Annotated in this window: 54 protein-coding genes and 2 pseudogenes (1 of these 56 only partly in view); 21 read left to right on the top strand and 35 right to left on the bottom strand. The window is 70.4% G+C overall.

The genetic code is table 11. The features are described 5' to 3' along the window. The 6 genes from AB0J78_RS05555 to AB0J78_RS05530 all read left to right on the top strand — a co-directional run. Positions 1-176: the final stretch of a glycoside hydrolase family 13 protein gene (locus tag AB0J78_RS05555; protein WP_363787304.1), read on the top strand. Its footprint begins 1501 nt before the window's first position; 176 of the gene's 1677 nt are visible here — the last part of the coding sequence; its start codon lies off the left edge, out of view; its stop codon occupies positions 174-176. 522 nt (positions 177-698) lie between these two features. Then, entirely contained in the window at positions 699-2093 is a 1395-nt protein-coding gene (locus tag AB0J78_RS05550) for a LytTR family transcriptional regulator DNA-binding domain-containing protein (RefSeq protein WP_363787302.1), read from the top strand. Between the two features lie 22 nt (positions 2094-2115). After that, positions 2116-4314, top strand: a complete 2199-nt coding sequence (gene katG, locus AB0J78_RS05545; protein ID WP_363787300.1) for a catalase/peroxidase HPI — start codon at positions 2116-2118, stop codon at positions 4312-4314. 227 nt (positions 4315-4541) lie between these two features. After that, positions 4542-5003 carry an MSMEG_3727 family PQQ-associated protein gene (locus AB0J78_RS05540; protein WP_363787298.1) on the top strand — a complete coding sequence of 154 codons (462 nt, stop codon included), beginning with the start codon at positions 4542-4544 and terminating at the stop codon, positions 5001-5003. A gap of 13 nt (positions 5004-5016) precedes the next feature. Then, positions 5017-6717 carry a PQQ-dependent dehydrogenase, methanol/ethanol family gene (locus AB0J78_RS05535; protein WP_363787296.1) on the top strand — a complete coding sequence of 567 codons (1701 nt, stop codon included), beginning with the start codon at positions 5017-5019 and terminating at the stop codon, positions 6715-6717. A gap of 101 nt (positions 6718-6818) precedes the next feature. Then, positions 6819-7598 carry an alpha/beta hydrolase gene (locus AB0J78_RS05530; protein ID WP_363787294.1) on the top strand — a complete coding sequence of 260 codons (780 nt, stop codon included), beginning with the start codon at positions 6819-6821 and terminating at the stop codon, positions 7596-7598. Positions 7599-7638: 40 nt separating this feature from the next. Here the strand turns inward: AB0J78_RS05530 and AB0J78_RS05525 are convergent, their stop codons facing one another. After that, entirely contained in the window at positions 7639-8319 is a 681-nt protein-coding gene (locus tag AB0J78_RS05525; RefSeq protein WP_363787292.1) for a polysaccharide deacetylase family protein, read from the bottom strand. A gap of 351 nt (positions 8320-8670) precedes the next feature. On the opposite strand from AB0J78_RS05525, the gene AB0J78_RS05520 reads away from it, so the two are divergent. Together AB0J78_RS05520 and AB0J78_RS05515 are read left to right on the top strand one after the other, a co-directional pair. Next, on the top strand, positions 8671-9981 hold the full coding sequence (locus tag AB0J78_RS05520) for an MFS transporter (RefSeq protein ID WP_363787289.1): 1311 nt from the start codon (positions 8671-8673) through the stop codon (positions 9979-9981). A 98-nt stretch (positions 9982-10079) separates the two neighbouring features. Beyond that, complete coding sequence (locus AB0J78_RS05515; protein WP_363787287.1) at positions 10080-10589, top strand: hemerythrin domain-containing protein; 510 nt, start codon at positions 10080-10082, stop codon at positions 10587-10589. Positions 10590-10620: 31 nt separating this feature from the next. Here the strand turns inward: AB0J78_RS05515 and AB0J78_RS05510 are convergent, their stop codons facing one another. Beyond that, a complete protein-coding gene (locus AB0J78_RS05510) occupies positions 10621-11382 on the bottom strand; it encodes an IclR family transcriptional regulator (RefSeq protein ID WP_363787285.1) in 762 nt (253 codons plus the stop codon). Positions 11383-11520: 138 nt separating this feature from the next. On the opposite strand from AB0J78_RS05510, the gene AB0J78_RS05505 reads away from it, so the two are divergent. The 7 genes from AB0J78_RS05505 (at position 11521) to AB0J78_RS05475 (ending at position 18297) form a co-directional block, all read left to right on the top strand. Continuing rightward, positions 11521-12876 (top strand): NAD(P)-binding domain-containing protein, encoded by a 1356-nt coding sequence (locus AB0J78_RS05505; protein ID WP_363787283.1) that lies wholly within the window; start codon positions 11521-11523, stop codon positions 12874-12876. A gap of 48 nt (positions 12877-12924) precedes the next feature. Then, positions 12925-14268 (top strand): TRAP transporter large permease subunit, encoded by a 1344-nt coding sequence (locus AB0J78_RS05500; RefSeq protein ID WP_363787281.1) that lies wholly within the window; start codon positions 12925-12927, stop codon positions 14266-14268. Positions 14269-14292: 24 nt separating this feature from the next. Continuing rightward, positions 14293-14547: a hypothetical protein gene (locus AB0J78_RS05495; RefSeq protein ID WP_363787278.1), complete on the top strand. Its 255-nt coding sequence runs from the start codon at positions 14293-14295 to the stop codon at positions 14545-14547. Positions 14548-14706: 159 nt separating this feature from the next. After that, on the top strand, positions 14707-15621 hold the full coding sequence (locus tag AB0J78_RS05490; protein WP_363787276.1) for an alpha/beta fold hydrolase: 915 nt from the start codon (positions 14707-14709) through the stop codon (positions 15619-15621). Positions 15622-15638: 17 nt separating this feature from the next. Next, complete coding sequence (locus AB0J78_RS05485; RefSeq protein WP_363787274.1) at positions 15639-16514, top strand: metal-dependent hydrolase; 876 nt, start codon at positions 15639-15641, stop codon at positions 16512-16514. 44 nt (positions 16515-16558) lie between these two features. Beyond that, positions 16559-17578 (top strand): PDR/VanB family oxidoreductase, encoded by a 1020-nt coding sequence (locus AB0J78_RS05480; RefSeq protein ID WP_363787547.1) that lies wholly within the window; start codon positions 16559-16561, stop codon positions 17576-17578. A 101-nt stretch (positions 17579-17679) separates the two neighbouring features. Beyond that, positions 17680-18297, top strand: coding sequence for a TetR/AcrR family transcriptional regulator (locus AB0J78_RS05475; protein ID WP_363787272.1), 618 nt, complete (start codon positions 17680-17682; stop codon positions 18295-18297). A gap of 23 nt (positions 18298-18320) precedes the next feature. Here AB0J78_RS05475 and AB0J78_RS05470 read toward each other — a convergent pair whose 3' ends face one another. From AB0J78_RS05470 to AB0J78_RS05460, 3 genes are read right to left on the bottom strand one after another with little or no spacing between them, the layout of a single operon-like run. Continuing rightward, positions 18321-18446 carry a hypothetical protein gene (locus AB0J78_RS05470; protein WP_363787270.1) on the bottom strand — a complete coding sequence of 42 codons (126 nt, stop codon included), beginning with the start codon at positions 18444-18446 and terminating at the stop codon, positions 18321-18323. Next, positions 18443-19198 carry an SDR family oxidoreductase gene (locus AB0J78_RS05465; protein ID WP_363787268.1) on the bottom strand — a complete coding sequence of 252 codons (756 nt, stop codon included), beginning with the start codon at positions 19196-19198 and terminating at the stop codon, positions 18443-18445. Before AB0J78_RS05465 ends, AB0J78_RS05470 begins: the two co-directional genes overlap by 4 nt. Then, complete coding sequence (locus AB0J78_RS05460; protein ID WP_363787266.1) at positions 19188-19514, bottom strand: hypothetical protein; 327 nt, start codon at positions 19512-19514, stop codon at positions 19188-19190. The genes AB0J78_RS05465 and AB0J78_RS05460 overlap by 11 nt, the downstream gene beginning before the upstream one ends. Before the next feature lie 84 nt (positions 19515-19598). Here AB0J78_RS05460 and AB0J78_RS05455 point away from each other — a divergent pair, with 84 nt between their 5' ends. Further along, positions 19599-20528, top strand: coding sequence for an AraC family transcriptional regulator (locus AB0J78_RS05455; protein ID WP_363787264.1), 930 nt, complete (start codon positions 19599-19601; stop codon positions 20526-20528). Here the strand turns inward: AB0J78_RS05455 and AB0J78_RS05450 are convergent, their stop codons facing one another. From AB0J78_RS05450 to AB0J78_RS05430, 5 genes are read right to left on the bottom strand one after another with little or no spacing between them, the layout of a single operon-like run. Continuing rightward, entirely contained in the window at positions 20529-22025 is a 1497-nt protein-coding gene (locus AB0J78_RS05450) for a sulfatase-like hydrolase/transferase (RefSeq protein WP_363787262.1), read from the bottom strand. Continuing rightward, on the bottom strand, positions 22022-23005 hold the full coding sequence (locus tag AB0J78_RS05445) for an aliphatic sulfonate ABC transporter substrate-binding protein (protein ID WP_363787260.1): 984 nt from the start codon (positions 23003-23005) through the stop codon (positions 22022-22024). The genes AB0J78_RS05450 and AB0J78_RS05445 overlap by 4 nt, the downstream gene beginning before the upstream one ends. A gap of 9 nt (positions 23006-23014) precedes the next feature. Next, positions 23015-23803, bottom strand: coding sequence for an ABC transporter ATP-binding protein (locus AB0J78_RS05440; RefSeq protein ID WP_363787258.1), 789 nt, complete (start codon positions 23801-23803; stop codon positions 23015-23017). Next, entirely contained in the window at positions 23800-24603 is an 804-nt protein-coding gene (locus AB0J78_RS05435; RefSeq protein ID WP_363787256.1) for an ABC transporter permease, read from the bottom strand. The genes AB0J78_RS05440 and AB0J78_RS05435 overlap by 4 nt, the downstream gene beginning before the upstream one ends. A 14-nt stretch (positions 24604-24617) precedes the next feature. Further along, the gene (locus tag AB0J78_RS05430; RefSeq protein ID WP_363787254.1) at positions 24618-25829 is read right to left on the bottom strand and encodes an ROK family transcriptional regulator; all 1212 of its coding nucleotides are present in this window, start codon (positions 25827-25829) and stop codon (positions 24618-24620) included. A gap of 165 nt (positions 25830-25994) precedes the next feature. Between AB0J78_RS05430 and AB0J78_RS05425 the strand changes: the two genes are divergently transcribed. After that, positions 25995-26567, top strand: a complete 573-nt coding sequence (locus AB0J78_RS05425; RefSeq protein ID WP_363787252.1) for a dihydrofolate reductase family protein — start codon at positions 25995-25997, stop codon at positions 26565-26567. Positions 26568-26608: 41 nt separating this feature from the next. On the opposite strand, the gene AB0J78_RS05420 is transcribed toward AB0J78_RS05425, so the two are convergent. From AB0J78_RS05420 to AB0J78_RS05360, 13 genes and pseudogenes are all read right to left on the bottom strand, one after another. After that, the gene (locus AB0J78_RS05420) at positions 26609-28183 is read right to left on the bottom strand and encodes a GMC oxidoreductase (protein WP_363787546.1); all 1575 of its coding nucleotides are present in this window, start codon (positions 28181-28183) and stop codon (positions 26609-26611) included. Between the two features lie 91 nt (positions 28184-28274). Further along, positions 28275-28832, bottom strand: a complete 558-nt coding sequence (locus AB0J78_RS05415; RefSeq protein ID WP_363787250.1) for a TetR/AcrR family transcriptional regulator — start codon at positions 28830-28832, stop codon at positions 28275-28277. A gap of 58 nt (positions 28833-28890) precedes the next feature. Beyond that, positions 28891-30828: a PIG-L family deacetylase gene (locus AB0J78_RS05410; RefSeq protein ID WP_363787248.1), complete on the bottom strand. Its 1938-nt coding sequence runs from the start codon at positions 30826-30828 to the stop codon at positions 28891-28893. After that, positions 30825-33059: a hypothetical protein gene (locus AB0J78_RS05405; RefSeq protein ID WP_363787246.1), complete on the bottom strand. Its 2235-nt coding sequence runs from the start codon at positions 33057-33059 to the stop codon at positions 30825-30827. Before AB0J78_RS05405 ends, AB0J78_RS05410 begins: the two co-directional genes overlap by 4 nt. Then, positions 33056-33487, bottom strand: a complete 432-nt coding sequence (locus tag AB0J78_RS05400; RefSeq protein ID WP_363787244.1) for a GtrA family protein — start codon at positions 33485-33487, stop codon at positions 33056-33058. The genes AB0J78_RS05405 and AB0J78_RS05400 overlap by 4 nt, the downstream gene beginning before the upstream one ends. Continuing rightward, entirely contained in the window at positions 33475-34506 is a 1032-nt protein-coding gene (locus tag AB0J78_RS05395) for a glycosyltransferase family 2 protein (RefSeq protein WP_363787242.1), read from the bottom strand. The genes AB0J78_RS05400 and AB0J78_RS05395 overlap by 13 nt, the downstream gene beginning before the upstream one ends. A gap of 422 nt (positions 34507-34928) precedes the next feature. Next, a complete protein-coding gene (locus tag AB0J78_RS05390; RefSeq protein ID WP_363787240.1) occupies positions 34929-36401 on the bottom strand; it encodes an FAD-binding protein in 1473 nt (490 codons plus the stop codon). Between the two features lie 120 nt (positions 36402-36521). Beyond that, on the bottom strand, positions 36522-36899 hold the full coding sequence (locus tag AB0J78_RS05385; RefSeq protein WP_363787237.1) for a PH domain-containing protein: 378 nt from the start codon (positions 36897-36899) through the stop codon (positions 36522-36524). Between the two features lie 132 nt (positions 36900-37031). Next, positions 37032-37514 carry a hypothetical protein gene (locus tag AB0J78_RS05380; RefSeq protein WP_363787235.1) on the bottom strand — a complete coding sequence of 161 codons (483 nt, stop codon included), beginning with the start codon at positions 37512-37514 and terminating at the stop codon, positions 37032-37034. Positions 37515-37943: 429 nt separating this feature from the next. Beyond that, positions 37944-38783 carry a fumarylacetoacetate hydrolase family protein gene (locus AB0J78_RS05375; RefSeq protein WP_363787233.1) on the bottom strand — a complete coding sequence of 280 codons (840 nt, stop codon included), beginning with the start codon at positions 38781-38783 and terminating at the stop codon, positions 37944-37946. Next, the gene (gene gcl, locus AB0J78_RS05370) at positions 38780-40555 is read right to left on the bottom strand and encodes a glyoxylate carboligase (RefSeq protein ID WP_363787231.1); all 1776 of its coding nucleotides are present in this window, start codon (positions 40553-40555) and stop codon (positions 38780-38782) included. The genes AB0J78_RS05375 and gcl overlap by 4 nt, the downstream gene beginning before the upstream one ends. Before the next feature lie 24 nt (positions 40556-40579). After that, positions 40580-41467 (bottom strand): annotated as a pseudogene (locus AB0J78_RS05365) (2-hydroxy-3-oxopropionate reductase); the annotation flags it as partial. 24 nt (positions 41468-41491) lie between these two features. Continuing rightward, positions 41492-42304: a TIM barrel protein gene (locus AB0J78_RS05360; protein WP_363787229.1), complete on the bottom strand. Its 813-nt coding sequence runs from the start codon at positions 42302-42304 to the stop codon at positions 41492-41494. 130 nt (positions 42305-42434) lie between these two features. Here AB0J78_RS05360 and AB0J78_RS05355 point away from each other — a divergent pair, with 130 nt between their 5' ends. After that, complete coding sequence (locus AB0J78_RS05355; protein WP_363787227.1) at positions 42435-43121, top strand: dihydrofolate reductase family protein; 687 nt, start codon at positions 42435-42437, stop codon at positions 43119-43121. Here AB0J78_RS05355 and AB0J78_RS05350 read toward each other — a convergent pair. Beyond that, positions 43102-43782 carry a CDP-alcohol phosphatidyltransferase family protein gene (locus AB0J78_RS05350; protein WP_363787225.1) on the bottom strand — a complete coding sequence of 227 codons (681 nt, stop codon included), beginning with the start codon at positions 43780-43782 and terminating at the stop codon, positions 43102-43104. The two genes, AB0J78_RS05355 and AB0J78_RS05350, sit on opposite strands and share 20 nt — an antisense overlap. A gap of 27 nt (positions 43783-43809) precedes the next feature. Here AB0J78_RS05350 and AB0J78_RS05345 point away from each other — a divergent pair, with 27 nt between their 5' ends. Both AB0J78_RS05345 and AB0J78_RS05340 read left to right on the top strand, forming a co-directional pair. Next, the gene (locus tag AB0J78_RS05345) at positions 43810-44781 is read left to right on the top strand and encodes a zinc-binding alcohol dehydrogenase (RefSeq protein WP_363787223.1); all 972 of its coding nucleotides are present in this window, start codon (positions 43810-43812) and stop codon (positions 44779-44781) included. After that, the gene (locus AB0J78_RS05340) at positions 44768-45457 is read left to right on the top strand and encodes a creatininase family protein (RefSeq protein ID WP_363787221.1); all 690 of its coding nucleotides are present in this window, start codon (positions 44768-44770) and stop codon (positions 45455-45457) included. The genes AB0J78_RS05345 and AB0J78_RS05340 overlap by 14 nt, the downstream gene beginning before the upstream one ends. Here the strand turns inward: AB0J78_RS05340 and AB0J78_RS05335 are convergent. The 4 genes from AB0J78_RS05335 to AB0J78_RS05320 are packed head-to-tail and all read right to left on the bottom strand — an operon-like array spanning position 45383 to position 48478. Then, on the bottom strand, positions 45383-46321 hold the full coding sequence (locus tag AB0J78_RS05335) for a lysylphosphatidylglycerol synthase transmembrane domain-containing protein (RefSeq protein WP_363787219.1): 939 nt from the start codon (positions 46319-46321) through the stop codon (positions 45383-45385). The genes AB0J78_RS05340 and AB0J78_RS05335 overlap by 75 nt on opposite strands. Next, positions 46318-47091, bottom strand: a complete 774-nt coding sequence (locus tag AB0J78_RS05330) for a methyltransferase domain-containing protein (RefSeq protein WP_363787217.1) — start codon at positions 47089-47091, stop codon at positions 46318-46320. The genes AB0J78_RS05335 and AB0J78_RS05330 overlap by 4 nt, the downstream gene beginning before the upstream one ends. Further along, a complete protein-coding gene (locus tag AB0J78_RS05325) occupies positions 47088-48083 on the bottom strand; it encodes a glycosyltransferase family 4 protein (protein ID WP_363787215.1) in 996 nt (331 codons plus the stop codon). The genes AB0J78_RS05330 and AB0J78_RS05325 overlap by 4 nt, the downstream gene beginning before the upstream one ends. Next, positions 48080-48478 (bottom strand): 6-carboxytetrahydropterin synthase, encoded by a 399-nt coding sequence (locus tag AB0J78_RS05320; protein ID WP_363787213.1) that lies wholly within the window; start codon positions 48476-48478, stop codon positions 48080-48082. The genes AB0J78_RS05325 and AB0J78_RS05320 overlap by 4 nt, the downstream gene beginning before the upstream one ends. An 83-nt stretch (positions 48479-48561) precedes the next feature. Here AB0J78_RS05320 and AB0J78_RS05315 point away from each other — a divergent pair, with 83 nt between their 5' ends. Further along, complete coding sequence (locus AB0J78_RS05315) at positions 48562-49206, top strand: GTP cyclohydrolase II (RefSeq protein WP_363787211.1); 645 nt, start codon at positions 48562-48564, stop codon at positions 49204-49206. Here AB0J78_RS05315 and AB0J78_RS05310 read toward each other — a convergent pair whose 3' ends face one another. From AB0J78_RS05310 to AB0J78_RS05280, 7 genes and pseudogenes are all read right to left on the bottom strand, one after another. Next, a complete protein-coding gene (locus AB0J78_RS05310) occupies positions 49207-50682 on the bottom strand; it encodes an MFS transporter (protein ID WP_363787209.1) in 1476 nt (491 codons plus the stop codon). A gap of 155 nt (positions 50683-50837) precedes the next feature. Continuing rightward, positions 50838-52334 (bottom strand): arylsulfotransferase family protein, encoded by a 1497-nt coding sequence (locus AB0J78_RS05305; RefSeq protein WP_363787207.1) that lies wholly within the window; start codon positions 52332-52334, stop codon positions 50838-50840. A 253-nt stretch (positions 52335-52587) separates the two neighbouring features. Continuing rightward, on the bottom strand, positions 52588-53244 hold the full coding sequence (locus AB0J78_RS05300) for a sulfotransferase family protein (protein WP_363787205.1): 657 nt from the start codon (positions 53242-53244) through the stop codon (positions 52588-52590). Positions 53245-53275: 31 nt separating this feature from the next. Next, positions 53276-54544 carry a GTP-binding protein gene (locus tag AB0J78_RS05295; RefSeq protein ID WP_363787203.1) on the bottom strand — a complete coding sequence of 423 codons (1269 nt, stop codon included), beginning with the start codon at positions 54542-54544 and terminating at the stop codon, positions 53276-53278. Further along, a complete protein-coding gene (cysD, locus tag AB0J78_RS05290) occupies positions 54544-55446 on the bottom strand; it encodes a sulfate adenylyltransferase subunit CysD (RefSeq protein ID WP_363787201.1) in 903 nt (300 codons plus the stop codon). Before cysD ends, AB0J78_RS05295 begins: the two co-directional genes overlap by 1 nt. After that, on the bottom strand, positions 55446-56198 hold the full coding sequence (locus AB0J78_RS05285; RefSeq protein WP_363787199.1) for a 3'(2'),5'-bisphosphate nucleotidase CysQ: 753 nt from the start codon (positions 56196-56198) through the stop codon (positions 55446-55448). Before AB0J78_RS05285 ends, cysD begins: the two co-directional genes overlap by 1 nt. Then, positions 56195-56464 (bottom strand): annotated as a pseudogene (locus tag AB0J78_RS05280) (hypothetical protein); the annotation flags it as partial. The pseudogene AB0J78_RS05280 and the gene AB0J78_RS05285, both read right to left, overlap by 4 nt.

Here is a 56464-nt window from a genome sequence, read left to right as displayed (position 1 = left end):
GGCTGGACTCCCCCAGCGGTGTTCTGACGTTCCGCCGCGAGCCCGGATTCACATGCGTGGTCAACATGTCCAGCAGCCCGCAGCCGTTGCCCGACCACGGACGGGTCCTGCTCACCAGCGACGACCTGGCCGGCGACCACCTCCCCACCGACACAGCGGTGTGGCTGGCCGACTGAGAGCGGCACACCTCAGCCCCCGACGGCACCACCCGGAGAACCGCCGTAATCGGGTCCCCGAATACTCCTGTATTCCGGCACCTGATCACGGCGGTTTTCCGCTTACCCGACGACCACCGTGATCAGGCAACCCGCCCGGAACGCCACACGTCGTCCACTTCCGGCCTCCACCAGCCCCCAGACCGGACTTCCACTGAAATCCGGAACCAGACTTCCACTGAAACCCGGGACCGGAGTTCCACTGAAGTTCGGGACCGGAGTTCAGTGGAAATCGGGGTTCGGACTGTGTCGAACCGCTGTTCGCCGGGTGGGGTGCACCGGGTTCAGGCCCCGGGGGCCCGGCCCGGGGCGCGGTTCGGGTTCGGGTGCTCGGGTGGGGTTTGTGGGTGCTCGGGTGGGGTTTGTGGTGGTCTCTCATCGTGCTGGTCCGGGTTTCGGGAATAAGCTGGAGGTAGACCCTGGAGCAGCGTGGAATCCGATGATTCCCCGGTCGGCTCGGTGGGAGACCAAAGGCGGTCTTGTATGGCAGAGGTGCACCGGCTGGACCCGATGTCCCGCGTCCCCGGCAACACCACCGTGTACGGGGCGTGGGAGCGCTTCGTGCGCGGAGAGGACGACGTCCGCGGCGTGCGGCCCGAAGTGGCTATCTCCTGGCACCGCTGCCGCGACCAGTACCGCGTCGATCCGGGCCTCACCAAGGCCCCCATCGCCGTGGCCGACGTCGACCACACGCTCGAACACGACGTCGTGTTCGCCGAGCTGGGCTTCCGCGCGGCGTCGGTGGCGCACGAGGTGAGCAACGGCGGCGGCGTGGTGACCGTCGCCGACGCCACGGGCCGGATCCTGGCCGAGTGGGGCGATCCGGCCACCCGCGAGATCGCCGCCGAAGCCAACCTGTCCACCTGGTTCTGCTGGTCGGAGCAGGCCACGGGCACCAACGGCATGGGCACGGCGCTGGAGTCGCACGCGCCGGTGGTGGTCCGCGGTGCCGAGCACTGGTGCCAGGCCTTCCACGACTGGACCTGCGCGGGTGTGGCGATCCGGGACGTGGTGACGCGCGAGCCGATCGCGGTGCTCAACATCTCGTGCTGGCGCAGCGAACCACCCACCTCGGCAGGCGCTTGGCTGAGCAACGCGGCCACGCGCACCCAGCGCACGCTGGTGCAGCGCGCCAAGGACGGCAGCGTCGAGCTGATCGCCGCTTTCCACCACGCCCGGTCGCGCTCCGGCGTGGCGCTGGCCGCGCTGGACCCGGCGGGACGCGTGGTGATCGCCGACGACACCGCCGGAGTGCTGCTCGGCGTGCCGAGCTCGACGCCCGCGACCGAGCCGGCGGTGCGGTGGAACCCGAGGCTGCCCGAGGTGATCAAGGCCGCCCGCTACGCCGTCAAGCAGGCGTCCCGCGACCCCGCCTGGGTCGGCACGACCCAGGTCCACACCCATCTCAGCGACGAGCCCAGCTCGGTCAGCTTCCGTCCGGTGTTCCTGTCCGGGCACCTGGTCGGCAACCTGCTCTTCTTCGGCGTCGCCGACGGCGAGCAGCTGCCGCGCGCCGAAAGCGGTACGAACCACCGGGGCAGGCCGGACCGGATCGTGGCGATGCGGGAGAACCGGATGGTGCTGCTGCGGCTGTCCGAGGTCTCCTTCGCCGAGTCGGAGGGCAACGACGTCTGGCTGTCCACCGATCAGGGCCGGTTGCGCGCCGCCTCCGGCAGCCTCGACAAGCTCGAAGCCGAGCATGGCGACGCCGGATTCCTGCGAGTGCACCGCCGGTACGTGGTCAACGTGGGACGCGTCCGCGAGGTCGAACGCCGGTGCAAGGGCGAACTGCTGCTGGTGATGGACAGCGGCGCGGACGCGATGGTGCCGGTGTCGCGGAGGAACGCCCCGGCCGTGCGGCGGGCGCTGGACATCTGAGGTTGCCGGGAGGGAGGTTCCGATGCCGGAGAACCCCGATGCCGTGGCGATCACCCGGAACTACGACCAGAGCCTGCGGCGGCGCGTTGAGCGGGTCCGCAATCACCCCGCCGCGGGCGGGGACAACCGCGACTGGTGGCCGGCCCGACTGGACCTGGGGATCTTGGCCAAGCACCACCCCGCGGCGAACCCGCTGGGCCCGGACTTCGACTACCCGGCCGAGTTCGAGAAACTCGACCTCGACACGCTGGCCCGCGACATCGACGAGGTCCTGACCACCTCGCAGGACTGGTGGCCGGCCGATTTCGGGCACTACGGGCCGCTGGTGCTGCGGATGGCCTGGCACAGCGCGGGGACCTACCGCGTCACCGACGGCCGAGGCGGTGCCAGCACTGGCATGCAGCGCTTCGCACCGACCAACAGCTGGCCCGACAACCGCAACCTCGACAAAGCACGCCGTTTGCTGTGGCCGATCAAGCAGAAGTACGGCCGCAGCATCTCCTGGGCCGACCTCATGGTCTTCGCCGGCAACCGCGCGCTGGAATCCATGGGCTTCACCACGCTCGGCTTCGCCGGAGGCCGCGAGGACGTGTGGGAATCCGAAGCCGACGTCTACTGGGGCCCGGAACGGGCCTGGCTCGCCGACGAGCGCCACACCGGCGTCCGAGACCTCCAGCAACCCCTCGCAGCCGACGAGATGGGTCTGATCTACGTCGACCCGCAGGGCCCCGCGACGCTGCCCGACCCCATCGCCGCGGGCAAGGCCATCCGCACGACGTTCGGGCGGATGGCGATGAACGACGTGGAGACCGTCGCGCTCATCGTCGGCGGGCACACCTTCGGCAAGACCCACGGCGCCGCCGACCTGCACCACGTGGCAGCCGAACCCGAGGCCGCGGGCTTGGAAGAACAGGGCCTGGGCTGGCGGAGCAGCCACGGCACCGGCACGGGAGCGGATGCCATCACCAGCGGCTTGGAAGGGATCTGGACGCCCACCCCGACCCGGTGGGACAACTCGTTCCTGGAGACGCTGTTCGCCTACGAGTGGGACGTCGTGCTCAGCCCGGCCGGGCTGTGGCAGTGGGTGCCCCGCGGCGGCCGAGGGCAGGGAACCGCACCCGACCCCCACGACCCGTCGAAGACCCGCACGCCCACGATGCTGACCACCGACCTGGCTTTGCAGGAAGACCCCGACTACGCACCGATCGCACGCCGCTTCCTCGCCCACCCCGACGAGCTGGCCGACGCCTTCGCGCACGCGTGGTTCAAGCTCACCCACATCGACATGGGACCCCGGCAGCGCTACCTCGGGCCCCTGGTCCCGGCGGAGCGGATGATCTGGCAGGACCCCGTTCCCGAAGCAGTCCACGCCCCCGTCGACTCCGACGACGTCGCCGGGCTCAAGACCCGGATCCTCGACCTCGGCATTCCGGTGCGGCACCTTGTGTTCACCGCGTGGGCGTCGGCGTCGACCTACCGCGACAGCGACAAGCGCGGCGGCTCGAACGGTGCTCGCCTCCGGCTGGCCCCGCAACGCGACTGGCAGGTCAACGATCCCGACATCACCGGGCCCGTGATCGCCGCCCTGGAGGCGGTCCAGGAGCGCTTCAACACCGAACAGACCGCTGGAAAACGGGTTTCGCTGGCCGACCTCATCGTCCTCGCAGGCTGCACCGCCATCGAACACGCGGCCGACGGCATCCCCGTTCCCTTCACGCCTGGGCGCACCGACGCCACCCAGGAGTGGACCGACGTCGACTCCTTCGCCGCGCTCGAACCCACGGCCGACGGGTTCCGCAACCACACCAGCGCGCACGCCCCGCTGCCCGCCGAGCACCTCCTCGTCGACCGCGCCAACCAACTCACGCTCAGCGCTCCGGAGATGACCGCCCTCATCGGAGGGCTCCGCGTGCTCGACAGCAACCACCACCGATCACCACTCGGCGTCCTCACCACCCGACCCGGCAAGCTCACCAACGACTTCTACACCAACCTCCTCGACATGAGCACCGAATGGACTCCTGGATCAGGCACTTTCGAGGGAAAAGACCGTGCGACCGGTCGCGTTCGGTGGTCTGCGAGCCGAGTCGACCTCACCTTCGGGTCGAATCCCGAGCTGCGCGCGATCGCCGAGGTCTACGCCAGTGACGAAGCGAAGTTCGTGCACGATTTCACCCGCGCCTGGGACAAGGTCATGAACCTCGGCAGGTTCGGTGTCTGAGCGGTAGTTCCGGCCGTGCGAACGGTACGGGCGCCCGGTCCGGCGGTCTCCGGTTTTGGCCACCCCGAACCCGGCGTAATGTCCGATTCGGTACGGGGAAATTGGTATGACCCACTGCTGTTCTCCCGCGCACGCCTGACTTTTTCGAACCGCGTTCACGAATTCGGTTCGCAGCAAATCAACTTCGGGTGCCTTCGGGAGACGGATTCACGAGGAGGTGAGGTCCGATGACGACAGCGAAGGAACGCACCGACCTGCTCCACTCAGTCCGCCTGGACGTCCAGAACGGGGCGACGATCGGCCGTGTGCTCGGCACCGGGAACATCGAACAGGCCACCGAACGGGCCGACGGCACGATGGAGGCGACGGTTCGCATCGAACCGGACGAGATCGCTTGGGATCCTTCGATCCTGATCCTCCCGCACGGCGGCGACCTCGAACTGACGCTCATCAACGACGACTTCAACACCCACTGCGCGCTGCTGCCCAGCAACGGCGACCGCAAGTTCATCTGGCTGGTCAACCACTCCAAGGGCAAGGCCAAGCTCAACCTGGACGGCCCCGGCTACTACTGGTTCAGCTCTCCCACCGGCAACGACGAGGGCCGGGGCTTGACCGGCGCCATCGTCGTGCTCGGCGAGGTGCCGCCGGAAGCCCGCCTCGACCGCCCCGACCAGCCGCGCCCGTAGGGAGGACCCAACCATGACCGTGGAATACGTGGACGCCGGTGAGGCGATCAACCAGGGCTTGCTGACCACCGAGCCCCGGAACGCGCCCGACGTCGCCTTGAGCGTCGGATACGAACGGCTGATGGACGCGCGTTCCGAATCGCACAACTGGCTCACCTACTACGGCGCTTACGACGGGCAGCGCTACAGCCTGCTCGACGACATCAACACCGAGAACGTCAAGAGCATCGGCCCCGCCTGGATCTTCCAGGCGAGCACTGAAGGCATGATCGCGGGGGCTTCGACCTACGCGTTCGAGGCCACGCCGGTGGTCGTCGACGGGGTCATGTACGTGTCCGGCTGGGACGGCTGGGTGTGGGCGCTCGACGCCAAGACAGGCGCGCACCTGTGGCGCTACAAGCACGCCGTGCCCTACGACGTGTCGCTGTGCTGCGGGAACGTCAACCGCGGTGTCGCGGTCGCCAAGGGCAAGGTCTTCGCCGTGACGCCCAACGCCCACCTCCTCGCGCTCGACGCGGTGACGGGCGAGAAGGTCTGGGACAAGACCGTCGGCGACGTGCGGGCCGGGGAGAGCGCGACGATCGCTCCGCTGGTCGTCAAGGACATGCTCATCGTCGGAAGCTCCGGCGGCGAGTTCGGCGTGCGCGGCCACATGGACGCCTTCGACCTGGAGTCGGGCGAGCACCGCTGGCGCTGCTACACGGTCCCCAAGCCGGGCGAGCCGGGTTCTGAGACCTGGCCCTCCGACGGCGAGGCGTGGGCGCGCGGCGGCGCGAACCCGTGGGTCACCGCGACCTTCGACCCGGAGACCAACCTGCTGTACGCGGGCACGGGCAATCCGGCTCCGGACTTCGACGGCGCGGTCCGCGAGGGCGACAACCTCTTCACCGACAGCATCGTCGCGGTGGACGTGGACTCCGGCCAGATCCAGTGGCACTACCAGTGCACCCCGCACGACGTGTGGGACTACGACAGCACCATGGAGAACATCCTGTTCGACCAGGACGGGCGCAAGATGCTCGGCCACTTCGACAAGAACGGGTACTTCTTCGTGCTCGACCGCACCAACGGCGAGCTGATCTCGGTCACGCCCTACGTGGACCGGATCGACTGGGGCACCATCACCCGCGACGGCAAGGTGACGCCCAGGAAGTACCCGGACGCCGAAGGCGAACCGGTCCACTTCTACCCCGGCCCGGCCGGTGCGAAGGAGTGGACGCACGCCGCCTACAGCCCGCGCACCGAGCTGTTCTACGTCCCGGTGCAGGACGTCGGCGCCACCGCCACGCGACGTCGCCGCGAGTTCCGCGAAGGAATCCCCTACTGGGGAGCCGGAGTTCAGGTCGATGCCGACGACATGCGCGGCTCCATCAGCGCTTTCGACTCCAAGGGCGAGGAGAAGTGGCGCTGGCGCAACAGCCTGCCGATGTGCTCCTCGGTGCTGGCCACGGCCGGAGACCTGGTCTTCGCCGGCACACCTTCGGGCGAGTTCGTCGCCCTGGACGCCCGCAACGGCGAGAAGCTGTGGGAGTTCCAGTGCGGTAGCGGCCACCACGGCAGCCCCATGACCTACTCGGTCGACGGCAAGCAGTACGTCGCCGTGCCGGTCGGCTGGGGCGGCTGGATCGAGGGCTTCCTCCCGGGAATGCTCGGAGCGGGCCACGGCAGCGCTCTCATCGTCTTCGCGCTGCCGGACATCCCGGCCATGCGCTAGGCGATCCCGAACTCGGCCCCGGGAGTGGGAGTTTCCGCGGAAACCTCCACCCCGGGGCCGAGTCGTGCCATGCTCGCCGGACCCGGGTCGAGGAGGAGCAGGTGCCGATCGCGCAGCGCAGGGGAATGAAGATCGCCTACGAGGTCGTCGGTGACGGGCCACCGCTGGTGCTGCACCCGGGCATGTTCCAGACCGGCGCGCAGTGGACCAAGGCTGGTTACACCTCGGTTCTCGCGGTCACCCACACGGTGATCACGGTCGATCCGCTCGGGCTCGGCGCGAGCTCCGCCCCGGTGACGCCCGCCGACTACTCGTTGGCCCGCCGCGCGGAGTCCGTCACGGCCGTCCTCGACGACCTAGGCCTGGACGAGGCCGCGTTCTGGGGCTACTCGCTCGGCGCCCTGACCGGCTACGCCGTCGCGGTGCACGCACCGGACCGGCTCACCCGCCTCGTCGCCGGCGCCTTCGACCCGATCAACGGCTTCCGCTCGGCGGTCGAGGCCATGCTCGACGATCTGGGGCTTCCCCCCGACACCGATCCCTGGCCGCTGATGCAGCAGGGCGCACGCACCAACCCCGCCTACGCGGCCGTCATCGACGCCGTCGGTCCCGAGGCGCTGCGGGCGAACTACGAGTCCTTCCGCCACGAACCGGGCGTGCACGAATCACTGGAACGCAGCCCCGTCCCACTGCTGATGTACGCGGGCACGGCCGATCCCTGGCACGAACCCATGCGCGCCTTCGCGACCCGGACCGGCACGCCGTTCGCCTCCATCCCGGAGGCGGACCACGTCCAAGCCTGGCGCAGCACCGCGGAAGTCCTGGCCCACGCCCACCCGTTCCTCACCCGCGGTCAGTTCTGGCCCGAATTGAACGGGTAGAACGGACAATGATCATGGACGATTCGGACCAGAACCATCCTCACGGAAGTTCGTCGGGGGCGACCGCCTGGCCGGTGCGCGGGGAGATCGCTCCCGGGCAGAGTCCCTTGTCCTCCAAGACCTCCGCGATCCTGGGGATCGCTTCGAGGGTGTTGGGCGCCCAGTCGTGCATGAGGATGACCTGGCCGTCGGTGAGGCGGGCGTTGGCCTCCACGATCTGGTCGACCGTGGCGTTGTTCCAGTCCAGGGAGTCGACGTCCCAGATGATCTCGGTGAGGCCGTGGGACGCGGCGACCTCGCGCAAGGTCTCGTTGGTCTCGCCGTAGGGCGGGCGGAACAGGTTCGGGGTCCCGCCGCCCGCGCCGGCGATGGCTGTTTGGGCGCGTGAGATCTCATCGTCCATTTCGGACCGGGTCAGCTGCGTCATGTGCTGATGGCCGTAGCTGTGGTTGCCGACCCACATCCCCGCGTCGACCTGCTCGGCCACCAGCGCCGGGTGGGTGTCCGCGCTGTCGCCGCGGTTGAACATCGTTGCGCGCAGACCGTTCTGCCGCAGCGCGTTCAGCAGTTCCGCGGTGGTGTCGGTGGGCCCGTCGTCGAAGGTGAGCCCGACGTGGCCCGCACACGCGGGCTGAGCGGAGGCCGCCGGAGGAGTCACCAGAACCGCCGCGACCAGCACCGCACCGGCGACGCAGCCGCGTGCCCTCGTTCTCGGTGACATGCCACCGCACCCTCTCGACCGCGCTGACGGGAGATCCGACCGGGACCGAGTATGCGGTGGCGTCGAGGCGGGGTCAAACATCGCCTTTCGAAACACTTTCGGGCTATCTCTCCCGAAAAGCCTGAACGATCTGGAACTTTCGCCTTGTATTGCAAGCTTTTCGAGCTACTCCAGCGGAAGAAGATCGGCCGGATGGCGCAAGACGCGGGGCAGCTTTCCGAAAGTTTTCCTTCCGGAAAGAGTCGAGAAGTACCTCTTGTGATGATTCGCCCGGATCGCTACCGTCCCTAAAACTTACACCGTTAGTTATTTGGGTCACAGCCGCAGCTCAACACCCCGGAGGTCGACCGAATGGCCGCCACCGCGACGAGCGCTCGGCGAGTAGCGCTCGCCAGCCTCATCGGCACCACCATCGAGTGGTACGACTTCTTCATCTACGGCACCGCCGCAGCGCTGGTGTTCAACCAGCTGTTCTTCCCCAAGTTCGACCCCGTCGTCGGCACCGTCGCCGCCTTCGCGACCTTCGCCGTCGGCTTCCTCGCCCGCCCCATCGGCGGCGTGCTGTTCGCGCACTACGGCGACAAGCTCGGGCGCAAACCCATGCTCATCGGCTCGCTGATGCTGATGGGTGTCGCGACGCTGCTGATGGGCTTGCTGCCGACCTACGCCACGATCGGCGTGTGGGCGCCGATCGTGCTGACGCTGCTGCGCTTCGCCCAGGGCATCGGCGTCGGCGGCGAGTGGGGCGGAGCCGCGCTCATGGCCGTCGAGCACGCGCCGAAGGGCAAGCGCGGCTTCTACGGCAGCTGGCCGCAGGTGGGCGTCCCGGCCGGCCTGCTGCTGGGGAACCTGACGTTCACCGCGCTGTCGGCGAACATGTCCGAGGAGACGTTCCTGGCTTGGGGCTGGCGGGTCCCGTTCCTGTGCAGCGCGCTGCTGATCGTCGTCGGCTTCGCCATCCGGCTCAAGATCAGCGAGAGCCCGGTGTTCGAGCAGGCCATGCAGCGCAAGGAGCAGGAGCGCGCCGAGCGGATGCCGGTGATCGAGGTGCTGCGCAAGCACCCGAAGACGATCCTGCTGGCCGCCGGGTCCTTCCTCGCCACCAACGCGACGTTCTACGTCGGCACCACCTGGATCGTCTCGTACACCACCAAGACCCTCGACTACGAGCGCACCACGATCCTGAGCGCGAACGCGCTGCTGGCGGCCGTCGACATCCCGCTGATGCTGGCGTTCGGCCTGCTCTCGGACCGGCTCGGCAGGCGCGGCATGTCGCTGGGCGGGATGCTGGCGCTCGCCCTGTTCGCGGTGCCCTGGATCATGATGGTCGACAGCGGCTCCATCGGGCTGTTCCTGCTGGCCGGGCTCGTCGTGCAGGCGTGCCGAACCGCCGTCTACGGACCGCAGTCGGCCTTCTTCTCGGAGCTGTTCAGCACCCGGCTGCGCTACAGCGGCGCCTCGCTGGCCTACCAGATCGCGGCGATCCTCGGCGGCGGCATCGCTCCGATGATCTGCACCGCGCTGTTCGCGGCGACGGGAAGCTCCCTGTCCATCGCCGGGTACGTCGTGGTGCTGTGCCTGATCTCGTTCGTGTCGACCTACCTGCTCGCCGAGACCTACAAGCGGGACCTCAGCGACACCGCGGCCCCGGTCACGACCTGAGCCGGGCGCGAACCCGCGCGCATTTCCTTGCCAGGCACACGGTGATCCCCGATGATCCACAGGAACCCGAACACCACCACAGGTCGAAGGGGACCACCGTGTCCGAGGACGTCGTCGAACTCATCCTGGCCGATCACCGCCGCTTCGAAGACCTGCTGCGCACCCTGCGCAGCTCCGCGGGAGACCGCAGGTCCGCGCTCGGCGAGATCGCCGCACTCCTGGTCGCGCACGCCGAGGCCGAGGAATCCGAGGTGTACCCGGTGCTGCGCAAGCTCTCCGCCGAGGACGCCGAGGACGTCGACCACGGGGCCGAGGAGCACGCGGAGGGCCACGAAGCGCTGCTGGCGCTCATGGAGTGCGACGAACCGGGATCCGAGCAGTGGGATTCCCGGCTGGAGGAGCTCAGCGAGTCGTTGACCCACCACCTCGACGAGGAGGAGCGCACCGTCCTCAACGACGCGCGCGCGAAGGTCGACGCGGACCACCGAGTCGAACTCGGCAGGGTGTTCACGGCCAAGCGCCGCGAGCTCATCGACGCGGACTGCGGACGCATCGACAACGTCCGGGCCCTCGTCCGGAGCAAGGGCCCGTCACAGCACCAGCACTGAAATCACGCGCACACCAACGGGTTCCGGCAGCTCACCCAGCTGCCGGAACCCGCGCGCCGATCGCCTGAGCGGCGCGGCGGACGTCTCCCGGCAACGCGGAATCGCGGACGTCGCCGAATGACCTCGTCGCCCCGCTGAGCCCGAACGACCCCAGCACGTCGCCCGCGTTGTCCGTGATCAGCGCAGCGATCGCGGTGGTGCCGAACTGCCGCTCGTCGACCGAGATCGCGCATCCCTCCCGGCGGACCCGCTCCAGGTCCGCGCGGATGCCCGCCGCGTCGAGAACGGTTCCGCTGGCGAAGGTCACCGACCCCAGCCGTTCGGCCTCCGCCGCGAGGTCGCCCTCACCCGCCAGGAAGACCTTGCCCGCAGCGCCCGGGTAGAGCGGCAACCGCTCCCCGATGGGCAGCGAGTACTGCGGACGCCGCCCGCCCTCGACCCGGTCGATCAGCACGCGGCTCTCCTGCACCCGCACGTACAACGAGGCGGTCAGCCCCGTCGCGGTGGCGATCTCCTCCAGCACCGGCCGGGCGACGAGGCGCAGCGGGCTGGTCATCGCGAACGCGTGGGCCGTCGACAGCGCGGCCGGGCCGGCGGTGTAGCCGTTGGCGTGCCGGCTGGCGTAGCCGTGCTCGATGAGCACGGTGACGACGCGTTGCGCCGTGGCCACGTGCAGTCCGCTCCGCTGGGCGAGATCGGTGAGCCGCAACGGCTGCTGCGCCAGTTCCAGCACTTTCAGGACGTCGAACGCCCGGTGCACCGAACGCATCGGGTTGCTCTTCGCGGTCGTCAATGAACCTCCTGGAGACGACGCCGAACCTATCACTGCATGAGAAGTTTGCTCACTTCCATTGACAGGCCAGCGCCCTGGACGCACAGTTCTTCTCATCAGATGCCTGTTCTTATCATAGAGTGATACGGAGTTCGATCGATGAAGATCGCAGTGCTGGGTTTGGGCGAGGCCGGGAGCATCTACGCCGCCGGTTTCGCCGCCACCGGCGCGACCGTCACCGCCCACGACCCGGCGGAGCCCCCGCTCCCGGACGGGGTCACCGCCGCCGCGAGCATCGGGGACGCCGTGCGGGACGCCGACCTGGTCATCAGCCTGGTGACGGCAGCGCAGGCAGTCCGCGTCGCGGCAGACAGCGCCGCCCACCTGGCGAGCTCGGCCGTCTTCGCCGACCTCAACGCCGCATCGCCGCAGCGCAAGGCCGAGATCGCGGCGGCGCTGGGTGATGCCGCGGACCGCTGCGCCGACGTCGCGGTCATCGGGTCGGTCCCGCAGTTCGGCGCGCGCACCGGCCTGATCGCCTCCGGCCCCGCTGCGGACGCGGTCGCCGAGAAGTTCCGGCTGCTGGGTGCCGAGGTCGACGCGATCGGCGGCTCACCCGGCGACGCGTCGCGGCGGAAGATGCTGCGCACCGTCTTCATGAAGGGCCTGGGCGCGGTGATCACCGAAGCCGTCGACGCCGGAGCCGCCGCCGGGGAGTCGGAGTGGGTCCGGGCCCAGATCGCCACCACCCTCGTCGGCGGTGACCGCACCCTCGACCGGCTCGACCGCGGAACCCGCAAGCACGCCGAGCGGCGGGCGCACGAGTCCCAGGCCGCGGCCGACCTCCTCGCCTCGCTCGGCGTGACACCCGTCGTGACGACCGCGGTCGCCGACCGGCACCGGGCTCTGAGCTTGGACGCACCGCGCGACCTGACCGCCCTGCTCAACGCGTTTGCCGAGATCCCCGCAGCGGCGATCGGCGATGCGCGGGACCGCATGGGTGTCGTCGCTTCCCGGGTGCGTTCGATGTGGCCCGGCGCGCACATCGCCGGCCGCGCGCTTCCGGTGCTGTGCCGCCCAGGTGACAACAAGGGCATCCACCAGGCGCTGGCCGTCGCCGAGCCCGGAGACGTCCTGGTCGTCGACGGCGGCGGTGACCCCTCGCGCGCCCTGATCGGCGAGCTCATCGCGCATCGCGCCATCAACCGGGGCGTGCGCGGAATGATCATCGACGGTGCCGTGCGCGACGTGGACGCGCTCGCGGAAGCCGGATTTCCGGTGTGGGCGGTGGGCACGTCCCCCGCCGGCCCCTACAAGAACGGGCCGTACCGGGTGGGCGAGGACGTCGCGGTCGGCGGTGTGGCCGTGCACCGCGGCGACATCGTGGTCGCCGACGCCGACGGCGTCATCGTCGTCCCGGTGGCCGAGGCGCACCGGACCCTCGCCGGAGCGCGTGCCGTGCTGGAGGATGAATCCTCCCGGCACCAGCGGATCCTCAGCGAACGCCCCGCCTGACCAGTCCCCCGTCCACCCCGCTCCAGTGCCGAAGAGGGGAACCGAAAGATGCCCACCGGCCTTATCGCGCTCGGCGCGTTCATCGCCACCATCATCGTCTGGAACGTCGGCTTCAAGCGGAACATGGGCGAAGCCATGCTGTTCGGGCTGCTCGTCACCGCCGCTTTCGCCGGACTCGACGCACCCGAAGCCCTGCTGAACGGGATGCTCGGCGCGCTCGACGAAGAGGTCCTCTACGCCGCGATCGCGTTCGTGTTCATGGCCTACGTCGTCGACCGCACCGGCCTGATCCAGAAGCTCCTCGGGATCCTCAACTCGCTGGTCGGGCGGGTCCGCGGCGGACCCGTCGTCGTGGACACCGTCGGCTCGGCGGTCATGGGCGCGCTGTCGGGCTCCAACTCCGGCAACACCGCCGCCACCGGCGCCTTCACCGGGCCGTGGATGATCCGCACCGGCTGGAGTCCCGAACGCAGCGCGACCTTCCTCGCCGGCAACGGCGGGCTGGGCGCGGCCCTGCCGCCGAGCGCCTCGATGGTCATCATGATCGGCTTCGCCGGTTCGATGGTGACCACCGGCCAGATCTACCTCGCCCTGCTGTGCGCCGGGATCTACCAGGTGGTGTGGCGCTTGCTGCTGGTCTTCTACTTCGTCCGCAGGGACGGGATCCAGCGCTCGCCCGAGGCGGACCTCCAGCCCCTGCGCACCGCGCTGCGCGAGGGCGGTGCGGCCCTGCTCATCGTGCTGGGCGCGATCGTCCCGATCGGCATCACGGTCGGACCCGTCGCGGACTTCCTGACCAACCGGACGCCGATCGGTGAAGCGCTCGAGAACATCGAGATCCTGACCTGGATCCCGGTCCTGATCACCGTTCTGGCCATGTTGGTGGGCCGACGCGAGCTCCCGCGCGGGGCGCGCGCCTGGCACGACTGGCTCGCCGGGGCGATGCCGCGCTTCACCAGCATCGGGGCGCTGCTGTTCTTCGCCGTGGCCGCCAGCGAGGTGCTCGGAGACCTGGGGCTGGCCCGGGACATCGACGGAATCCTGGCCGACCTGCAGCTCAACAAGTACGTGATGGCACTCCTGGTCGGCGTGCTCGTGGCCGTGGTGGCGGGGCCGCTGTCCTCGACGGCGACGCTGACCGCCGTCGGGCACGTCGCGCTGCTGTCGCTGGTGTCGGTCGGCGTCGACCCGGTCCTGGCCGTCACGGCGATCCTGGTGTTCGCCTCCACCGAAGGCGCTTCTCCCCCGGCCTCCGGGTCGATCTTCGTCGCGGCGGGCATCACCGGCGCGAAACCGGAGAAGACGTTCCTCCCGCTGATCGCCTACTACATGGTCCCGATCATGCTCATCGGCTGCCTGATCGCCTGGGGCGCACTGCCCGTCCTGCGCTGACGACCACCACGACTGAGGAGTGCCATGTCCACCACGACGACCTCGGGCCGCACCCAGGCGACCTGCAGAGCCGCGTTCATCACCACCCTGCTGATCTTCCTGGCCCTGGCCACCGCGCTGGTGGCCGTCCAGCTCGCGGGGCTCGTCCTCGTGCGACCCGCGTGGATCACCTGGGCGTCGGAAGCCCTGCTCACCCCGAGCATCGCAGCGGCGGTCCTGTTCGGACTCGTCGCCTTCGCCAGCGGCTACTTCATGCCGAAGGCGACCTCCGACGATTGAGGCCGAGGGGCGGTTTTGGTCCGAGCTGTCCGGGCACAACCGACATCGATCACGGACGTTCGGACCAGAACCGCCCGCGGCGGCGGAACCCGCGAGAACCGGCGTCGCCGCCGCGGAGAGCCCCTCGGCTGCTATTGACTTGTTGTCTATATTGACATCATGTCTCACAACGATGTGGCTCATGTGCGCACGCGGATGGTCACCAGCGCCGATGGGGTGCGGATCTCGGCGCAGGAGCGCGGTGACCCGTCGCACCCGACGTTGATCGCGGTCCACGGCTACCCGGACGACCACTCGGTGTGGGACGGGGTCGCGGCGGAGCTCGCCGAGCGCCACCACCTCGTGACCTACGACGTCCGAGGCGCCGGCGCATCCGAGGTTCCGGCATCGCGGGAGGCGTACCGGCTGGACCGGCTCGAAGCGGACCTCGCCGCGGTCGTCGACGCCGTCGCACCGACCGGCGAGGTGCACCTGCTGGCGCACGACTGGGGGGCGATCCAGACGTGGCACGCCGTCACCGGTGAGCTGCTGCGCGGGCGGATCGCCTCGTTCACCTCGATCTCCGGTCCGTGCCTGGACCACGCCGGGCACTGGTTCCGGTCCCGGCTGCGCCGCCCGTCCGCGCGCGGGCTGCGCGAACTGGTCACCCAGGCCGTGTGCTCGGGCTACATCGCGTTCTTCCAGATCCCCGGCCTGCCCGAGCTCGCCTGGCGAGCCGGCGTGGTGCCGCGCGTGCTGCGGGCGCTGGAGCGGCTGGACCGCACGAGCGGCGGTCGCACCGGCTCGCCGAGCGTCGCCGACGGCATCCACGGGCTGGAGCTGTACCGCGCCAACATGCCGGAACGCCTGCGCCGGCCGAGCGAGCGACGCGCGGACGTCCCCGTGCAGTTGGTGGTGCCGACGGGTGACCCGTACGTCTCCGCTCCCCTGCAGACCGACATCGGCCGGTGGGTCGCCGACCTGCGCGTGCGGCGCGTGCCCGGCGGGCACTGGTTGCCGCGCACCCGGCCCGATGTGGTGACCCGCTGCGCGGCCGAATTCGTCGACCACGTCGAGGACAGCATCCGGGCATGACAAGAGGAGGAACGCCCATGCCGACCCACGATGAACCCGATCGCGTGGTGCTCAACGCGCGCAACGTCTCCTTCGACTGGACCGAGCTGCCGCGCCACTGGGTCCCGGACGAACCGTTCGCAACCCACATGATCAACGTGCTGCACCTGCTCCTGCCCGAGGGCGAGCGCTGGTTCTGCCACGTGTTCAAGCAGGCCCTGCCGCTGATCCGGGACGAGCAGATCGCCGAGGACGTGCGCGGATTCATCGGCCAGGAGGCCATGCACGCCGAATCGCACCAGGGCGTGCTCGACCACTTCGACACCCACGGGCTGGACACCCGCCCTTACGTCCGGCAGATCGCGTGGCTGTTCGGCAAGCTCCTCGGCGACCGGGGTTACGGGGGCAAGCAGGGCAGCGAGTGGGTGATCGAGCGCGTCGCGCTGGTCGCCGCGATCGAGCACTTCACCGCGGTGCTGGGGCAGTGGATCCTCGACGCGGAGGAGCTGGACGCGGCCGGTTCCGACGCCACGATGCTCGACCTGCTGCGCTGGCACGGAGCGGAGGAGGTCGAGCACCGGTCCGTGGCCTACGACCTGTTCATCCACCTCGACGGCCGCTACTCGCGCCGCGTCCGCGCCATGGCCATCGTGACGCCGGTGTTCGTCTGGCTCTGGGCGCGCGGCGTGCGGTTCCTCATGAACCGCGATCCCGAGCTGCGCGGACGGTCCAAGGCCCGCTGGCGGGATTGGCTGCGTTCCGGCCGGCTCGGTCTCACCCCGAGCGTCTGGGATCTGCTGCGGTCGCTGCCGCCCTACTTCCGGTCGCAGTACCACCCCTCCCAGCACGGCTCGACCAGCCAGGCCATCGCGTACCTGGCGAAGTCCCCGGCGGCGCAGGCGGCGGAGCTGTGAGCACCGTTCCACCCGACCTCTACGGGCGCGGTCACCCCGACCGGATGTACCGATTCCTCGATCGGGCCGTGGCCCGCTACGCGCGCTGGGCGCGCGCCAGCGCGCGCGGGCGGCCACCCGTCGAGGAGGTGCGGCGCGAACTGGACGTGGTCGTCGACGAGGTGCGGCAGGAGGCCGAGGACGTGGTCAGCCTGCGGCTGGTCGCCGCCGACGGTCGCCCGCTCCCCGAGTGGCAGCCCGGTGCCCACCTCGACCTCGAACTCCCCTCCGGCCGCAAGCGGCAGTACTCCCTGTGCGGTGACCCGGCAGATCGAAGCTCCTACCGCATCGCGGTGCGGCGCATCGCCGACGGCAACGGCGGTTCGGTCGAGGTGCACGAAGCGCTGCGGCAGGGGACGGCGGTGACGGTGCGGGGCCCGCGCAACGCCTTCCCGTTCATCACCGCCGAGCGCTACCTGTTCGTCGCGGGCGGCATCGGCATCACCGCGATCCTGCCGATGGTCCGCCTCGCCGCAGCGCGGGGAGCCGACTGGCGGCTGGTCTACGCGGGACGTTCAAAGGCGTCGATGCCGTTCCTCGGCGAGATCGCCGAGCTCGACCAGCAGCGGGTGTCGATCCGCTCCGACGAGGAGCACGGCATCCCGGTCTCGGGCGCCGAGCTCCTCGAACAGGCACCGGAGCAGGCGGTGGTCTACTGCTGCGGACCGGTGCCGATGATCACCGGGGTGCGGCTGGACCTGCCCGCGAGCCGGGCGGATTCGCTGCACTTCGAGCGGTTCTCACCGCCACCGGTGGTCGGCGGGAGGCCGTTCCGGGTGGACCTGGCCCGCCGCGGTGTGTCGCTGCGGGTACCGGCCGACCGCTCCGCGCTGTCGGTCATCCGCGAGCACGCGCCCGACGTGCCGTACTCGTGCCAGCAGGGCTTCTGCGGCACCTGCGAGGTCCGCGTGGTCTCCGGCTCGGTCGATCACCGCGACGCGCTGCTGACCGAGGAGGAACGCCGCGACCGGATGATGATCTGCGTCTCCCGAGCCGCCGGTGACCACGTCGAGCTCGACCTGTGATGCGAGAATCCGCGCGATGTCCACGACTTGGAGGGCCGATGGTTGACCACCCGGCCCGGTCCGCCCCGGAGGCGCGAGCGGGTGCTCGCCGCCCTCGTCGCATGGCGCCCGAGAGACGCCGCGACCACCTCATCGCGACCGCGCTGCAGATCTACAGCCGCCGGTCCCCGCAAGAGGTGTCCGTCGACGACATCGTCGAGGAAGCCGACGTCTCGCGAGCGCTGTTCTACCGGTACTTCACCAACATCCGCGATCTGCACATCACGGCGCTGAGCAAGGTCGTCGACGAGCTGCTGGTCGAGCTCACGCTGCCGTCCAGCGGGGACTTCCGGGCCGATCTGCACACCGCGCTGGAACGCTTCCTGGAGTTCGCCGAGACCTACGCGGCCAGCTACACCGCTCTGCTGCGCAGCGGGTCCACCATCGCCACCAGCAACACGTCCACGCTGGTCGAGCGGGTCCGCAAGCACGTGGTCGACCAGCTCCGCGAACACCTCGGCCTCGACGAGGCACCGCGCGCGCTCGAACGCACGCTGCGCGGCTGGGTGGCGGTCGTGGAGACGACGTTGCTGTCCTGGTTGCAGGACCGGGACATGGGCAAAGAGCAGCTCGAAGCGTGGCTGACCGATCAGCTCTTCGCCATGGTCGCCTCGACCGCGCGGCACGACCCCGCCTCCGCGGAGCGGTTGCGCCCGTTGCTCGACCCGCCGACCGCGTGAGAACGCCCCGCCCTTAGCGCGATTCACGCATCGAGGTCGTCCAGCGGGTAGCTCTGCTCGTCCAAGCCGCTGAGAGTCGGGTCGTAGGCGACTTCGCCGACCTCGTACATCGAGGTCATCCAGTGGTAGGAGTTGTCGCCGCCGGTCACGGGGTGGGGATGTTGCCTCCGTCGACGCGGTGCTCGGTTCCGGTGATCCAGGCGGCCCTGTCGGAGACGAGGAACGCGACGAGGTCGGCGACCTCCTCCGGGCGCCCGGGACGCCCCAGCGGGATTCCGCCGAGCCCGCGCATCAGCTCCGCGCGCGCCGCGTCCAGGTCGGTGTCGATCTGCTCCAGGAGGTGGCGGGCTCCTTCGGTCTCGACGAAGCCCGGCAGGACCGAGTTGACGCGGATGCCGTGCGGTCCCAGGTCGTTGGCCAGCCCCTTGCTGTAGGTGGCCAGCGCGGACTTGGCGCTGGCGTAGGGCAGCGGGGCCGCGGAGGGGATCCGGTGGGCGATCGAGGTGACGTGCACGATCGCGCCGGAACCCCCGTCCACCATCGACGGCACGAGAGCGCGGTTGATCCGCGCCGGAGCCAGCAGGTTCACCTCCAGCGCTTCGCGCCAGTCCTCCTCGTCGTAGTCCGCGCCGGGTTTGGTCCCGCTGGAGTGCCCGCCCGCGTTGTGCACGACGATGTCCACGCCGCCCAGTTCCGCCAGCGCCTCCGAAGCCACGCGAGCAGCACCGTCGGGCGTGCTGATGTCGGCGGCGATGAACACCGGGGCCACCGTCGGAGCCGTCGAGCGGGCCGTGGTGGCCACCGCGGCCCCCGCCTCGACGAGCCGTCGCACGATCGCCGCACCGATGCCCTTGGTCCCGCCGGTGACCAGGGCGCGCCGACCTTCGAGGTCACGCGTCATGGCGCTGCTCGTTCCGGACGATCAGCAGGGCGCCGATCTTCGGGCCCGATGACCTGAAGTAGTAGGTGAGCACGAGCGGGTCGGGCAGGCCGGTCTTGTCGAAGGTGCCGTCGACGGCCGCGGTCACGACCTCGATGCCGTGCACCTCCTCGCGTTCGCGCACCCGCATGGTCGCGTTCACGGCGTGTAGCTCCTCGTCGAGCCAACGCCCGATGGCCGCCACGCCCCGGAACTCGCGACCGTTGTCGTGGACCAGCGCGTCCGGTGCGAACGCGTCAATCCCTGGTTCGTTGATGAAGTCGTCCACTGCTGTCATGCGATCCACGCTAGGGAGCCTGGACCAGACGCTCCATATCTCAGAAGCCAGTTCTCATGTCCGATCGTCTGCTAGCCTCGATTCATGGACATCGTGGGCGAGGCCATCGCGTCGATGCGGGCGGGGGCGCCGACCGCGGCGCGCTGCGCCGTGCGGGCGCCGTGGGGCATGCGGTTCTCCCGCATCGGCGGCGCCGGTTTCCACGTGGTCCTGCAGGGCTCCGCGCTGCTGCTGCCGCCGGACGAGCAAGAGCCGATCCGGCTGAACGTGGGCGACGTCGCCTTCGTCTCGCACGGCCGCAGCCACGCGCTGGTCGACGACCCGGCGAGCCCCCAGTTCGCGATGCCCGAGACCGGCGACGACGATCTGCTGATCCCGCAGGGCGAGGGGGAGATGACCTCGATGCTCTGCGGCTCGTACTACCTCGACGACATCCGGCCGCACCCGCTGATCGCCGCGCTCCCCGAGGTCATCCACCTGCCCGCGCAGATCGGCGGGGAGACTCGCGTTCAGTCCATCGTGGACCTTCTCGGTTCCGAGATGGACGAGCGCGCACCGGGTTCCAGCGCTGCCGTTCCCGCGCTGCTCGACCTCCTGCTGCTCTACATCGTCCGCACCTGGTACCGCAGGCAGGCCGAGCAGGGCCGCGGAGGGTGGGCCGCAGCGCTGCGGGACCCCGCGATCTCCACCGCTCTGGGCCTCATCCAGAGCTCCCCCGCCACGCCGTGGACGGTGGCCGGACTGGCCGCCGAGACCGGGCTCTCCCGCGCCACCTTCGCCCAGCGCTTCACCGACCTCGTCGGCTCGCCGCCGCTGACCTACCTGACGTGGTGGCGGATGACCCAGGCCGGCCGGCTGCTCGCCCGCGACGACCAACCGCTGTCGGCGATCGCCCGGCAGGTCGGCTACCAGTCGGAGTTCGCCTTCAGCAAGGCGTTCAAGCGCGAGTTCGCCGTCTCACCCACCGCCTACCGGCGGCGGCAAGGGGACGCCGCTCGCATGGTGACGGCCTGATCAGCGCTGGTAGCTCTGCTCGTCCAAGCCGCTGAGAGTCGGATCGTAGGCGACTTCGCCGACCTCGTACATCGAGGTCATCCAGTGGTAGAAGTTGTCGCCGCGCTCCCGGAGGATCTCGTAGAGCCTGCGCATCAGGCGGCCTCGGACCTCCGCCATCTCCGGGTGCGGGTAGCGGTTGATGAGCTCGTCGGGATCGGTGTCGAGGTCGTAGAGCTCGTTGACCGAGTCCGGGTTGACCACGAGCTTGTAGCGGTCGGTGCGGAGCATGCGCTGCGGGTACGGGAAGTGGTGACCGTGGAACTCGCAGACGATCTCCTCGGCCCACTCCACGTCGTCCGGATCGGACAGCAGCGGGAGCAGGCTCCGGGAGTCCACCGCCGGTTCCGGGTCGATCCCGGCGAGTTCGAGGATCGTGGCCGTGCAGTCCAGCAGGCTGACGAACTCCGAGCGCACCACTCCCCCGGGCTCGCCGGGAACGCGCACGATGCCCGGAGTCCGGTAGATGTCCTCGTACATCGCCGGGCCCTTGTCGTGCAGCCGGTGCGAACCGGTGAACTCGCCGTGGTCGCAGGTGAACAGCACCGCCGTGTCGTCGGCCAGACCCAGGCGCCGCATCGCGTCGAGCACCCGGCCGATCTCGTGATCGATGAGCGCCACGTACCCCCAGTACACGGCGATCAGCTTGCGGGTGGTCTCCAGCGGCATCGTGTCGAACGTCCAGTGCGCGCTGTAGTTCTGCTGCACCGGGGGTTTGCCGTGGAAGGTCTCGGCGACCGAGCGCGGCAGCGGCACCTCCTCCGGGTCGAACATGTCGAAGTACTCGTCGGGGACGATGTAGGGCAGGTGCGGGCCGAAGAAGCTCAGCTCCAGGAAGAACGGCTTGTCGTGCTCGCGCACGTCGGCGGCGTAGCGCTCCATCAGCTCGATGGCGCGGGTCGCCAGGTAGTGCTCGAATGTCGCCTCCACCGGCTGGTGCAGCCGCGCCGCCAGCAGGTTCCCCGGGCCGCCGTTGGGCAGGGTGCCGCGGATGCGGTCGCTGATCTCGTACGGCGGCAGGTCGTTGTCGGCGAGGTAGGCCAGGTAGTCGGGGTGGTCGACCGGGTTGTGCCAGCCCGGGAGGTCCGGGCCGTCGAAACCGAAGTCACCGGCGGACTTCCGCGTCCCGACGTGCCACTTGCCGATGAGCCCGCAGTTGTAGCCGCGGCCGCGCAACGCCTCCGAGAACGTGAACTGCCCCTCGGGCAGGTCCTCGATGTAGCCGACGTTGCGCTCGTAGTTGGCCAGCAGCTTGTGCCGGAACGGTGCCTGCCCGGTGAGCAGGCTGGCGCGCGCGGGCGTGCAGATGGCGGTCGGGGTGTACCAGCGGTCGAAGCGGGTCCCGGTGGCGGCCAGCTCGTCGAGGTTCGGCGTCGCGGCCATCGGGTTGCCGTAGGCGCCGAGGGTGTCGGTCCGGTGCTGGTCGGTCATCAGGAACAGGACGTTGCGCTGGTTCACGGTTGGCCCGCCGAGGTGAACAGGTCGCCGGTGTAGTAGTTCTCGGGGCCGGTGCTGCGCTTGAGCTGGCCGGTCCCGGCGAAGTAGGAGTCCATCGTGGACAGCCAGTTCCGCACGGTGCCGTCGGCCGTCATTCGGTCCAGCTCCTCGGCGCCGAGCACCTGCACGTTGGCGGCGTCGGCGCGCACCTGCGCCGGGTCCTTGTCGAGCAGCTCGGCGGTCAGCTCGATGGTGCGCTCGGCGTTGGCCGAGCGGTACCGCATCGCCTCCCGCAGCACCGCCAGCACGCGCCGGGCCTTGTCCTGCTGACCGCTCACCACGTCGTTGCCCGCGACGAAGGCGGTCGGGAACTCCATCTCCCCTCGGAAGTCGGAGTTCTTGGCCAGCTCGACCAGCCCCGGAACCTGCTTCTTGATCGTGTCGATCGCCGGGTACCAGAACCCGGCCGCGTCGATGCGCTTGGCCGAGAACGCGGAGACGATCGTCGAGGCGTCCATCGGCACGACCTTGACGTCGTTCTTCGTCATGCCCGCCCGGCGCAGCGCGAGATCGAGGATCATCTCCCCGGAGGTGCCCTGCGGAACCCCGATCGTCTTGCCCCGCAGGTCGGCCACGCTGCCGGTGCCGGGCTGCGCGATGACGCGGTCGGCGTTGCCGAGCGTGTTCAGCGCGACGACCTTGGCCTGTCCGGAGGCGGGCAGCCACATCGCGCCCGGCCCGATGTAGCCGAAGTCCAGGTCACCGCTGCCCAGCGCCTGGATCTGCAGCGGCCCGTTGGTGAACACGCTGGCGGTGGCGTCGAGACCGTGCTTCTCCCAGAGCTTCTGGTCCTCGGCGACCGCGAGGAGGCTGGCGCCGTTGTAGTCGCCGATGTAGCCGAACCGGACCTCGTTGGACGCCTCCGAACCGCCACCGCATCCGGTGAGCGCCACGACGAGTCCGGCGAGCGCGCCGGCGAGCCATCTCTTCCTGCTGGTCATGGCGTCCTCTCAGTCCCGCGCCTGGAGGGCGCGGTCGTTGTCCTGGTGGTAGACGGAGTTCCAGACCCGGTTGCGCAGCGCGGTGAACTCCGCGCTCAGCCGGACCTCTTCGGTGCGCGGGTGCGGCAGGTCGACCTCGACGACGTCGTAGATGCGGCCGGGCCGGGAGGCCATCACGATCACCCGGTCGGCCAGGTACACGGCCTCGTCGACGTCGTGGGTGATGAACAGGACCGTTCGGCGCTCCTGGTCCCACGCGCTGAGCAGCTGGTCCTGGAGCTTGACCCTGGTCAGCGCGTCGAGCGCCCCGAAGGGTTCGTCCATCAGCAGGATCGCGGGGTTCACGGCGTAGGCGCGGGCGATGGCGCAGCGCTGACGCATCCCGCCCGACAGCGCCTTGGGCAGCACGTCGGCGAAGTAGGTCAGCCCGACGACGTCGATGAAGTGCTCCGCGCGGGCCCGCCGCTCGTCCCGGGGCACGCCCGCGATCTTGAGGCCGAACTCGACGTTGCCGCGCACGGTCAGCCACGGGAACAGCGCGTACTGCTGGAAGATCACCCCGCGATCCGGTCCCGGGCCGGAGACCGGGACGCCGTCGACGAGGGCGCGTCCCGCGGTCGGTTCCTCCAACCCGGCGAGGATGTTGAGCAGGGTGCTCTTTCCGCATCCGGAGGGGCCGACGACGGTGACGAACTCGTTGTCGGTGATCTCCAAGGACACGTCGTCGAGCGCCACGAGCCGATCGCGGCCGAGGTCGAAGGACTTGGTCACGCCGTCCAGGGCGATCTTGGGGTTCACCGCTGCTCCTGCCATCCGGTCAGCTTGCGTTCGGCGAGCAGCAGCAGCCGGTCCATGGCCAGGCCGAGGACGCCGATGGTGATCAGGCTGACGAAGATCGTCGGTAGGTCGTAGTACAGCTGGGCGTTCTGCATCCGGAAGCCGAGACCTTCTTGCGCGGCGATGAGTTCGGCCGCGACCACCGTCGCCCACGCCGACCCGAGGCCGACGCGCATGCCGACGAGGATGAACGGCGCGGACGCCGGCACCACGACCTTGCCGAAGATCGTCGCGTCACCGGCGCCCAGCACCCGCGCGGCGTTGATCAGGGTCGGATCCACCGTGACCACTCCCTGCAGCGTCGAGATGACGCAGGCCAGGAACGCGGCCAGGAAGATCACGAAGATCTTCGGGACCTCGCCGATGCCCATCAGCACGATCGCCAGCGGGATGATGGCCAGCGGCGGGATGGTGCGGAAGAACTGCACCCACGGCTCGGCCAGCGCGCGCACCGGCCGGTACCAGCCCATCAGGAAGCCCATCACGACCGCCAGCGCGGTGCCCAGCGCGAACCCGGCCAACACCCGCCCGAGGCTGGCCGCGGTGTCGTCGAGCAGGGTTCCGTCGGCGGCCATCTCGACCGCCCTGGCCGCGACCTCGGGCGGTGCCGGGATCTTGACGCCCAGCGCGGCCAGCGACCACCACACCCCGATGCCGAGCAGGATCGAGGCGGCGTTGAGCACCAGAGGTGCGCTGCGCCGGCGCGGCGCGGGCCCCGGGTCGCCCTTCGGCGCGGCATCGCGCTCGCTGAGAACTGCCATGGTCGGGGACTCCTTCAGGCCGGAAGAGCGCGGATCGGCGCCGGTTCCGGGTAGTCGGCGAGCAGGGGTGAGCTGCGGAAGAGCGCGGCCAGCGCGCCGGTGGCGCCGTCGTCGTCGGCGAGCCGCGCGCAGCGGAAGGCCGGTTTCGCGGCGACCCACGGGAACAGCTCGGCGCCGACGGTGTCGCTGGTCTGCTCGACGATCACCGGTGCCAGCTGGGCGATTTCACCGCCGATCACGACCTCGGCCGGGTTGAACACCATCGCCACCGCCCCCACGGCCCGCCCCAGCGCACGAGCCGCGTCGCGCAGCACCTGCTCGACGACGGGATCGGCGGAGCTCGCCAGCTCGTCGAGGGAATCGACGTCGGCGCCGCGTTGCCTGCAGGCGGCCAGCATCGCCGGAACCGAGGCGACCGTCTCCAGGCAGCCGTCCTTGCCGCAGCGGCAGCGGGCACCACCGGGGACGACGGTGACGTGGCCGAGTTCGCCTGCCAGGCCGGTGGCGCCGGGCACGAGCCGCCCGCCGATCACCAGGGCGCCGCCGACGCCGTCGGACAGGCGCACGTAGAGCACGTTCTCGGCGCTGGCATCACCCGCGAGCGCTTCGGCCAGCGCCGCGAGGCGGGTGTTGTTGTCCACCATCACCGGAGCGCCGAAGCGCTCGGCGAAGGAGACGTCGACGTCGTCGCGCGCGGCGGCGAATCCCGGGCCGAACGCGCCTTCCGGGGCGTGCGGGGCCGACGAGCGCGGATGCGGCCCGGTGACGCCGATGCCGATCCCCTGCAAGGCTCGGAAGTGCACGCCCCGCTCGGCGCTGAGGCGGTCGACCAGCTCGAAGGCGGTCTCTATGCGCTCCGGCCACCCGGTGCTGTCGTGGTAGGTCTGACGCCCGGAAGCCAGGATCTCGTGGGCGGCGTCGGCGATGGCCACGTGCACCCGGCGGTGTCCGAAGTCCACGCCCAGGAACTGCCCGGAGTTGGGGTCCAGCGCGAGCCGCTCGGCGGGCCGGCCGCTTCCCGCCCGTGACGCCGCATCGGTGTCGACCACGACGACGGCGCCGTGTCGCAGCAGGTCACGGGTGATCTCCGAGATGGTGGTGCGGGAAAGTCCGACCGCTCTGGCGATCTCACCGCGGCTCAGCGCACCCCGCTCGCGGAGCGCGCGCAGCACCCGCTCCTGGTGGGTGTGCCGCACCAGCGCGTGCGCCTCGCCTGGCAATCGCATGTCGGACATGCTCGAACGACTCCATTTTTCCGGCAAGGGTCCGACAGAATCGTTCTGCGGAGTGGAACTCCCTCCGCTGAGCTGCACGAGCGCCCCGACCGATGAGTTTTCGCCCGGCCGGGAGTCCACACGTGCAGACATTCGAGATCAAGGAGAGTTCTTCAGATGCGCACCCTCATCAGCTCGGCTTTCGTCTCGCTCGACGGCGTCGTGGAGGCACCCGGTGGCGAGCCCGGGTACCGCAACTCGGGTTGGACCTTCAAGCACGTCGAGTTCCTGCCGGAGGCGTTCGAGATCAAGGGCCGGGAGCAGCAGGAGGCCACCGCGATGCTGCTGGGCCGGGTCAGCTACGAGGCGTTCAGCCCGGTCTGGCCGTCGATGGAGGACTTCGCCGAGTACAAGGACATGCCCAAGTACGTGGTGTCCACCTCGCTCACCGACGACGCGCTGGTCAGCGACTGGGGACCGACCACGATCCTGCGTTCGGTGGACGAGGTCGCCGCGCTCAAGGAGACCGAGGGCGGGCCGATCATCATGCACGGCAGCGCGGCCCTCAACCGCGCGCTCTCCGACGCCGGGCTCATCGACCGCTACCACCTGCTGGTCTTCCCGCTCCTGCTCGGCGCGGGCAAGCGCCTGTTCAGCAGCTCCGACAAGGACGCCCAGAAGCTCCGGCTCGTCGAGCACGAGATCTACTCCAACGGGATCCAGAAGAACGTCTTCGACGTCGTGCGCTGAGGACCGGCGGGCTCGGCTCCGCGGCCGAGCCCGCCGGCCGTTCAGCGGGTGCGGACGTCCTCGTCCAGCACGCGAGCGATGTTGCGCTCCGCGAGGGCCGTGATGGTGACGAACGGGTTGACGCCGGTGCTCCCCGGGATGAGGGAGCCGTCGGTGACGTAGAGGTTGCGGTACCCCTTGACCCGGCCGTAGAGGTCGGTGGCCTCGCCCAGGACGAGCCCGCCCAGCGGGTGGTAGGTGAACCGGTTCTCGAATGCTCTGGTGTCGCCGAACAGGTCGTAGCGGTAGCTGGTGCCGTTGACCGAGTTGATCCGGTCGAACAGCTGCTTGGCCGCGTCGATCGACGGCTGCCCCTGCTCCTCGCGCCACTGCAGGACGGCGCGGTCGGATCCGGGGTCGTAGCGGAACGAGCCGCGCTCCAGGTTGCGGGTGATCGCCAGGTACAGGCTGGCCCACGTCTCCAGACCAGCTGGAACCGGCGCGATTTCGGCGAACACCGGGTTCACCGGGTCTTCCCACGCGTCGATGCCCAGCGCCGGCATCCCCGATTCGAGCGGTCCGACCAGGTCCTGCATGTGGTTGGCGCGGCCGAGCATCACGTTGCCGTTGGTGCCCCAGCCCTCGCCGACGGCGTCGCCGAGGTTCGGCAGCTTGCCGGTGTCGCGGGCGCGCACCAGCAGTTCGGTCGACCCGAGGCTGCCCGCGCCGAGGAACAGGTAGTCGGTGGTGAGCTGGCGGACGTCGAGCACGTTGCCCAGCTCGTCGATCCGGCGCACCGACAGCGCGTAGCTGCCGTCCTGCTGCTGGGCGATGTCGCGGACCTCGCTCAGCGTCTGGATGGTGACGTTGCCGGTGCCCAGGGCGGCGGCGAGGTAGGTCTGGTCCAGCGAGCGCTTGCCGTGGTTGTTGCCGTAGATGACCTCCGACGCCAGCGCCGAGCGCGGCACCAGGCCGTCCTCCTCGCGCCGCATGTAGTCGAAGTCGTAGACGCTGGGAACGAACGTCGTCTTGTACCCGGCCTCGTGGGCGGCGGCGCGGGAAACGCGCGCGAACTGGTAGGAATCGCAAGTCTCGAACCAGTCCTGGTCGATGTGGTTGGTGCCGAGCATCGAGTTGGCCAGCGGGAAGTACCTGCCGTACATCTCATCGGCGTCGACCTCGGGCAGGATCTCCTCGAAGTACCAGCGCTTCGGGGTCACCGCCATCGCACCGTTGACCAGCGAGCCGCCGCCGACGCCGCGCCCGACGTAGACCGACATGTCGCCGTGGTTGACGCGATCGAGGACGCCCGCGTAGGGCTCGATGTCGCGGTTGGCGATGTCCAGCCACAGGAACGAGGCGAGCGGCGCTTCGGTGCGGTTCTTGAACCACATCGCCCTGCGGTCGGGGGCGAGCATGTCGGAGAAGATCTTGCCGTCCTCGGCCGGGGTGTTCCACAACCGGCCCATCTCCAGCATCACGGTGGGCACGCCCGCCGCGCCGAGTCGCAGCGCGGTGACCGCGGCGCCGTATCCGGTTCCGATGACCACCGCCGGGACGTGCTCGGTGGCCTGGGCGGAGTGTCGTGTCGAGATGGTGGTCAGCCCGAGCGCTGAGGCGGAACCGAGGGCGGCCATGCCCATGAAGCGGCGGCGGGAGGTTGGAGCGCGCACACCGGCCCTTTCTGTCGTTGACGCAGCCTTACAACTGTTGTCAACGATGTAAAGGTCAGGAAGTGACGCCCAACCCGGGAACGAGACGCCGGTGCAGGTAGGCGCGCAGCTTCGAGTCCGACCGCGATCGCTCGCTCTCGAACTGCACGAGCGACACCAGCCATCGCAGGCAGGTCTCGGCGATCTCCTCCAGCTCCTCCTCCAACTCCGGCTGGAACTCCAGCAGCGGCAGCAGGAACGAGCGCGACAGCTCCAGCGCCCCAGGACCGACCGCGTCACCGTCGAAGAGGATCGTGCCGCGCTGCGGGAAGGCGATCGGCGCCAGCGCGGGACTGCTGCGGAACTCCGAGCGAGCCGCGACCATGACCTCCACGACGTAGTCGGCGGCCGACGACGCCTCCTCGCGCGCCCGCTCTATCACTCGTGAGATCACCTGGACGGCAGCGGCTTCCAGCGCCTCGGCGACGAGCTGGTCCAGGGTCCCGAAGTGCGCGTAGATCGTCGGGCGGGACAGGCCGGAGAGCCGGGCGACCGAGCTGATCGACAGACCCTCGTAGCCCGCGGTCGCCATCCGCTGGATCGCCGCGTCGACGATCCTCGTGTGGACATCCATCCCGGTAGTATCCGACGCCCGGATTTGCCGGGTGCTCCTGGTCGGTCCGGTTCGCCGGTCAGTCCGCCGCCGCGACCGAAGCCGCGGGCGGGACCACGGCAGGACGCCAGCCCGCGAACCGGAGACCCCCCGAGCCCTGCGCACCGGTGTTGACCACCAGCCCGCCGTCGAATCCGATGCCGATGAGCGTGATGGCACCGTTGGGCTCGACGACCACGGCGGGGTGATCGGTGACCGCTCCGCCCACGTCGGTCCAGCCGGCTCCGGCCCGATCCGCGACGTGGACGTGTCCCCCACCGTCGCGAGCCACCCGGACGAGGTCCGCGAAGCCGTGCGGACCCGGCCCGGCCGCGACCGGATCACCGATCCCACCAGGTCCGGGCGAGGTCGCCGGGACGTCCCGCCAGCCCTGCGGGGTGAGCGTCCGCTCGACCAGCTCACCGTTCCGATCCGTGCGCACCAGCAGCCGGATCAACCCGTCGCGGTCGCGCTCGGCCAGCGCGCCCGCAGGCCGGGCAGGACCGATCGGCACCACCTCGGCACCCGCTGCTCCGGCCCGCGGAAGCCGCCAGTGCAGCACCTGGCCGCGCGTGGCGGCGAACACGTGCTGCACACCGCCGTCGGGGACGATCGAGACGCCGTCCTGGACGTCGGCACCACCGAGATCGGTCCAGGGTTCCCACCGCAGGCTCGCCGGCGAGAGCTCCCGGCGGATGCTGACCGCACCGGCGGCGTTCTTCACCGCCAGCACGATGCGGCCATCGGCGTCCACGGCCGCGGCGGGCGGACCGTTCTGAGCCGGGTCGACCGCGCCGGGGGCGTCCACCACTTCCCACCGCCGGGACCAGGTGCCCGACCTGTCCGACCGCAGGATCAGTATTCGCGCGCCGTCCTCGCTCTGGGCCACCAGCACCGGCTGCCCCCGATCCTCGCCCAGCAACGAGACCTGCGGACGGAGCGGTTCCGGGTGCGGCATCGGCTCCGGGCCGCTCCAGACCCCCTGCGGAGTGCGCGTCCAGCGCACGAGGCCGTGCGCTCGCACCGAGAACGCCTGCACCGCACCACCTTCGCTTCGGGCCGCCCAGCTCCCTCGGCGCGGCCACCGGTAGGCGCTGTTGTCGCTCCAGCTCCGGTAGATGGCGCCATGGGCGAACACGTCATGAGGCACGTACGCGGCGAAGGCCTCGCGAGTCGTGCCCTTGTCCTCATCGGACAGACCCGAGGGGGTGTCGGCCACGTTGTAGTCGCGGTAGGTCAGCACCACCGGCGAGAGGGCGCGCGGCCGGTGCGCGGCGAGCGCCTCCTTGGCCAGCGCCGCGCCCGCCACGTGGTCCGGGTGGTTGTTCACCCCGACCCAGTTGGCCTGGTAGCGCCCGTCGGGATGGTCGTCCTGCAGGCGCACCACGGTGGGCTGGAAGGCGTCGAACAGCGCGGTCATGGACTCGACCACCGCACGCCGATCGAACAGCTGCGGGTGCTGCACCGCCGCACCCGCCGGAACCGTCGTGGTGACGGTGAGCGCCGGGTCGCGCCGCAGCCTGGACAACGCGTGCGGCCCCGGCTGCGGGTTGGCGTCTTCCGGCAGGTTCAGGAACACCAGCTTGACGTCGGGATCCGCGCGCAGCGCGTCGACCTCGGCCAGGCGCCCGTGCCCCACCGGCATCGTGCCGCGCAGCCACTCGTTGGGCTTGCGGGCCATCTGCGCGTAGGAGGCCCGAGTGCCCTCCTGCCTCGCAGCGCTGTAGCCCGCCTGGTCCGGCACGGCCGCCTCGCCCGCGGTGAGGTAGATGCCGGTCGTGGGGTTTCCGCTGCGCAGCCCCTCCGCCAGGTCCGGGTTCATGAACAGCAGATCGTCGTCGGGGTGCGCGGTCACCTGCGCGAAGTGCGCCTGCGGGGGCGGCGGCTCGGGCGCCACCGCGCCGCGTTGCGGTGGCGCCTCGCAGGCGGTCAGGAGCACGAGCGAGACCGCGAGGCCGAACGCGATCCTCCTGCTCATCGAGGTGCTCCCGCGGGTTCCCGGCGACGCCCCGCGACCTGCTGGATCCCGACCCCCGCGGCGAGCAGCGCGCCACCCGCTGCGGCCGCCAACCCCAGGCGCATACCCGGTGGCGTCCAGACGAGCTCCAACCGACCCGGCCCGGGTCGCCCGGCCGGCAGCGCGACCTCCAACAGACCGGCGGGTCCGGCGTGGGCGGGGATCTCGGAGCCGTTCCACTTCGCGGTGTAACCGGGCCAGGCGATCCGCGCGAAGACCAACCGCCCGGCACCTCCCCCTGTTCGGTGGACGTCGACGACTTCGGTGCCCGGCCCGTCGGAGACGTCGGAGACCGCGCGCAGGTGCGGCGAGGCCCAGCTGAGGTGTCCCGTTCCCGCCGAGGCCGGTTCATCCCGCCGCATGACGCTGATCCTGGAGTTCCGCTCGGCGAGGTGCCAGCCCTCCGGCACGACCGGTCGCGGGACGATCTCGTGCTGGACGGCGACCGTGTCCAGCAGGAGCAGGTCCGCGAGCCGGACGTCCGCGCCGGCCGGAGGACGCCACAGCGCGTCGTAGGCAGCCGGGCACGACGATCCGTCGTAGCCCAGGCACAGCACATCGGTGAACGCGCGGAAACCGATTCCGGTGTACGACCCGACGCTGTCCACATCAGACAGGAGGAAGGCGTTGCCCATGACCATGTCGCGCCACATCTCCCGCGACCCGTCGCCCGGTACCCGGTCGTTGAGCGCGGTGTCGGCGATCTGCAGCACCCGCCCCTCGTACCGCTCGGCGTAGTTCTCCCGCATCTGCTTCGGTGAGCTCGGGAAGTAGTACTGCAGGTCGGCGCCACCACCGATGAACCACAGGCACTGCGCGCAGAAGGTGAGCGCAGTGCCCACCTGCAGCACCACGAGCAGCGGTCCGGTCCCGCGGGCGCGGTAGACCGCCAGCGCCGCGGCGATCAGCAGCCCGATCAGGGCAGCGATGAGCACCGCACGGCCCAGCGCCACCGACCCCGGAGAGCGCACGGCGCTGAAATGCACCGCCAGCAGCAGGAAAGCGACCGTGGCAGCCGCGCGAGCGCGCAGGCGATCGAACCGAAGACCGGCGGCCAGCACCACCGCCAGCACCACGGCGAGGGCGAGGTAGCCGTAGTGCACCACCCGCAGCGGCCAGCGGAACATCCACACCTCGGACGGCCCGAGGGCGACCAGCAGGTACACGACCGCGATCGTCAGGGGTCCCGCGAGCTCGCGCCAACGGCGACGCACCACCGACCAGTCGCACCAGAACGCCAGCGGGACCGCGAACCAGCAGAAGTACACCGCGGGCACGCCCACGCCGGGAATGGCGGGGACGTAGGTCGGCATGCTGAGGTTGAGCAGGTCGTCCAGGTGCGGCGCGAGCGCTCCGCTGTCGTGGACGCCGCCCGAGGTGGTGCGCCAGGTCGTGTGCGCGGTGCGCACCAGCGGCAGGTACACCAGCGGTACGACCGCCCCGATCGCGGCCGACACCAGCACGAGCCGGCGGACACCCGCCCACCGCCGTTGCAACCCGGCCTCGACCAGCAACGCCGCGAGGACCACGCACACGCCGAGCAGGGCGTAGGGGTTTCCCGCCGTCACCGCGAGCGCGCCGAGGACGAAGACCCAGAAGGCGTTGGTGCGACCGCGAACCATGCGGCGCGCGGTCAGCCAGACGAGCGGAACCCACACGAACGCCAGCAGCGCGGCGGGCCACTTCGCGGCGTCGAAGTGCAGCAGGGATCCGGTCAGCGGCAGCGCGGTGGCGAGCGCGCTGGCCGACCAGCGGGCGGCCCCGTACTCGCGGCACAGCAGGTAGCAGCCCAGCGCGACCGCCACGAGCGCGAAGGTCCGCACGACGATGCCGGCGATCCCCACGTCCCCGGCGAGCGAGACCCCCACCCACACCAGGGCGTTGAACGGGCTCCAGACGCCGAACAACGTCTCGGCGGCGACGTTCCCGCCCATCAGCAGGTCCGGGTCCAGCACCGGCGGCCAGATCCCGTTCCGAACCTGCTGCCCCAGGTGGTACCACATGGGCAGGACCTGGGTGGCCGAGTCGTCGGCGTAGTAGAACCAGCCCGGACGCAGGACGGGCAGCTGCGCCAGGACGGCCACGAGCAGGCAGGTGATCAACGGCGCCGACACCCGGCCGGCGCTGCGAGCCACGTCGGGCTCGCGGAGTTCCGCGTTCTCGGCCGGCCCGGCCACGAGAACTCGTGTCACGATATCCTCCCCATCGGCAACGACTCACCGGGGCCCGGGCGGAGCGGGCGCTTCCGGGAGGTCAGGATCAGGCGGCTCACGAGGTACGTGGCCGGGGTCGCCACCAGACCGCCGAGCACGGTGGCCAGCAGCGGGTGGACGCCGACCACCTCGACCAGCAGAAACATCGCCCCGGCGCTGAGGCCGAGGTTGACGCAGTTCGACGCCGGGTACAGCAGGAACGTCCGCAACCGCGGCCGGACGCGGAAGGTGAACCGGCAGTTGAGCGCGTAGGACACCGTCATCGCCGCGATCGTGGCGATGACGTGGGCGACCAGGTATCCGAGGAGCAGCCACGTCGCGAGGTAGACCAGGTAGTGCACGACCGTGTTCACAGCCCCCACCACCACGAAGCGCGCGAACTTGCCGCTTTCGTTCAGTGCGCGCACTGCTGCCCTCCGCTGCCCGCCCCGGGTTCGGAGACCAGCGAGCTGTCGGAGGGGCGGCGGGGCGTGATCACCCGCGGGGCGCTGTGCCCGCCTTCCAGCGCAGGTCGCGCAACCGGTCCGCCTGACTCCTTGATGAAGTAGGGCGGCCGCTTCTTCGACTCGAGGTAGATGCGGCCGACGTACTCGCCGATCACGCCCAGCAGCAGCAGCTGCATCCCGCCGAACCCGGTGATCCCCACCATCAGCGTCGCGTACCCCGGAACACCGGGGTAACCGGCCAACGCGCAGACGATCACGTAGATGGCGTACACGAAGGCCAGCAGCGTGACCGCCCCGCCGACGTACACCGCCGCGCGGAGCGGTTTGCTGTTGAACGAGACCACGCCGTCGATCCCGTAGTTGACGAGCTTGCCGAAGCTGAAGCAGGACCGGTCGTACTTGCGGGTGACGTTGCGGTACGGCACGGTCGCGGTCTGGAAACCCAGCCAGGCGAACAGGCCCTTGGAGAACCGGTTGCTCTCGGGCATGGCCAGCATCGCGTCGGCCGCCCGGCGGGAGAGCACCCGGAAGTCGCCCACCCCGTCTTCGAGCGGGACGTCCGCGAGCCTGTTCACTCCGATGTAGTACAGCTTCGACAGCAGCGATCTGACCAGCGGTTCCCCGTGCCGGTCGCGGCGTGCGACGACCTGGTCGTTGCCGGAATCGAGCAGCTTGAGCATGTCCGCGATCAGCCACACCGGGTGCTGCAGATCGGCGTCCATGAGCAGGACGCGGTCGCCGGTCGCCTCGCGAATCCCGGCGAGCATGGCCGCTTCCTTGCCGAAGTTGCGGCTCAACGACAGGTACCGGTAGCGCGGGTCCAAGCCGCTCAGCCGGCGGGCCTCCTCGAGAGTCCGGTCGGTGCTGCCGTCATCGACGAGCACGACCTCGTACCGGTCCACGAGCGCGGGCAGCACCGCGTTGAGCTCATCGCGGAGCTCCTCCAAACCGCGCTCCTCGTTGAAGCACGGAATTACCACAGAAAGATCCATAATCGCACTCGCGCCTGGTTGGGAAATCGGAAATGATCTGTTCGAAGATCGATCAACCGAAAGGCTCGACCAAGCCGGCGCGAAGAATGTGAAAAGCAATCCGCAAGCACCGGCCGAACTCGCGCTCCGGCTTTTCCCGCGAATCGCTCTCACGTCCGAGCGGTGCGCAAGATCGTCCGAACCCGTTTCGACAGACGATCTTTCGCCTGCCCGAGCCCTCCGCTCCACACCTCCCGGACCGCGACACCCGCAGCCGGGCGTTCCCACCCGGCAAACCGGAACGCAGTTCGCGAAAATAACTCAAGAATCGATTTCGATCAGTCAAGACCGACGTTAGGGGAAACGAATTCAGGACGCACAATACCGCGCCGCACGCTCACTCCTTAGCGTGGAATCGGCGGTCGACGCCTTCAGCGCCGCGCGGCCGCGGAGGTGGCGCTGCGGCCGGCACGACGACCGAAGTAGGACGCCTCACCGAGCTGGACGCCGGAGGCGTAGCCCTTGCCGTCGATGGCGATGTTGGACGCGCAGGCCCCCGCCGCGAAGACGCCGCGCACGACCGAACCGTCCTCGCGGAGCAGTTCGCCGTCGACCGTGACCCGCAGACCTCCGCAGGAGAAGCCGGCGTAGAAGCACTTCCCGGGCGTGAGGTCGTAGGCCCCCCACGGGCCTCGGTTCAGCGGAACCAGGTGCTCGGGCGCCTTGTGGAACTCGGGGTCTTCGCCGCGCGCGGCGGCCTCGTCGTAGGCCGCCATGGACTCGGCCAGCGCACCCGCGGGGATGCCGAGCCCCTGCTCCATCTCCTCGATGGTGTCCCAGCCGTCGATCAGCGGCTGGAACCGGTAGGCGGGTTCGACCATGGTGGCCGAGTCGAGGATCAGGTACGCGACCCGTCCGGGCTGTTCGAAGACGTGGGCGGAAGTGCGGGAGTGGTAGGAGTCCTCGTTGACGAAGCGCTTGCCGAGCTTGTTGACCACGATGCCGCGCAGCGCTTCGCCCGGCGGGTAGAAAGGTCCGGTCACGAAGACCTTGTCCAGGTGGTCGGCGACGCCGCCCACGGATTGGCCCATGCGGATCCCGAAGCCGTCGTCGTGCGGGTTGCCCAGCGCCATGCCGTTGCTCTCGACGGCCAGCAGGTCGGGCGCGTGGGCCTCGAGCATCTCGCGGTTGAGCACGAAGCCACCGGCCGCGATGATGACCGAACCGGCCTTGATCGCACCGGCGCCGCCGTCGAGGTTCTTCCAGGTGGCGCCGACGATGTCGGTGCCGTCGACGATCAGCGCCGTCGCGCCGGTCTCCCAGCGCACCTCGACGCCCCGGGAGTCGAGCACGTCCAAGGCCAGACCGACGACCAAGGCGGCACCTCCGGTGTCGCCCGGCACCGGAACCTTGTGCCCGCGCGGTGCCGCCTTCACCACCGCCTCGACGTCGAGGCACTTCTCGTTCCCGGTGAAGCTCAGCCCCTCGGTGCCCGGCTGCACGACCGCCTTGCCCGGGTAGAACTCGCGCTCGAACTCGAACCCGAGCGACTCCAGCCACCGGAAGTGCTCCACGCTGCCCTCGGCGTAGGCGCGGATCTTGGCCGGATCGCACTCGGGCGACATCAGGGCCAGGTAGTCCGCCATCGCCTCGGCGGAGTCGTCCCACCCGGTCGCGCGCTGGACCTCGGTGCCACCCCCGAGGTAGAAGTGCCCACCGGCCATCGCACTGGTGCAGGTCAGCCGCCCTCCGGCGTCGATGACCAGGACCCTCGCCCCCGATTCGCGGGCTTCGAGCGCCGCGCTCACACCGGCCATGCCGGCGCCGACCACGAGGACGTCGACTTCGTCGGAGAAGGTGTCAACCGACTCGACCGACACCGGATCAGGGATGCCCACGCCCATGAACCCACCCGCCGTTAGAACTCGTTACACCCGAGAGCTGCGCACCTGCAAAGCAGGATCAAGCGCAGACTGTAACACGTTCTAGGTTTTTCCAGAAGGTCGGCGGACGACCCCGGCGGATCAGCGCGCGACGAAAGTGCTCAGCAGGGCCTGCACCTCGTAGACGTCGACGCCCTTGCCGAACTGCTGCGACACCGGCTCGGCGGTGCTGGAGATCCAGATCTTGAGCTCGGCGTCGAGGTCGAAAGTGCCTGCGGTCTCGACGGAGAAGTGGGTGATGCTGCGGTACGGGATCGAGTGGTACTCGGTCTTCCGGCCGGTCACGCCTTGCTTGTCGACGAGGATCAGGCGCCGATCGGTGAAGATCAGCGAGTCGCGGATCAGCTGGTAGGCGGCGTGGATCTGCTCGTCCTGCGCCAGCAGCCGCCCGAACTCCTTCGCCGCCGCCCGGGGATCGATCCCCGAGGCGTTTCCCATCATTCCGCCGAACAGACCCATGCCCCGCCCCTCGTTGACGATCTCTCCCGACCACCGTACCGAAGCTCGGCGGGGCCGGACCGAACCGCGGGCGCACACGCGAACGCCGGTCGGTCCGCGGAATCCGCGGACCGACCGGCGTCGTGGAGAGGTTCAGCCGGTGACGGCCACGTGACCTTCGGTCGCCTCGGGCGCCGGGGCCGTGGGCAGCTCTTCGGCGTCCTCGACCTCGTCGGAGTGCGACGGCGGCTGGTGCGCCGGCGGCTCGTGCGACGGGGGCTGGTGTCCCGGCGGCTCGTGCCCAGGAGGCTGATGCCCCGGAGGCTGGTGCCCGGGCGGCTCGTGCGACGGCGGTTCGTCGGTCGGCGGCTCTTCGGTGTCCGGCTTCTCCGGGTGGTCGACGATCGGCGCGTTGACGCACTCGACGTTCTGCGGCGAAGCGATCGGCGCCACCGCACCCAGCACCGCGACGTTGTTGCCGCACAGCTGAACCGGCAGCACGCTGAGGTTGTTGTCGTTACCGAGGTTGACGCCGTCGTTGTCGGTGCTGTCGGCGGACGCGGGCGTCCCGATCAGCATTCCGGCGCCCAGGGCGAGAACCGCTGTCCAGTAGGCGGTTTCACGGAAAGTGCGCACCGCTACCCCACTTTCTCCGGTGGACACGCCCGAAACCCGGTCACGTTTCCACGAACGGTCTGAGATCAAATGCGGAGCGAACGCTAGCCCCGTCCCAGCAGCACCGCCACACGAGCGGATCAGCGCCGGAGACAAGGACATTTCGCCTGACCTGCGACGATGTGGAAAAAGGAAGCAAAACACCCAGCGAACCATCCACTTGATCACCCGTTGGAGCTTCGTTGATCACCTGGACGAGCGATGGAGATCGACTCTGAAAACACCGTCCGCGCAGACACCATCACACTCCAAGGTCACGCAACCGAAGCAGAACACTCCTGGCCTCCGGGGAGTTCGGCGTTGGACGCTGCGGAATTCAGTTGAGGTGGTGGGTGCTCCCGAGGCGGGAGGATTGCGCCCGGCAGTGCGCTGGCCTCCCGCCTCGGGCCCCTATCCCCGCACCGTGGTGCGCTGGCGCCCGAGGTGCTGGACCTCGATGTCGACCACGTCGCGAGGACGGAGGTACGGGCGCGGCTCCGGGTGCAGAGCCGCGACTCCGGCCGGGGTTCCGGTGAGCACCAGATCCCCCGGGTGCAGCGTCATCAGGCCGCTGAGGTGCGACAACAGCTCAGCGACACCGAAGACCATGTCAGCCGTGCGGCCCCGCTGGCGGTGGGTCCCGTTCACCAGCAGGTCCAGTCGCAGGGCCTGCGGATCGGGGATCTCGTCGGCGGTGACCAGCCACGGGCCCAGCGGGCTGAAGGTGTCGTGGCACTTGCCGCGCACCCACGTCGGCCCGCTCTTGAGCTGCGCCCGCTCGGTGACGTCGTTGGCCGCGACGTAGCCGGCCACCGAGCGCAGCGCCTCCGCCGGGTCCGGGCAGGAGCGCAGCCGGGTGCCGATCACGACTCCCAGCTCCACCTCCCAGTCGGTGTGCGTGCTGCCGGGCGGCAGCACGATCTCGTCGTTCGGACCGGTGATCCCGCTGCTGGGCTTGAGGAACACGATCGGCTCCGCCGGGGGTTCGGCACCCGCGGCCGCGGCGTGGCACCGGTAGTTCAAGCCGATGCCCACGACCTTGCCCGGTGGCGCGATCGGCGGACCGAAACGCGTCGCGGGCAGCTCCGGAAGCGCCTCACGACCCGCGTCGATGGCCGCGAGGCGTTCGGGATCGGCCAGCAGGTCCCCGTCGATGTCGTGGGCGAACCCGGACACGTCGCGGACCAGGCCTGCAGCGTCCAACACCCCCGGCCGCTCGGCACCGGGTTCGCCCACCCTGACCAGTCTCATGACCGGCCCGCCACCGCGGTCGGAGCGTCGGCGCCGGACTCGGCCAGCGCCTCGAACTCGTTGACCGCGTCGATCTCGGTGCCCATCGACACGTTGGTGACCCGCTCGACCACGACCTCCACCACCACCGGGACCCGGTGTTCGGCGACGAGCTTCTTGGCCTGCTCCAACGCGTCGAAGATGCCCTCGGACTCAAAAACCCGCAGCGCCTTGCAGCCGAGCCCTTCGACGACCTTGACGTGGTCGACGCCGTAGCCCGCGAGTTCCGGCGCGTTGATGTTGTCGAAGGACAGCTGCACGCAGTAGTCCATGTCGAACCCGCGCTGCGCCTGCCGGATCAGCCCGAGGTAGGCGTTGTTGATCAGCACGTGCACGAACGGGATGCTGAACTGCGCGCCGACCGCGAGCTCCTCCACCAGGAACTGGAAGTCGTAGTCGCCCGAGACCGCGACCACTGTGGACTCCGGGTCGGCGGTGGCCACGCCGATGGCGGCGGGCACCGTCCAGCCCAGCGGACCGGCCTGACCCGCGTTGATCCAGTGGCGCGGCCGGTAGACGTGCAGCATCTGCGCGGCCTGGATCTGCGAGAGCCCGATCGTGGAGACGTAGCGGGTGTCGGGTCCGAACGCGCGGTTCATCTCCTGGTACACCCGCTGCGGTTTGATCGGTGCGACGTCGAAGTCGGTCTTGCGCAGCAGCTCCGCCTTGCGGTCCTGGCACTCCCGGCTCCACTCGCCGCGATCGGCGAGCCTGCCCTGCTGCCGCCATTCGCGCGCGACCTCGACGAAGACCTCCAGCGCGGCGCGGGCGTCGGACACGATGCCGTAGTCCGGCGCGAAGACCCGTCCGATCTGGGTGGGTTCGACGTCGACGTGGACGAAGGTCCGGCCCTCGCGGTAGGTGTCGAGACCTCCGGTGTGCCGGTTGGCCCAGCGGTTGCCGATGCCGAGCACGAAGTCCGACGCGAGCATCGTCGCGTTGCCGTAGCGGTGCGCGGTCTGCAGGCCGACCATGCCGGCAGCCAGCGGGTGGTCGTCGGGGATCGTTCCCCAGCCCATCAGCGTGGGCACGACCGGAACGCCCAGCGTCTCGGCGAACTCCACCAGCAGGTCCGAGGCGTCGGCGTTGATGACGCCGCCACCGGCGACGATCAGCGGCCGCTCCGCGGAGTTGAGCATCTCCAGCGCGTGCTCGACCTGCGCACGGGTCGCTGCCGGTGTGGCGACCGGCAGCGGCTCGTAGGTGTCGATGTCGAACTCGATCTCCGCCAGCTGCACGTCCAGCGGGAGGTCGAGGAGCACGGGACCGGGCCTGCCCGACCGCATCACCTGGAAGGCCTTCTGGAACGCGCCCGGGACCTGGGCCGGTTCCAGCACGGTCACCGCCCACTTGGTGACGGGCTGGGCCACCGCCTGGATGTCGACCGCCTGGAAGTCCTCCTTGTGCAGCTTGGCGACCGGCGCCTGGCCGGTGATGGCCAGGATCGGGATCGAGTCGGCCGAAGCGGAGTACAGCCCGGTGATCATGTCGGTGCCCGCCGGCCCCGAGGTGCCGACGCAGACGCCGATGTTGCCCGCTTCGGTCCGCGTGTAGCCCTCGGCCATGTGCGAGGCGGCCTCGACGTGGCGGGCGAGCACGTGGCGGATGCCGCCGTGCTTCTTCATGGCGCTGTAGAACGGGTTGATCGCGGCGCCGGGCAGCCCGAAGGTCTGCGTGGCGCCCTCCTTCTCCAGGATGAGGGCGGCGGCGTCGACGGTGCGCATGCGCGTCATGTTCGTCCTCGTTTCGGCTGGTGGTCAGGTGTCGCTGAGACCGGAGAGTCGTTCGACGCCGCGCAGCAGCGCGGAGTGGTCGAGTCCGCCGTCGCCGTTGGCGCGAGCGGACGCCATCAGCTGCGCGAGCAGCGAGCCCAGCGGCACGACGGCACCGGATTCGCGGGCGGCGGCGGTGACGATGCCCAGGTCCTTGTGGTGCAGGTCGATGCGGAAACCGGGGGCGAAGCTGCGGTCGAGCATGTTCCGCCGCTTCTGCTCCAGCACCGCCGACCCGGCGAGCCCGCCGCCGAGGACTTCCAGCGCGGCTTCGGTGTCCACGCCGTAGGACTCGACGAACACCACGGCTTCCGCCAGCGCCTGGATGTTCGAGGCCACGATGAGCTGGTTGGCGGCCTTGACGGTCTGACCGGCACCGCTCGGCCCAACGTGCACGACGGTCTTGCCGACGTGGTCGAAGACCTCCGCCGCGGCGGCGAAGTCCTCCTCGGAGCCACCGACCATGATGGACAGCGCCGCGTTCTTCGCACCGGCCTCACCGCCGGAGACCGGGGCGTCGAGCAGCCGGAACCCCTTCTCGGCGGCCGTGCCGGCGAGCTCGATGGTGACGTCTGGGCGGATGCTGGAGAAGTCGATGATCAGCGCGTCGGGCTTGGCGTTGGCGAAGACCCCGCTCTCACCGGTGAGCACGTCGCGCACGTCGGGGCTGTCGGGGACCATCACGCAGACGATCTCGGCGCCCGCGACGGCCTCGGCGATCGAGCCGGCCGCGCTCCCGCCGGCCTCCTTGAGCGGGCCGTACTTGTCGGGCGTGAGGTTGTGACCGGTCACGTCGTGGCCGGCGTTGGCGAGGTGCACGGCCATGGGGCTGCCCATGACTCCCAGGCCGATGAACGCGATCGAGCTCATGCTTGCTTCCTCCTCGGATCTCTTGGTTCAGCTGCGGCGTTCGCGCGGGAGCCAGTCGAAGGGGCCCGCCTGGCCGCTCGCCTTGTACTCCAGGCCGACCCAACCGCGGTAGCCGCCGCGTTCGAGCGCGGCGAGCTGCTGCTGCAGCGGCAGCGATCCCGTGCCGGGTTCGTTGCGGCCCGGGTGGTCGGCGATCTGCACGTGCGCGATGCGGTCGACGTGGTCGGCGATGACCTGGTCCACGTCGTCGCCGTTGACCGCCAGGTGGTAGAGGTCGGCGAGCAGCCCGAGGTTGGTCGCCCCGGCGGTGTCCCGCACCCGGTCGATGACCGCGAGCGCGTCGGCGGCGGTGCGCAGCGGGTAGGGCTGCGGGCCGCTGACCGGCTCGACCAGCACCGTTCCGCCGATGCGTGCGGCGGACTTCGCGGCGAGCGCGAGGTTCTCCACCGCCAGGGCGTCCTGCTCCTCGGCGGAGGCATCGTCGACGCGGTTGCCGTAGAGGGCGTTGAAGGCGGTGCAGCCCAGGCGTTCGCCGATCTCGACCGTGACGTCGACGTTGTCGCGGAACTCCTGGCTGCGCGCCGCCCACGAGACGAGCCCGCGGTCGCCGCCGGGCATGTTCCCGGCGAAGAAGTTGAGCCCGACCAGCCGCACTCCCGCGTCCTCGACGGCGCGGACGAAGGCGTCGACGTCGCGCTGCGCGGGCACCGCGGTGTCGAACGGCCACCAGAACTCGACGGCGTCGAAGCCGGCTTCCTTCGCGGCGGCCGGTCGCTCCAGCAGCGGCAGGTCGGTGAGCAGGATCGAGCAGTTGACCTCGTAGGGCAGTGCGTGACTCATCGCGACCGTCCTATTTCCGTATCGTGGATCTTTGTTTCCGTTCCACAGAATAGTGGCGGCCATCACCGGCTCTTGTCAACACTTTGTTTAAGGGAGTCGAGTCCGATCACGACTGGGTACCGTGGCGGACGTGTCGCGCCCGTACGTTCTACTCAGCGTCGCCGTCAGCGCGGACGGCTACATCGACGACGTCGACCCGCAGCGGTTCCCGCTGTCCAACGCGACCGACTTCGACCACGTCGACCAGGTGCGCGCCGAGTCCGACGCGATCCTGCTGGGCGCGGGCACGGTGCGCCGCGACGACCCGCGGCTGCTCGTCCGCAGCCCCCGCCGGTGCGCCGAACGGACCGCGCGCGGCCTGCCGGAGCACCCGCTGAAGGTCGTCGTGTCCGGCAGCGGCGACCTCGACCCCGCCTCGCGCCTGTGGCAGCGCGGCGGCGACAAGCTCGTCTACACCACCGACGACGGCGCGCGTACGGCGCGCGACTCCGTGGGCGAACTGGCCGAAATCGCCTCCCTGGGAGCGGAAATCGACTTCACCGCGCTCGTCGACGACCTCGCCGACCGGGGCGTCGAGCAGCTCATGGTCGAGGGCGGGACCTGCATCCACACCGAGTTCCTCAAAGCCGGCCTGGCGGACGAGATCCGGATGGCGATCGCGCCGATGCTCATCGGACAGGCCGGAGCGCCGCGATTCCTCAACCCGGAAAGCTTTCCCGGCGGCCCGGCACGCCGCTTCCACCTCGAAGACGTGACCCGGCTCGGCGATGTCGCCGTGCTGCGCTACTTCCCGAAGATCACGTCCGAGAACGGCTGAGCCACAGCACGTCTCGTCCGAACGACCACACGAGGGCCAGCAGCGCGCAGGCGACCAGCTCGCCCGCGTGCGGGACGATCCCCGACGACGCCGCCACGAGCACGATCCCCTGCACCGCGGCCACGGCCTTGCGGGCGAAGCTCGGCGGCAGCTCCCCGCGAAGCCGCGGCAGCACCCACGACGCGGCCACGAACAGGTAGCGCATCAGCCCGATCGACAGCACCCACGCGCCGAACACCACGGCGACGTGCGCGCTGAGCACCAGGATGAGGAACGCGTCGACCTCCATGTCCAGCCGCGCCCCGAACACCGACGCCGTGCCGGTGCGCCTGGCCAACCGACCGTCGAGGAAATCGCTGATCAGCGCGAGGACCCCGAGGGTGACGATGATCGCGGACCCCGCGCCGTCGACCACCAACGCGGCGATCACCGCGGTCAGCGCGGCCCGCACGAGCGTGATGCGGTCGGCCGGGCCGAGCGAGGTCCGGCCGTGCCGCCGCATCGAGCGGCGCAGCAGCACCAGGGTGACGACCGCGCAGCCGATCCCGGCACCCCAACCGGCCGGTCCCAGACCCGTGCTCGCGGCGACCGCGCCGAGCGCCCCCACCTGGACGGCCGCCCATGTCAGGTGCTCGACTGTGTTGCGGTGGAGTTCGATCATCGCCACTCTGGTTCTCGGAGGTCGTCCATGGCAGAGGCCACGCGAGCATTGTGGGTCACGGCGGAGGGCGAGTGCGAGATCCGGCGCGCCGCGCTGCCGGAGCGTTCGCCGGATCAGGTGCAGGTGCGCACCCTGCACTCGGCGATCAGCAGGGGCACCGAAAGCCTCGTGCTGCGCGGGCGAATCCCCGAGTCCCAGCACCAGCGGATGCGGGCGCCGTTCCAGGAGGGCGATTTCCCGTGGCCGGTCAAGTACGGCTACCTCAACGTCGGCGTGGTCGAACGCGGGCCGGTCGAGCTGGAAGGCCGCACCGTGTTCTGCCTGTACCCGCACCAGACCCGCTACGTGGTGCCCGCCGACGCGGTCACCGTCGTGCCCCCGCAGGTCCCGCCCGAGCGGGCCGTGCTCGCCGGGACCGTGGAGACGGCCGTCAACGCCGCGTGGGACGCGGCCCCGCTGGTTGGTGACCGGATCGCGGTCGTCGGTGGCGGGATGGTCGGGTGCGCCGTGGCCGCCATCCTCGCCCGCGTCCCCGGTGTGCGGGCGCAGCTGGTCGACGTCGACCCCGCCCGCGAGACGACCGCGCGCGCCCTCGGCGTCGACTTCGCCACCCCCGAACACGCCCGCGAGGAGTGCGATCTCGTCGTGCACGCCAGCGGCGACCGGCGGGGCCTGGTGCGCTCGCTGGAACTGCTCGCCCAGGAGGGGCGCGTCGTCGAGTTGAGCTGGTACGGGGACGCGGAGGTGGGCTTGCCGCTGGGCGAGTTCTTCCACTCCCGGCGGCTCACGATCCGCAGCAGCCAGGTGGGCGTGGTCGCGCATCCGCGCCGCGGTCACGCCGAGCGGATGTCGTTGGCGCTGGACCTGCTCGCCGACCCGACCTTCGACGCGCTGATCACCGGTGTGAGTTCCTTCGACGACCTGCCCGAACTGCTCTCGGGCGAGCTTCCGGCGCTGTGCCACCGGATTGACTACGGTGCGGATCATGCTCGTCCGTGACACGACCGACGACGTGCGCGACCGGCGAGCCGATGTCGCGGTGCTGCCGATCGGCAGCCTCGAACAGCACGGCTCGCACCTGCCGCTGGTGACCGACACGGTCATCGCCTGCACCATCGCCCGGGAGGTCGCCGCCGCCCACCCCGTGCAGCTGCTGTCGCCGGTGACGATCTCGTGCTCGCAGGAGCACGCCGCCTGGCCGGGAACCGTGAGCATCACCGCGAGCACGCTGCACCTGGTGGTCACCGACGTGTTCGAGTCGCTGCGGCGCTGGGGCGTGCCGAAGCTGGTGCTGATCAACGGCCACGGCGGGAACTACGTGCTGTCCAACGTCGTCCAGGAGGCCGGTGGGGACATGGCGCTGTTCCCGGCGGCGCGCGACTGGGACGAGGTGCGGGCGGCCGCCGGCGTCGAGACATCGGCGCGCAGCGACATGCACGCGGGCGAGGTGGAGACCTCCATCCTGCTGCACGCCCACCCCGACCTGGTCCGTCCCGGTTACGAGTCGGGCGATCACCTCGCCGACGACCGCAGGCACCTGCTCACGACCGGGATGCCGCACTACTCGGAATCGGGCGTCATCGGCAGGCCGTCGCTGGCCTCAGCGCGCAAGGGCCGAGACCTGCTCGCCGGTCTCGTCACGGCGTTCGGCGACCACCTGGCGGCGCTCGGCTGAACGGCCGACCAGCACGAACACGCCGGGCAGCGCGGCGATCACCGCCAGCACCCCGTAGGCCACCGAGGTCGCCAGGCCCTGCGCCGGGTCCCACCCGGTGGCGGCGAAGGCGACCGCCAGGAACGCCTCCCTCGGCCCCCAGCCGCCGACGTTGATCGGCAGCGCCATCACCAGCAGCGCGAGCACCAGCAGCGGCAGCAGGGTCGTGACCGGGACGTCCGCGCCCGCGACCCGCGCGGCGACCAGGAACAGCGCCAGGTGTCCGGCGACGGTCGCGACCGAGGAGACCGCCACCGGTGTCAGGGCCCGCCGGGTCAGCACCCCGCGACGCGCGTCGCGCCAGAACGTCACCGCCGCGCGGCGCACCGCCGGGACGAGCAGGCTCACCCCCGCCACCACCCCTGCGATGACCAGCCCCGGAGCGAGCGCGAACGGCAGCGCCGGACCGGTCAGCAGCACGACGGCCGCGACGGCGATGAGAGCGATCTGCCCGGCGCAGCGTTCGAGCACGACGGCGCGAACACCACCGCCGAGGTCTCCGGAGCGGTGCCCGTGGCTGACCGCGCGGTGCACGTCTCCCAGCTCCCCGGCGGGCAGCACGGCGTTGAGCAGCAGGGCGCGGTAGTAGTCGGCGACCGCCGCGCGCAGCGAGAGCCGCAGTCCGAGACCGTTCGCGACCACGCACCACCGCCACGCGCTGCACACCGTGGTCGCCAACCCGATGGCCAGCGCCGCGAGCACGGTCGTGACGTCGATGGCGCGCAGCCCGTCGAGGAAGGCGTCGGTGCCCAACCGCCACGCCAGCAGCGCGAGGATCCCGGCCGCGACGAGCACGCGCAGCCAGGGCCACAGCCGGCGGATCATGCGCGCTCCCCCGGAATCGCGAGCAGGTCGGCGTGGTGGACCAGGACCCGCAGGTCACCGGATCGCCGCCGCAGGTAGTCGGGTGCCGCCTCAGCCAGTTCGGGTTCCTGCTCGCAGGCCGCGCCGACCCAGCCGCGCAGCCACTCCTCGGCCAACGGGCCGGGGCCGAGTCGCCAGGGGCTCGGGCGGGTGAGCACCCGCGCGCCGAGGTCCTCGAACGCCGCGATGGCGGCGGGCACCGCGTCGGGACCGAGCAGCTGGCGGCGTTGGTGCTGGTTGAACGCCGCTTCGAACCGCGCGTCCAGCGGCTCCGGCGGTTCGAACTCGACGCGCCCGACCACGGTGAGGGTCAGCAGGGCTGGGCAGCGGGCTTCGACGCAGGCGGCGGCCAGCGAGCGGACCTCGCCCTCGGTGAGCACGTCGAGCAGCGCAGAGGCGGTGACCAGCGATGTTCCGGCCAGATCTGCTGCGCGCAGTCCGGCGAGCTCGGCTCGTCGGGTTTCGACGGTGACGTCCTCGGTGGCCAAGGCTGCTTCGGCGAGCGCGAGGAGCCGCGGATCGCGGTCGTGCAGGACCCAGTGCTGCGGGCGGTCGAGCCGCCCGGCCAGCCACCGCCCCATCGAACCGGTGCCGCACCCCAGGTCGCGGATCACCAGCCGGGAGGCCGGCAGCGATTCGCGGAGCGGTCCCAGCAGTTCCGCTGCGCGGGCCTCGGCATCAGCGCGTTCGCGGAGTGCCAGCCACTCCGGGGCGAAACCAGCGGCGGTCATGTTTCCAGGCTAGTCAGCGCGGCGGCCAGTTGCCGCGCGGTCGACTCCCAGGTGGGCAGCTGATCGCGGCGGCGCAGCGCCGACTCGCGGAGCCGGGACCGGAAGTCCGGGTCGTCGGACCAGCGGCGCAGGGCGTCGGCGAGGGCGGCGGTGTTTCCGGGCGGCAGGAGCAGGCCGCCGTCGCCGAGCGCGTCCGGGACGGCGCTGGCGATCACCGGGATCCCGCGTGCCAGGGCTTCGGTGACGGCCATGCCGTAGGTCTCGGCGAGGGAGGGCTGCACGAGCAGGTCGGCGGAGGCGTAGGCGTCGGCGAGCTCCGCGCCGGCCAGCGGGCCGCGCCAGCGGATCCCCGCGGGGTGCTCGATCAGCCGCCGCACGCGAGCGGGATCGCGAGCCGGACCGACGAAGTCGCAGGTCAGCGGGAGTCCTGCGAGGGCTTCGACCAGCAGGTCGTGGCCCTTGCGCGGTGTCAGCGAACCCACGCACAGCAGTCGCGACACCCCGTCGGTTCCAGGCGCGAGCGCTGCGGGTTCGGTGCCCGGGGTCGCGGTGCGGACGCGGCGAAGACCGTGGTGGCGGGCGAGCCGCTGCGCTGCCTGCGGGCTCGTGGCGATGACGAGGTCGGCCGCGCGCAGCGTCGCGCGCTCGGCGGTGTCGAGTCGCGCAGCGGTTGCCGGGTCCAGCCCGGTCTCGTCGGCCAGCGGCAGGTGCACCAGGACCGCCGTGCGCAGCCGGTCGGCGTGGGACCCGATGATCTCGGGAACGCCGCAGGCCACGAGCCCGTCGAGAAGCACCGCTCCCCCGTCCGGCACCGCTGCGAGCACGTCGGCCAACCGGTCGCGCGCGTCGTCGTCGGGCTGCGGCCAGGTCCCCGCGAGCGCGGTCGCGCGCACGTCGAAGCCCAGCGCCGCCAGGCCTTCGGTGGCGCGGCGGTCGTAGACGTTGCCACCGCTGGGCCGGTCGTCGGCGGGGACGACGAAGTGGACCCTCACAGCGCGCGTTCGTAACCGGCCCAGGCCACGTGCGATTCGTGCAGCGCGACGCGCAGACCGCTGAGCCCGCGCGCGGATTCTCCGAGAGCTCCCTCGTGGACGCGGTCGGCGAGGCGATCGGCGATGACCTTCGCCAGGAACTCCGTCGAGGTGTTGATCCCGGCGAACTCCGGTTCCTCGTCGAGGTTGCGGTAGTTCAGCCCGGCCAGCACCTCGCCGAGCTGCTCGGTGGCGCGTCCGATGTCGACGACGATGTTGTCGGCGTCCAGCTCGTCGCGGGTGAACGTCGCGTCCACGACGAACGTCGCGCCGTGCAGGCGTTGCGCGGGACCGAAGACCTCGCCACGGAAGCTGTGGGCGATCATCACGTGGTCACGAACCGTGACGGTGAACAAAGGTGACCTCCGGTGGTCTGCCGGTTACTGTCGAGACTTCGACCGAGCGTAATGACAGCTGGACGAGGTGACGAGAGGGCCGGATGCACGAGCGAGCCGCCAGGCGCGAGCACACCATCCGTGACGAGGACGTCGCCGAATCGCAGTTGGCGACGCGACGCGCGAACTTCCGCTGCATCGCCTTCCGCGACCCGGTCGACGGGGTCGAGCACCTGGCGCTGGTCCTCGGTTCGGCGAACGAGGACGTGCTCGTGCGGGTCCACTCGGAATGCCTGACCGGCGACGTCTTCGGCGCTCTGCGCTGCGAGTGCGGTGATCAGCTCCGCCTGGCCCTCGACCGGATCGCCGACGAGGGCTCCGGGGTGCTGGTCTACCTGCGCGGGCAGGAAGGGCGCGGGATCGGCCTGGTGGCGAAGGTGCGCACCCAGGTCCTGCAGGACTCGCGTGGACTGGACACCGTGGACTCGGCGACCGCCCTCGGCTATCCCGTCGACACCCGCGACTACGGTCCCGCGGCGAGGCTGTTCCGGCGGCTCGGGGTGCGCTCGGTCCGGCTGCTGTCGAACAACCCGGACAAGGTCCGCGCGCTGGAGACCTCCGGCATCGCCGTCGTTCGTCGCATTCCGCTGCTCGCCCCGGCCAGCGAGCACAACCTCGGCTACCTCACCGCCAAGCGCGACCGGCTCGCCCACGACCTGCCGCACATCGGCGCGCACGTCCTGGAGTGATCAGCGCGCCCGCCACGGGCCGCCGCGCGCCAGCGACAGGACGAATCCGGCCAGCGCGGCGAGGCCGGTCGCGGCCACGGCCACCGCGAAACCGGTGCGCACGGCCGGGTCGTCGGCGTCGGCCGCGTAGGAGGCCACACCGGAGGAGCCCAGCCAGGTGGTCAGGATCAGCAGCGCGACAGCGGTTCCGGCGGCCTGGGCGCTGTTGAACAGCATCGAGCGGATCCCGTTGGCCACCGCGCGGCGGTCGCTGCTGACACCGGCCATGATCGAGCCGGTGTTGGGGGCGGTGAACAGTCCCGTTCCCCCTCCGATGAGCCCCAGCCACAACGCCATCAGCACCAGCGGCGCACCGGGTGTCGCCAGCTGACCGGCCAGTCCGGCGGTGCCGAGCACGACCAGCAGCGCGCCGAGGCTGGACAGGGTTCGCGCCGACCAGCGCGACGACAGCCGTCCGCTCAGCGGCGCGCACAGCATCATCAGCAGCGCCAGCGGCATCACCACGAAGCCTGCTTCCAGCGCCGTGCGGTGCTCGACCATCTGCTGGTGCAGGCCCACCAGGACCACGACTCCCGCGCGGCAGAAGGAGTTGAAGAACGCGGCCCCGTACGCCTGGCCGCGTCCAGGTCGGCGCACCAGCTGGAAGTCCAGGAGCGGAGCCGAGATCCGCAGCTCCACCAGCACGAACGCCGTCAGCAGGGCGATGCCCAGCAGGATCGCCGCCGGTACGCGGAGGTCGGTCGCTCCCCACGGCCCGATGCGGTTGATGCCGAACAGCAGCACGGCCAGGCCCGCGCTGGAGAGCACCGCCCCGGCGACGTCGAAGCGCTCCCTCGGGCCGCGTGCGCGCGGGATCTTCGGCAGCAGCCTCGCTCCCAGCACCACGGCAAGGATTCCGATGGGCACGTTGACCAGGAACAAGGCGTGCCAGTCGGCGAAGGTCACCAGCAGCCCGCCCAGCGCGGGCCCGATCATCTGGGCGATCGAGGCGGCGGTGATGTTGAGGCTCAGGCCGCGCACGAGGCGGTCCGGCGGGAAGACGTCGGTGAGGATCGCGGTCGTGTTGGTGACGGTGGTGGCCGCCGCGATGCCCTGCAGCACCCGCAGCAGGATGAGCACGGTGGCGTTGGGCGCGAGCGCGCACAGCAGGCTGATCACGGTGAAGCACACGAGACCGGCGAGGTAGATCGTCCGCCGCCCCAGCATGTCGGAGATGCGGCTGAACACCAGGATCGACGCGGTGTTGCTGAGCATGAACGCCACCAGGAACCAGTCGGCGGTGGCGGCGGGAACCTGGAAGGACGCCGACAACGCGGGCAGCGCCAGGTTCAGCGAAGTGGCGTTGACCAGCACCAGCATCAACCCGAGCGTGGTCACCCCGAGCGCCCGCCGACACCGGCGGCGAACCTCCCGGTCGTCGTCGGCCTGTGGAACCGCCGCATCGCGTCCACTCGCGTCCTGTCCGCGCCTGGTCACGATCAGCACTCCTTCGGGTCTAAAGCATCCTAACCCTCCTCTCGATTCATCCTGGTCACGGTCATCTCCTGGGGCACCACCCGGCGGTTCTGGTCCGAACCGTCCGCTGTGCGCGTCCGATTTGCCCGGTCAGTTCGGACCAGAACCGCCTTCGCTCATGCGACCTGAACGGCGGGCGACCTGCCGAGCACCGCTCCGCTTCCGTCGAGGGCTTCGACGGCGACGAAGGGATGGACGCCCTGGACGTCGATCTTGGTTTCGAAGCCGGCCTTCGGCGCGTCGAGAACCGGGGCGAGGTTCTGCTCGTCCGGGCCCGCGAGGACTCGCCAGCCGGTCACCTCCGTGGCGCCGTTCCAGCTGGCGTAGACGCTGGTCACTCCGTCGCCCGGCTTCCCGGCGACCGCCGGGGCGTCGGTGGGCTTGCCGACCCACTGGGAGCGGTAGGCGCGGTAAGAACCCATCGACTCGGCGAAGCGGCCGTGGAACAGCACCTCGTTGTTCGGGCCGAACTCGCTGAAGTACGGCTTGCCGCCCCAGCCCACGAACATGTGACCGTTGGGCAGCATCTGGGCGTTGCCCTGGTTGGGCGCCAGCAGCCCCTCCGGGCTCTCCGCGCTGCGCAGCAGCGTCGCCGTCCTGGCCGACTCGTCGACGTTGAGCGTCATGCCGCGCGACTTGCCGCGCCCCGCCGCGTCGGCGTTGTCGAACAGGCTGATCGAGCCGTCCGCGTGCCGGCGGACGTCGTGCTGCCAGACGAAAGCCGCGTCGTCGCCCATCGCGAAATCGCTCTTGCGCCCGCACAAGCGCCACTTCACGTCGCCGCTGCGGCGGTCGATGCGGTAGGCGGCGTGCGTGCAGCGCGCCGAGATCAGCAGCGCGTCGCCGTCCTCGCAGATCGCGTTGAGGTGGATGTAGTCGTGGAACTCCTCGGGGTCCTCGGGGACCGGGTAGAACGACTCGTCCAGGCCGACGTGCTCCAGGCTGTTCCACTCGAAGACCAGCTCACCGGAGGCGATGTCGATCTCCTGCACGACGTTCTCGAGGACCTTCGAGTTCGGCTGCCCGCCAACGGAAGTCGTGTCCACCCGCACCTCGCGGTAGGCGAGGAGCAGGGCCGTGCCCTGCGGGGTGATGATGAACTCGTGCAGGTCACCGGTCAGCCCGTTGACCGGGGCGACCTCGGCGATGCGCGCGTAGGTCTCGTCCAGGACCACGAACTTGCCGTGGCCGAACCCGGGCGGCACCACGACCTGGCCCTCCCAGAACGTCAGCACCGGTTTTCCCTGGTACTGCTGGACCTTCAGGTCGAAGTTCACGCCCTCGGTCGCCGGGCCGAACCAGACGGCCTGCCCGGTGTCGTCCATCAGCATCGAACCCGGCTGGATGGGCGCGCGCGGGGCGGGCGCGTTGACGTCCATCGTGCTCGCACCGGTCGGCGTGAGCAGCACGTGGCCCGGCTCGGTGCCCGCGGCCGGGGTGATGATCTCCATCAGCGGCGGGTGCAGATCAGGACGGCTGACCAGATCGGCGCCCAGGACACCGGCGGACGGCCGGGGCGCGGCCTGCGCCGTGCCCGATAACGCCGCAGGAACCAGTGGCGCCGCGGCGAGCATCCGCAGCACCGATCTGCGGTCCAATTCGTTGACGGACATGGATCTCCTAAAAGAGAGACTCGAAACTGTTCAAAAATACGGCGGAGCCGTTGCTTCAGGTGTCGGACTCAACTCGCACCGCCGCGGGTTCTGAGCGGCTTCGTGGCGAGTACGCCGCGACGCCGATGTCCACCCCCTGGGCAAGCGGCATACATCAGGAGCGGCGCACGGAGACCACGAAGCCGCTGCGCTCTCCCCTTCGGGGTTTCCGCCACCCGCACCGCGAAGCAGAGAAATCCTCAAACGGTTTTGATCAGGACTCGAACGGTGAGGGGAACTTGCCCTCGCGTTGGGTCCTCTCGACGAGGTCGCGGATCGAGCCGGAGTCGTTGACGTGCGGGAACGCCTGCTCGGGGACCGGGACGTCGAGGAACTCGCACAGCCGGTCCCAGCCCTCGCCGACCTTGTAGACCAGCAGCCGGTCGGCCGGAACGGCTTCCTGCACGGCGGCGTTGTGGGCCTCGAAGACCTTGATGGCGTGCTCGCGGTCGTCGAAGCGGCCGTCGAAGGTGCCGTTCCAGATCATCCGCTCCACGGTCGGCCGCATCCTGGTGCTGAAGTCGTCGTCGGACGGGGGCTCCTGCACGAACTGGTAGATCGTGTTGAAAACGCTGTCGTACCAGCGCTCCGGGTCGCGGACGGTGAGCAGCACCTTCGCGTCCGGGTAGAAGTCCATGAGCTCGCGCCAGAACGTGCAGCCCGGCCAGTCCACCGTGGACTCGAAACCGCCGAGCACGGTCTCCCAGTCGTCGACCTCCCCGTCCAGCGCGCGGTCCCAGTCTTTCGCGCGTTCGGGCTGCGCGATGACCTCAAACATGTGGTAGCACGGCGCGAAGCCGAGGTGCTCCAGCGCCGCCTTCATCGACGCGGTTCCGGTCCGGCCGAACCCGGCTCCGATGATCTTGACCATTTTCGCTCCTTCGTCGTGCTGTTCAGGTCTTTCAGCGCGCGCCGATGATCAGGACGGCACCGACCGTGGCGTGGCTGGACTCGTCGATGAGCACCGCTCCTCCGGTGAACCTGTTGCGCTCGTAGGGATCGCAGAACACCGGTTGCGCGAGCCGCACGGCGATCTCGCCGACGTCGTTGAGCCCCAGCGAATCGGCCGGGCCGCGCTCCAAGGTGGTGACGTCGAGCCGTTCGCGGACCTCCGTGACGATCGCCTTGACCACGCGAGTGGTGTGCTTGAGCAGCAACCGGGTGCCCGGGCTTAGCGGGGTCTTCGGCGACATCCAGCACACCGACGCCGTCAGCTCCTCGGCCGCGGCCGGGGGCTGGTCGACCGCGCAGAGCAGGTCGCCGCGACCGACGTCGATGTTCTCGGCCAGCCGCAACGCCACCGACTGCGGCGCCTGACCGCGTTCCAACTCCCCGTCGGCGGTGTCGACGGCGACCACGCGGCTGCGCATCCCGGAAGGCAGGTGCAGGACCTCCTCGCCGGGCGCGACCGATCCGCCCGCGACCTGGCCCGCACAACCCCGGTAGTCCTGCTCCTGCGCGCGGATCGCGTACTGCACCGGCAGCCGGAACGGGCCCGCCTCGTCGGCGACCTCGACCTGCTCCAGGTGCTCCAGCAGCGATGGCCCGTCGTACCAGGGCATCGCCGCGGAGCGGTCCACGACGTTGTCGCCGCGCAGGGCGGAGATCGGGATGGCGGTGACCTCGCGCAGGTTCAGCCGCTCGGTGAAGGCCGCGAACTCCTCGGTGATGGCGCGGAAGACGGACTCGTCGTGGTCGACCAGGTCCATCTTGTTCACCGCCAGCACCAGCTGCGGCACGCGCAGCAGACCCGCCAGCACCGCGTGCCTGCGGCTCTGCTCGGTCAGCCCGTTGCGGGCGTCGACCAGCACGATCGCCAGGTCCGCGGTGGAGGCGCCGGTGACCATGTTCCGGGTGTACTGGGCGTGGCCGGGCGTGTCGGCGATGATGAACGCCCGCCGCGCGGTCTCGAAGTACCGGTGCGCGACGTCGATGGTAATGCCCTGCTCGCGCTCGGCGCGCAGCCCGTCGGTGAGCATCGCCAGGTCGAGCTGCTCGTCCCCGCGCTCCTTGCTGGCCACCTCCAGCTGTTCGAGCTGGTCGGCCAGCAGCGACTTGGAATCGTGCAGCAGCCGCCCGATCAGGGTCGACTTGCCGTCGTCGACGGCGCCCGCGGTGGCGAAGCGCAGCAGGCTGTCGGCCGGGGCGAAGACCGGTTCGGTGGTGGTCATCAGAAGTATCCCTCCCGCTTGCGGTCCTCCATCGCCGCCGCGCTCGTGCGGTCGTCGGCCCGGGTCTGGCCGCGCTCAGAGATCCTGGTCGCGGCGATCTCGGCGATCACCTCGGAGACCGTCGCCGCCGTCGACTCCACGGCACCGGTGCAGGTCATGTCGCCGACGGTGCGGAACCGCACGGACCGCTCGACCAGCTGCTCGTCGGCGCCGCGCGGCAGGAACGGGTTGTCGGCCAGCAGCATCCCGTCGCGCTCGAAGACCTTGCGGTTGTGGGCGAAGTACAGCGACGGCAGCTCGACGTCCTCGTGGTCGATGTAGGTCCAGACGTCGCGCTCGGTCCAGTTCGACAGCGGGAAGGCGCGCACGTTCTCCCCGGGGTGGATCAGCCCGTTGTAGAGGTTCCACAGCTCCGGGCGCTGGTTGCGCGGATCCCACTGGCCGAAGGTGTCGCGGAAGGAGAGCATGCGTTCCTTGGCGCGGGCGCGTTCCTCGTCCCGGCGGGCGCCGCCGAACAGCGCGTCGAAGCGGTGCTCGGCGATGGCCTCCAGCAGCGAGGCCGTCTGCAGCCGGTTGCGGCTGGTCAGGCCCTCGGGTTCGGTGGTGCGGCCGGCGTCGATGGACTCCTGCACCGAGGCCACCACCAGCCGCACGCCGAGTTCGGCGGCGCGGCGGTCCCGGAAGTCGAGGACCTCTTCGAAGTTGTGACCGGTGTCGACGTGCAGCACGGGGAACGGGATCGGCGCCGGGGCGAACGCCTTCTCCGCGAGCTTGAGCAGCACGGCGGAGTCCTTTCCGCCGGAGAACAGCAGCGCAGGGCGGTCGCGCTCGGCGACCACCTCGCGGATGAGGTGCACCGCCTCGGATTCCAGCAGGTCCAGACGAGACAGCCCGGCGGGCATCAGCGACTCCCCTCGATTCGGTCGGACAGGGCGGCGAGCAGGTCCACGGCCAGCTCGCGGCGGCAGACCAGCAGGTCGGGCAACCACGGGTCGGGGCGGTCGTAGACGAGTTCGGTGCCGTCGAGCCGGCTGGTGTGCAGACCTGCGGCGCGGGCGATGCCGACGGGAGCGGCGCTGTCCCACTCGTACTGGCCGCCGCCGTGCAGGTAGGCGTCGACCTCGCCGAGGACCACGGCGGTGATCTTGGCGCCCGCCGAGCCCATCGGCACCAGTTCGGCACCGATCTCGGCCGCGACCGCGGCGACGAACTCCGGCGGCCTGCTGCGGCTGACCGCGATGCGCGGGCGCTCGATGGCGCGCGTCGGCTGCTTCGGCGGTGCGCCGGTGCCCAGCACGATGCCCTGGGCGGGCAGCGCGACGGCGGAGGCGATGACCTCATGGCGTTCGGCGAGCGCGACGTGCACCGCCCAGTCGGCGCGGCCGGGTTCGGTGAACTCGCGCGTGCCGTCGAGCGGGTCGACGATCCACACGCGTTCGCCCGGAACGCGTTCCGGTCCGGCCACGCCGTGCTCGGACAGCACCGGATCGGCCGGGCGTTCCTGCGCGAGCGCGTCGACGAGCAGCCGGTGGGCCGCGGCGTCACCGGCGTCACCGAGCGCCCGGGGCTCCGCTGCGGACCCCTCTCGCAGCTCGACCAGGCGCTCGCCCGCTCGCCGCGCCAGCCGCGCGGCCAGCTCGTGGTCGTCGCTCACCCCACTACCTCCCTGTGATCATTCGCGACGGGCGCCCGCCGCGACGACATCGCGTTGCGCAGCGGTGGGATCACCGCGCCGAGCAGCACGACCAGCAGTCCCGCCGACACTCCCGGCAGGACGTCGGTGCCGATCATCATCAGCCCGGTGGTCACCAGCATTCCACCGAGCAGCACCCGCACCGGCCGGTCGGGAACCCGCGCCGAGATCAGCGATCCCACCAGCACGCCGGGGATCGATCCGGCCAGCAGCGAACCGGCCAGTCC

The sequence above is a fragment of the Saccharopolyspora sp. NPDC049426 genome (assembly GCF_040676935.1).
Lineage (GTDB): Bacteria > Actinomycetota > Actinomycetes > Mycobacteriales > Pseudonocardiaceae > Saccharopolyspora.
Note: the sequence above shows the minus strand (reverse complement) of the source record. Positions and strands in the feature narration are given on the sequence as shown.

Coding starts and splice junctions, on each gene's coding strand:
- AB0J78_RS05550 (WP_363787302.1), top strand. CDS start 699: ATGGCAGAGGTGCACCGGCTGGACCCGATGTCCCGCGTCCCCGGCAAC.
- katG (WP_363787300.1), top strand. CDS start 2,116: ATGCCGGAGAACCCCGATGCCGTGGCGATCACCCGGAACTACGACCAG.
- AB0J78_RS05540 (WP_363787298.1), top strand. CDS start 4,542: ATGACGACAGCGAAGGAACGCACCGACCTGCTCCACTCAGTCCGCCTG.
- AB0J78_RS05535 (WP_363787296.1), top strand. CDS start 5,017: ATGACCGTGGAATACGTGGACGCCGGTGAGGCGATCAACCAGGGCTTG.
- AB0J78_RS05525 (WP_363787292.1), bottom strand. CDS start 8,319: ATGTCACCGAGAACGAGGGCACGCGGCTGCGTCGCCGGTGCGGTGCTG.
- AB0J78_RS05520 (WP_363787289.1), top strand. CDS start 8,671: ATGGCCGCCACCGCGACGAGCGCTCGGCGAGTAGCGCTCGCCAGCCTC.
- AB0J78_RS05505 (WP_363787283.1), top strand. CDS start 11,521: ATGAAGATCGCAGTGCTGGGTTTGGGCGAGGCCGGGAGCATCTACGCC.
- AB0J78_RS05500 (WP_363787281.1), top strand. CDS start 12,925: ATGCCCACCGGCCTTATCGCGCTCGGCGCGTTCATCGCCACCATCATC.
- AB0J78_RS05495 (WP_363787278.1), top strand. CDS start 14,293: ATGTCCACCACGACGACCTCGGGCCGCACCCAGGCGACCTGCAGAGCC.
- AB0J78_RS05490 (WP_363787276.1), top strand. CDS start 14,707: ATGTCTCACAACGATGTGGCTCATGTGCGCACGCGGATGGTCACCAGC.
- AB0J78_RS05485 (WP_363787274.1), top strand. CDS start 15,639: ATGCCGACCCACGATGAACCCGATCGCGTGGTGCTCAACGCGCGCAAC.
- AB0J78_RS05480 (WP_363787547.1), top strand. CDS start 16,559: ATGTACCGATTCCTCGATCGGGCCGTGGCCCGCTACGCGCGCTGGGCG.
- AB0J78_RS05475 (WP_363787272.1), top strand. CDS start 17,680: ATGGCGCCCGAGAGACGCCGCGACCACCTCATCGCGACCGCGCTGCAG.
- AB0J78_RS05465 (WP_363787268.1), bottom strand. CDS start 19,198: ATGACGCGTGACCTCGAAGGTCGGCGCGCCCTGGTCACCGGCGGGACC.
- AB0J78_RS05460 (WP_363787266.1), bottom strand. CDS start 19,514: ATGACAGCAGTGGACGACTTCATCAACGAACCAGGGATTGACGCGTTC.
- AB0J78_RS05455 (WP_363787264.1), top strand. CDS start 19,599: ATGGACATCGTGGGCGAGGCCATCGCGTCGATGCGGGCGGGGGCGCCG.
- AB0J78_RS05445 (WP_363787260.1), bottom strand. CDS start 23,005: ATGACCAGCAGGAAGAGATGGCTCGCCGGCGCGCTCGCCGGACTCGTC.
- AB0J78_RS05435 (WP_363787256.1), bottom strand. CDS start 24,603: ATGGCAGTTCTCAGCGAGCGCGATGCCGCGCCGAAGGGCGACCCGGGG.
- AB0J78_RS05430 (WP_363787254.1), bottom strand. CDS start 25,829: ATGCGATTGCCAGGCGAGGCGCACGCGCTGGTGCGGCACACCCACCAG.
- AB0J78_RS05425 (WP_363787252.1), top strand. CDS start 25,995: ATGCGCACCCTCATCAGCTCGGCTTTCGTCTCGCTCGACGGCGTCGTG.
- AB0J78_RS05420 (WP_363787546.1), bottom strand. CDS start 28,183: ATGGCCGCCCTCGGTTCCGCCTCAGCGCTCGGGCTGACCACCATCTCG.
- AB0J78_RS05415 (WP_363787250.1), bottom strand. CDS start 28,832: ATGGATGTCCACACGAGGATCGTCGACGCGGCGATCCAGCGGATGGCG.
- AB0J78_RS05410 (WP_363787248.1), bottom strand. CDS start 30,828: ATGAGCAGGAGGATCGCGTTCGGCCTCGCGGTCTCGCTCGTGCTCCTG.
- AB0J78_RS05390 (WP_363787240.1), bottom strand. CDS start 36,401: ATGGGCGTGGGCATCCCTGATCCGGTGTCGGTCGAGTCGGTTGACACC.
- AB0J78_RS05385 (WP_363787237.1), bottom strand. CDS start 36,899: ATGGGTCTGTTCGGCGGAATGATGGGAAACGCCTCGGGGATCGATCCC.
- AB0J78_RS05375 (WP_363787233.1), bottom strand. CDS start 38,783: ATGAGACTGGTCAGGGTGGGCGAACCCGGTGCCGAGCGGCCGGGGGTG.
- gcl (WP_363787231.1), bottom strand. CDS start 40,555: ATGACGCGCATGCGCACCGTCGACGCCGCCGCCCTCATCCTGGAGAAG.
- AB0J78_RS05360 (WP_363787229.1), bottom strand. CDS start 42,304: ATGAGTCACGCACTGCCCTACGAGGTCAACTGCTCGATCCTGCTCACC.
- AB0J78_RS05350 (WP_363787225.1), bottom strand. CDS start 43,782: ATGATCGAACTCCACCGCAACACAGTCGAGCACCTGACATGGGCGGCC.
- AB0J78_RS05345 (WP_363787223.1), top strand. CDS start 43,810: ATGGCAGAGGCCACGCGAGCATTGTGGGTCACGGCGGAGGGCGAGTGC.
- AB0J78_RS05340 (WP_363787221.1), top strand. CDS start 44,768: ATGCTCGTCCGTGACACGACCGACGACGTGCGCGACCGGCGAGCCGAT.
- AB0J78_RS05335 (WP_363787219.1), bottom strand. CDS start 46,321: ATGATCCGCCGGCTGTGGCCCTGGCTGCGCGTGCTCGTCGCGGCCGGG.
- AB0J78_RS05330 (WP_363787217.1), bottom strand. CDS start 47,091: ATGACCGCCGCTGGTTTCGCCCCGGAGTGGCTGGCACTCCGCGAACGC.
- AB0J78_RS05315 (WP_363787211.1), top strand. CDS start 48,562: ATGCACGAGCGAGCCGCCAGGCGCGAGCACACCATCCGTGACGAGGAC.
- AB0J78_RS05305 (WP_363787207.1), bottom strand. CDS start 52,334: ATGTCCGTCAACGAATTGGACCGCAGATCGGTGCTGCGGATGCTCGCC.
- AB0J78_RS05300 (WP_363787205.1), bottom strand. CDS start 53,244: ATGGTCAAGATCATCGGAGCCGGGTTCGGCCGGACCGGAACCGCGTCG.
- AB0J78_RS05295 (WP_363787203.1), bottom strand. CDS start 54,544: ATGACCACCACCGAACCGGTCTTCGCCCCGGCCGACAGCCTGCTGCGC.
- cysD (WP_363787201.1), bottom strand. CDS start 55,446: ATGCCCGCCGGGCTGTCTCGTCTGGACCTGCTGGAATCCGAGGCGGTG.